At 65.1% G+C, this 57,671-nt stretch carries 48 protein-coding genes (2 of these 48 cut by a window edge); 32 read left to right on the top strand and 16 right to left on the bottom strand.

Translation table 11 applies throughout. The annotated features are described in order from the left end of the window. A protein-coding gene (locus AB4Y32_RS17655; RefSeq protein ID WP_368722571.1) for an ureidoglycolate lyase crosses the window boundary here: on the top strand, positions 1-608 show its 3' portion. Its footprint begins 241 nt before the window's first position; only the last 608 of its 849 coding nucleotides appear in the window; its start codon lies beyond the left edge, outside the window; the stop codon is at positions 606-608. Between the two features lie 116 nt (positions 609-724). Here AB4Y32_RS17655 and AB4Y32_RS17650 read toward each other — a convergent pair whose 3' ends face one another. Further along, a complete protein-coding gene (locus AB4Y32_RS17650; RefSeq protein WP_368722570.1) occupies positions 725-1,183 on the bottom strand; it encodes a PaaI family thioesterase in 459 nt (152 codons plus the stop codon). Between the two features lie 241 nt (positions 1,184-1,424). On the opposite strand from AB4Y32_RS17650, the gene AB4Y32_RS17645 reads away from it, so the two are divergent. Continuing rightward, the gene (locus AB4Y32_RS17645; RefSeq protein ID WP_368722569.1) at positions 1,425-3,035 is read left to right on the top strand and encodes a methyl-accepting chemotaxis protein; all 1,611 of its coding nucleotides are present in this window, start codon (positions 1,425-1,427) and stop codon (positions 3,033-3,035) included. Positions 3,036-3,160: 125 nt separating this feature from the next. Here the strand turns inward: AB4Y32_RS17645 and AB4Y32_RS17640 are convergent, their stop codons facing one another. After that, positions 3,161-4,261 carry an AGE family epimerase/isomerase gene (locus AB4Y32_RS17640; RefSeq protein WP_368722568.1) on the bottom strand — a complete coding sequence of 367 codons (1,101 nt, stop codon included), beginning with the start codon at positions 4,259-4,261 and terminating at the stop codon, positions 3,161-3,163. A 347-nt stretch (positions 4,262-4,608) separates the two neighbouring features. Here AB4Y32_RS17640 and AB4Y32_RS17635 point away from each other — a divergent pair, with 347 nt between their 5' ends. After that, positions 4,609-5,304: an MgtC/SapB family protein gene (locus AB4Y32_RS17635; RefSeq protein ID WP_368722567.1), complete on the top strand. Its 696-nt coding sequence runs from the start codon at positions 4,609-4,611 to the stop codon at positions 5,302-5,304. 199 nt (positions 5,305-5,503) lie between these two features. Next, the gene (locus tag AB4Y32_RS17630; protein WP_368722566.1) at positions 5,504-6,931 is read left to right on the top strand and encodes a hypothetical protein; all 1,428 of its coding nucleotides are present in this window, start codon (positions 5,504-5,506) and stop codon (positions 6,929-6,931) included. On the opposite strand, the gene AB4Y32_RS17625 is transcribed toward AB4Y32_RS17630, so the two are convergent. Continuing rightward, entirely contained in the window at positions 6,928-7,281 is a 354-nt protein-coding gene (locus AB4Y32_RS17625; protein WP_368722565.1) for a hypothetical protein, read from the bottom strand. The genes AB4Y32_RS17630 and AB4Y32_RS17625 overlap by 4 nt on opposite strands. Positions 7,282-7,542: 261 nt before the next feature. Here AB4Y32_RS17625 and AB4Y32_RS17620 point away from each other — a divergent pair, with 261 nt between their 5' ends. The 4 genes from AB4Y32_RS17620 (at position 7,543) to AB4Y32_RS17605 (ending at position 10,346) form a co-directional block, all read left to right on the top strand. After that, positions 7,543-7,701 carry a hypothetical protein gene (locus tag AB4Y32_RS17620; RefSeq protein ID WP_012403599.1) on the top strand — a complete coding sequence of 53 codons (159 nt, stop codon included), beginning with the start codon at positions 7,543-7,545 and terminating at the stop codon, positions 7,699-7,701. A gap of 465 nt (positions 7,702-8,166) precedes the next feature. Further along, a complete protein-coding gene (locus AB4Y32_RS17615; protein WP_368722564.1) occupies positions 8,167-8,448 on the top strand; it encodes a hypothetical protein in 282 nt (93 codons plus the stop codon). 174 nt (positions 8,449-8,622) lie between these two features. Next, complete coding sequence (locus AB4Y32_RS17610) at positions 8,623-9,552, top strand: 3-hydroxyacyl-CoA dehydrogenase family protein (RefSeq protein ID WP_368722563.1); 930 nt, start codon at positions 8,623-8,625, stop codon at positions 9,550-9,552. Between the two features lie 179 nt (positions 9,553-9,731). Continuing rightward, positions 9,732-10,346 carry a flavin reductase family protein gene (locus tag AB4Y32_RS17605; protein ID WP_368722562.1) on the top strand — a complete coding sequence of 205 codons (615 nt, stop codon included), beginning with the start codon at positions 9,732-9,734 and terminating at the stop codon, positions 10,344-10,346. Positions 10,347-10,362: 16 nt separating this feature from the next. Here AB4Y32_RS17605 and AB4Y32_RS17600 read toward each other — a convergent pair whose 3' ends face one another. Beyond that, a complete protein-coding gene (locus tag AB4Y32_RS17600) occupies positions 10,363-12,906 on the bottom strand; it encodes a heavy metal translocating P-type ATPase (RefSeq protein ID WP_368722561.1) in 2,544 nt (847 codons plus the stop codon). Between the two features lie 105 nt (positions 12,907-13,011). Further along, entirely contained in the window at positions 13,012-13,656 is a 645-nt protein-coding gene (locus AB4Y32_RS17595) for an FMN-binding negative transcriptional regulator (protein WP_368722560.1), read from the bottom strand. A 258-nt stretch (positions 13,657-13,914) separates the two neighbouring features. Between AB4Y32_RS17595 and AB4Y32_RS17590 the strand changes: the two genes are divergently transcribed. Next, complete coding sequence (locus tag AB4Y32_RS17590; protein ID WP_368722559.1) at positions 13,915-15,333, top strand: DUF1254 domain-containing protein; 1,419 nt, start codon at positions 13,915-13,917, stop codon at positions 15,331-15,333. Between the two features lie 406 nt (positions 15,334-15,739). Further along, a complete protein-coding gene (locus tag AB4Y32_RS17585; RefSeq protein ID WP_368722558.1) occupies positions 15,740-19,594 on the top strand; it encodes a DUF748 domain-containing protein in 3,855 nt (1,284 codons plus the stop codon). A gap of 155 nt (positions 19,595-19,749) precedes the next feature. Here AB4Y32_RS17585 and AB4Y32_RS17580 read toward each other — a convergent pair whose 3' ends face one another. Next, positions 19,750-21,306 carry a MocR-like pyridoxine biosynthesis transcription factor PdxR gene (locus AB4Y32_RS17580; protein WP_368722557.1) on the bottom strand — a complete coding sequence of 519 codons (1,557 nt, stop codon included), beginning with the start codon at positions 21,304-21,306 and terminating at the stop codon, positions 19,750-19,752. A gap of 150 nt (positions 21,307-21,456) precedes the next feature. On the opposite strand from AB4Y32_RS17580, the gene AB4Y32_RS17575 reads away from it, so the two are divergent. From AB4Y32_RS17575 to AB4Y32_RS17555, 5 genes are all read left to right on the top strand, one after another. Next, positions 21,457-22,548 (top strand): ABC transporter ATP-binding protein, encoded by a 1,092-nt coding sequence (locus AB4Y32_RS17575; RefSeq protein WP_368722556.1) that lies wholly within the window; start codon positions 21,457-21,459, stop codon positions 22,546-22,548. An 83-nt stretch (positions 22,549-22,631) separates the two neighbouring features. Continuing rightward, positions 22,632-23,690 carry an ABC transporter substrate-binding protein gene (locus AB4Y32_RS17570; RefSeq protein WP_342931766.1) on the top strand — a complete coding sequence of 353 codons (1,059 nt, stop codon included), beginning with the start codon at positions 22,632-22,634 and terminating at the stop codon, positions 23,688-23,690. Positions 23,691-23,782: 92 nt separating this feature from the next. Beyond that, positions 23,783-25,045, top strand: coding sequence for an ABC transporter permease (locus tag AB4Y32_RS17565; protein ID WP_368722634.1), 1,263 nt, complete (start codon positions 23,783-23,785; stop codon positions 25,043-25,045). A gap of 16 nt (positions 25,046-25,061) precedes the next feature. Then, complete coding sequence (locus tag AB4Y32_RS17560) at positions 25,062-25,901, top strand: ABC transporter permease (RefSeq protein ID WP_368722555.1); 840 nt, start codon at positions 25,062-25,064, stop codon at positions 25,899-25,901. Positions 25,902-26,089: 188 nt separating this feature from the next. Continuing rightward, entirely contained in the window at positions 26,090-26,341 is a 252-nt protein-coding gene (locus AB4Y32_RS17555) for a GlsB/YeaQ/YmgE family stress response membrane protein (protein WP_368722554.1), read from the top strand. Between the two features lie 49 nt (positions 26,342-26,390). Here the strand turns inward: AB4Y32_RS17555 and AB4Y32_RS17550 are convergent, their stop codons facing one another. The 5 genes from AB4Y32_RS17550 to AB4Y32_RS17530 are packed head-to-tail and all read right to left on the bottom strand — an operon-like array spanning position 26,391 to position 31,652. After that, positions 26,391-27,845, bottom strand: a complete 1,455-nt coding sequence (locus tag AB4Y32_RS17550; RefSeq protein WP_368722553.1) for an efflux transporter outer membrane subunit — start codon at positions 27,843-27,845, stop codon at positions 26,391-26,393. 12 nt (positions 27,846-27,857) lie between these two features. Beyond that, a complete protein-coding gene (locus AB4Y32_RS17545; RefSeq protein WP_368722552.1) occupies positions 27,858-28,994 on the bottom strand; it encodes an ABC transporter permease in 1,137 nt (378 codons plus the stop codon). After that, positions 28,991-29,944 carry an ABC transporter ATP-binding protein gene (locus AB4Y32_RS17540; RefSeq protein WP_368722551.1) on the bottom strand — a complete coding sequence of 318 codons (954 nt, stop codon included), beginning with the start codon at positions 29,942-29,944 and terminating at the stop codon, positions 28,991-28,993. Before AB4Y32_RS17540 ends, AB4Y32_RS17545 begins: the two co-directional genes overlap by 4 nt. Beyond that, on the bottom strand, positions 29,941-30,897 hold the full coding sequence (locus AB4Y32_RS17535) for an HlyD family secretion protein (protein ID WP_439899804.1): 957 nt from the start codon (positions 30,895-30,897) through the stop codon (positions 29,941-29,943). Before AB4Y32_RS17535 ends, AB4Y32_RS17540 begins: the two co-directional genes overlap by 4 nt. A gap of 23 nt (positions 30,898-30,920) precedes the next feature. After that, complete coding sequence (locus tag AB4Y32_RS17530) at positions 30,921-31,652, bottom strand: TetR/AcrR family transcriptional regulator (protein ID WP_368722549.1); 732 nt, start codon at positions 31,650-31,652, stop codon at positions 30,921-30,923. A gap of 315 nt (positions 31,653-31,967) precedes the next feature. Here AB4Y32_RS17530 and AB4Y32_RS17525 point away from each other — a divergent pair, with 315 nt between their 5' ends. Further along, positions 31,968-32,609 (top strand): response regulator, encoded by a 642-nt coding sequence (locus AB4Y32_RS17525; RefSeq protein WP_368722548.1) that lies wholly within the window; start codon positions 31,968-31,970, stop codon positions 32,607-32,609. After that, entirely contained in the window at positions 32,606-32,977 is a 372-nt protein-coding gene (locus AB4Y32_RS17520) for an Hpt domain-containing protein (protein WP_368722547.1), read from the top strand. Before AB4Y32_RS17525 ends, AB4Y32_RS17520 begins: the two co-directional genes overlap by 4 nt. A gap of 293 nt (positions 32,978-33,270) precedes the next feature. Here the strand turns inward: AB4Y32_RS17520 and AB4Y32_RS17515 are convergent, their stop codons facing one another. Together AB4Y32_RS17515 and AB4Y32_RS17510 are read right to left on the bottom strand one after the other, a co-directional pair. Further along, positions 33,271-35,433, bottom strand: coding sequence for a response regulator (locus AB4Y32_RS17515; protein ID WP_368722546.1), 2,163 nt, complete (start codon positions 35,431-35,433; stop codon positions 33,271-33,273). A gap of 13 nt (positions 35,434-35,446) precedes the next feature. Beyond that, positions 35,447-36,055 (bottom strand): response regulator, encoded by a 609-nt coding sequence (locus AB4Y32_RS17510; protein WP_368722545.1) that lies wholly within the window; start codon positions 36,053-36,055, stop codon positions 35,447-35,449. Positions 36,056-36,218: 163 nt separating this feature from the next. On the opposite strand from AB4Y32_RS17510, the gene AB4Y32_RS17505 reads away from it, so the two are divergent. Together AB4Y32_RS17505 and AB4Y32_RS17500 are read left to right on the top strand one after the other, a co-directional pair. Beyond that, positions 36,219-36,848, top strand: a complete 630-nt coding sequence (locus AB4Y32_RS17505) for a response regulator (RefSeq protein ID WP_368722544.1) — start codon at positions 36,219-36,221, stop codon at positions 36,846-36,848. Positions 36,849-36,878: 30 nt separating this feature from the next. Next, a complete protein-coding gene (locus tag AB4Y32_RS17500) occupies positions 36,879-37,187 on the top strand; it encodes an Hpt domain-containing protein (protein WP_368722543.1) in 309 nt (102 codons plus the stop codon). Positions 37,188-37,245: 58 nt separating this feature from the next. On the opposite strand, the gene AB4Y32_RS17495 is transcribed toward AB4Y32_RS17500, so the two are convergent. The 3 genes from AB4Y32_RS17495 to AB4Y32_RS17485 form a co-directional block, all read right to left on the bottom strand. Further along, positions 37,246-38,358, bottom strand: coding sequence for an OmpA family protein (locus tag AB4Y32_RS17495; RefSeq protein ID WP_368722542.1), 1,113 nt, complete (start codon positions 38,356-38,358; stop codon positions 37,246-37,248). A 62-nt stretch (positions 38,359-38,420) separates the two neighbouring features. Continuing rightward, positions 38,421-46,286, bottom strand: a complete 7,866-nt coding sequence (locus AB4Y32_RS17490) for an ESPR-type extended signal peptide-containing protein (protein WP_368722541.1) — start codon at positions 46,284-46,286, stop codon at positions 38,421-38,423. A 113-nt stretch (positions 46,287-46,399) separates the two neighbouring features. Then, positions 46,400-46,696, bottom strand: a complete 297-nt coding sequence (locus AB4Y32_RS17485; RefSeq protein WP_368722540.1) for a hypothetical protein — start codon at positions 46,694-46,696, stop codon at positions 46,400-46,402. Positions 46,697-46,719: 23 nt separating this feature from the next. Between AB4Y32_RS17485 and AB4Y32_RS17480 the strand changes: the two genes are divergently transcribed. The 13 genes in view from AB4Y32_RS17480 to AB4Y32_RS17420 are tightly spaced (at most 22 nt apart) and all read left to right on the top strand, a layout consistent with a single transcriptional unit that may run on beyond the window. Further along, entirely contained in the window at positions 46,720-47,010 is a 291-nt protein-coding gene (locus AB4Y32_RS17480) for a Flp family type IVb pilin (protein ID WP_368722539.1), read from the top strand. 22 nt (positions 47,011-47,032) lie between these two features. Continuing rightward, positions 47,033-48,553, top strand: a complete 1,521-nt coding sequence (locus AB4Y32_RS17475) for a hypothetical protein (protein WP_368722538.1) — start codon at positions 47,033-47,035, stop codon at positions 48,551-48,553. Then, the gene (locus AB4Y32_RS17470; protein WP_368722537.1) at positions 48,550-49,428 is read left to right on the top strand and encodes a hypothetical protein; all 879 of its coding nucleotides are present in this window, start codon (positions 48,550-48,552) and stop codon (positions 49,426-49,428) included. Before AB4Y32_RS17475 ends, AB4Y32_RS17470 begins: the two co-directional genes overlap by 4 nt. Continuing rightward, the gene (locus AB4Y32_RS17465; RefSeq protein WP_368722536.1) at positions 49,425-50,135 is read left to right on the top strand and encodes a hypothetical protein; all 711 of its coding nucleotides are present in this window, start codon (positions 49,425-49,427) and stop codon (positions 50,133-50,135) included. The genes AB4Y32_RS17470 and AB4Y32_RS17465 overlap by 4 nt, the downstream gene beginning before the upstream one ends. Positions 50,136-50,139: 4 nt before the next feature. Then, positions 50,140-50,313 (top strand): hypothetical protein, encoded by a 174-nt coding sequence (locus tag AB4Y32_RS17460; RefSeq protein WP_368722535.1) that lies wholly within the window; start codon positions 50,140-50,142, stop codon positions 50,311-50,313. An 18-nt stretch (positions 50,314-50,331) separates the two neighbouring features. After that, a complete protein-coding gene (cpaB, locus tag AB4Y32_RS17455) occupies positions 50,332-51,372 on the top strand; it encodes a Flp pilus assembly protein CpaB (RefSeq protein ID WP_368722534.1) in 1,041 nt (346 codons plus the stop codon). A 17-nt stretch (positions 51,373-51,389) separates the two neighbouring features. Beyond that, on the top strand, positions 51,390-52,781 hold the full coding sequence (locus tag AB4Y32_RS17450; protein ID WP_368722533.1) for a type II and III secretion system protein family protein: 1,392 nt from the start codon (positions 51,390-51,392) through the stop codon (positions 52,779-52,781). Between the two features lie 5 nt (positions 52,782-52,786). Further along, entirely contained in the window at positions 52,787-54,520 is a 1,734-nt protein-coding gene (locus tag AB4Y32_RS17445; protein WP_368722532.1) for an ATPase, T2SS/T4P/T4SS family, read from the top strand. Positions 54,521-54,530: 10 nt separating this feature from the next. Further along, the gene (locus AB4Y32_RS17440; RefSeq protein WP_368722531.1) at positions 54,531-55,373 is read left to right on the top strand and encodes a type II secretion system F family protein; all 843 of its coding nucleotides are present in this window, start codon (positions 54,531-54,533) and stop codon (positions 55,371-55,373) included. Between the two features lie 6 nt (positions 55,374-55,379). Then, entirely contained in the window at positions 55,380-56,261 is an 882-nt protein-coding gene (locus AB4Y32_RS17435) for a type II secretion system F family protein (RefSeq protein WP_368722633.1), read from the top strand. Continuing rightward, positions 56,258-56,608, top strand: coding sequence for a DUF192 domain-containing protein (locus AB4Y32_RS17430; protein ID WP_368722530.1), 351 nt, complete (start codon positions 56,258-56,260; stop codon positions 56,606-56,608). The genes AB4Y32_RS17435 and AB4Y32_RS17430 overlap by 4 nt, the downstream gene beginning before the upstream one ends. Beyond that, positions 56,605-57,387, top strand: coding sequence for a TadE family protein (locus tag AB4Y32_RS17425; protein ID WP_368722529.1), 783 nt, complete (start codon positions 56,605-56,607; stop codon positions 57,385-57,387). Before AB4Y32_RS17430 ends, AB4Y32_RS17425 begins: the two co-directional genes overlap by 4 nt. After that, positions 57,387-57,671, top strand: the start of a protein-coding gene (locus tag AB4Y32_RS17420) for a lytic transglycosylase domain-containing protein (RefSeq protein WP_368722528.1). Its footprint extends 294 nt past the window's final position; 285 of the gene's 579 nt are visible here — the first part of the coding sequence; the start codon lies at positions 57,387-57,389; its stop codon lies off the right edge, out of view. The genes AB4Y32_RS17425 and AB4Y32_RS17420 overlap by 1 nt, the downstream gene beginning before the upstream one ends.

Below are 57,671 nucleotides of genomic sequence, written 5' to 3'. Positions count from 1 at the left end.
CGGACCACGCTGCCGAATCGAATCTGCCCGTGCCGACCGAGCCCGTCGTCTTCAACAAGTGGACGAGCGCGATCGTTGGTCCGAACGACAGCATCGAAATTCCGCGCGGCTCGAAGAAGACCGACTGGGAAGTGGAACTGGGCGTCGTGATCGGCAAGGAAGCGAAGTACGTCGACGAAGCGAATGCGCTTGATTACGTCGCGGGCTATTGCGTGATCAACGACGTGTCCGAGCGCGAATGGCAGATCGAGCGCGCCGGTCAATGGGACAAGGGCAAGGGCTTCGATACGTTTGGCCCGATCGGTCCGTGGGTCGTCACGCGCGACGAAGTGAGCGATCCGCAGAACCTGAAGCTGTGGCTCGAAGTGGATGGTCATCGCTATCAGAACGGCAGCACGAAGACGATGGTGTTCGGCGTCGCGAAGCTGGTGTCGTATCTGTCGCAGTGCATGAGCCTGCAGCCGGGTGACGTGATCTCGACGGGCACGCCGCCGGGCGTCGGCATGGGCGTGAAGCCCGAGCCCGTTTATCTGAAGCCGGGGCAGACGGTGCGGCTCGGCATCGAAGGTCTTGGCGAGCAGCAGCAGAAGACGTATGCGGCGGAGTGATTCGCGCTGAGTCCTGACTCAATGAACGGCGCGTCGCCCGTTCGTTTGTGCATGCAGCGCATTCACGAAGAGAGAAAGCCGTTCGGACACACGATGTCCGGACGGCTTTTTTCTTTTCATTCGCGATGACGTCTTTCGTCCGCGCGCGAGGGTTCGTCTTCCGTGCCGTCGCCGATACGGTTGATCGTGCCCTGGGCGACGGCGATCAGCCGCTCCCTGTCGCCGTCGCTGACGAACACGTTGCACTGACACGTGGCCTGCTGCCTGCCGACGTACACGACTTCCGCCCGCGCCATCAGCACGCCCGTCACTGCGGGCCGCAGATAGTTGATCTTGTACTCGCCCGTTACGACCCTGGGCCCCAGGGCCAGCGCGCCCGCGAAGGTCAGCGCGTTGTCGGCGAGATAGCTGATTACCCCGCCATGCACGAAGCCATGCTGTTGCCGCAATTCATCGCGGATCGGCAGACACAGCGTCAGCTCGTTCGCGCCGACGTACATCAGTTCGGTGCCGAGCAACACGCTGAATGGCTGGGCGTGCAGTGCGCCGCGCGCCCGGTCGAGTAGATCAGTCATCGTCGTTCCTTCGGGCATGGCCCGCGTGGCGATGTCCCCACTCTAGGAAGCATGAATGCGGCGCGTCAAGAGAATTCGAAAAGATTGCGCGGCAATTATTGCGTAATTCGATGTGATACCACGGCATGCCTTTCACAATTCGCACGTACGGGTAATTTTTCCGGCGAACGCTCAAGGCGACGGCCGGCACTGCCGTAAACCCGGATGCACTCCCGTCCTACTCAGCTATTCAGGTGTCTCGATGTTCAGCAAGATCAAGGTCGCATCCGGCCTGCTATGTGTTCTGGCCGCTTTCTGCATTTTCCAGCTGGTGACGGCTGGGCTCGGTTTCTGGTCCATGACGCGCACGCATGACGACGTCGACGATCTGGCGAACGTTGCGCTGCGCCAGGTGAACGCCGTCAACGAGACGACGCAGCATCTGATGGACGCACGCATCAACCTCTCGCGCGCCGGCACGCGGATGGTGCGCGGCGGCGCGGAGCCGACCGACATCGTTCAGCATGCGCGAGAGCAGATCGCTGCCGCAGAGCGCTCGTTCACGGTTTTCATGAACGCGCCGAAACTCAACGATGAAAACAGCGCGCGCGCCGCTGCGCTCAACGAGACGTACCAGAAGCTGCATACGGCGCTTGGCGAACTCGCGCAGTATCTCGACACCAACAACATCCAGGCGTTCCTCGATCAGCCGACGCAAGGCATGCAGGACGCGTATCTGACCGAGCTGCACAACTTCACGCAATTCGGCGATGCGGCGGGTCGTGCGTCGCTCGATTCGATCGACGCGCGCGAGACGATGTTTCGCGTGGTCGGCCTCGTGATTCTCGCGCTGCTGCTGGGCGGCACGATCGGCGTGCACGTGGTGCTGCGCCGTGGCGTCGTCGGGCCGCTCGAAGAAGTGGGCCGCCATTTCGAGCGCATCGCGCAAGGCCGCCTGAACCAGCCGATCGCCGAGCGCGGCACGAACGAAATCGGCCGTCTGTTCTCGGGCCTTTCGCATATGCAGGCGAGCGTCGCACGCACCGTGAAGACCGTGCGCGAAGCGGCCGATTCGATTCACATCGGCGCGGACGAAATCGCGACGGGCAACGCCGATCTGTCGGCGCGCACGGAAAACCAGGCGGCGTCGCTCGAAGAGACGGCATCGAGCATGGAGGAGCTGACGGCGACCGTGCGCCAGAACGCCGAACACGCGCGCGAAGCGAACACGCTCGCCGAGACGGCGCTCGACGCGACCTCGCGCGGCACGGATGTCGTCAACGAGGTCGTGACGAAGATGCACGGCATCGCGCATAGCTCGGACCGCATCGCGGAGATCATCACGGTAATCGACGGGATCGCGTTCCAGACCAACATTCTCGCGTTGAACGCGGCCGTCGAGGCGGCGCGCGCGGGCGAGCAGGGCCGCGGCTTTGCCGTCGTCGCGGGCGAAGTGCGCGGGCTCGCGCAGCGCAGCGCGCAGTCGGCGAAGGAGATCAAGGAGCTGATCAGCGAATCGGTGGCGGAGATTCAGGGCGGATCGGTGCTCGTCGAACGCGCGGGCGAAGCGATGTGCAACGTGTCGGAATCGATCTCGCGCGTCACGCAGATGATGGCTGAGATCAGCGCGTCGTCGCACGAACAGAGCACGGGCATCGAGCAGGTCAATCAGGCCGTCGTGCAGATGGACCAGATGACGCAGCAAAACGCGGCGCTCGTCGAGGAAGCGGCGGCTGCGGCTGCGTCGCTGCATCAGCAGACGCGGCAGTTGAAGGACGCCGTCTCGGCGTTCGAAATTTCCGATGTCGTGTTCACGTCGCAGCGCACGCGTCATGCGATCGCGCCCGGGTTCAGCGAGCCGGTTGGCGCATGAGCGCATGCGTTAGCGCGTAGGGGCCTGGATCGCAGATCGCCTATGACAAAGCCCGCGAAGCGACTTGCTTCGCGGGCTTTTTCTTTGCGGTTCTTCTCGCTCGCAGCCGCTGTGAAAAGCGCCTGTTATGCGGACGGCAATGCGGCGTAAGCGGTGGCGAGGTGATAGGGCGTCGTCGAAGGCATGTCCGCGCGAGCGATCTCGCCCGAGAGCGTCTTGCATTCGACCCAGCCCTGCGCGTGCAGAAAGCGCTGCCGGAAGCGCTCGATCTGCTGCGGCAGCAGTGCGCGTATGGCGGCGTCGCGGTGCACGGCCAGCGCCCGCAGGTATTCCGTCTGCGCCCAGATGCGCTGCGTCGAGTCCTTGATGCCGCCTGCCTCGTCGAGCGCGGCATGCACGCCGCCCGTGGACGCGTCGACGCCCCGTTCGTGCGCGAACATGAACGCGCGCGCCAGTGCTTCGCGCAAGCCCGAATCTGCGAGCACAGCGCCTGCCTGCTGCACGAGCCAGAACCATTCGAACTGATGGCCGGGCTCCAACCGGTTGTCAGCGCTGCCGATGGGCAATTCGGCGATGCAGCCCGTCGGCTTATGCACGAAGGTGCGCGCAATCGCTTCGCCGAGCTTCGCGAGGGCCGTGTCGAACGCGGCGTCCCGCGTGGCGGCGCGCGCCGCGAGCCACGCCTCCGTCAGATGCATCAGCGGGTTTTGCAGCGGCATCTCGCCTTTCGTCGAGAAGTCGGCGGCAAGCGCGGCGTGCAGCAGGCCATCGTCCGCGGCGAAGCGGTCCTCGATCAGCGACGATGCGCGATGCACGACGTCGAGCGCATCGCGGTTACCCGAGCGCGCGCCGTATTCGGCGCATGCGAACACAACGAACGCGTGCGTGTAGAGATCCTTGGTCGTGTCGAGCGGCGCGCCTTGTGCATCGACGCTGTAGAGCCATCCGCCATGCTTGCTGTCCTGAAAGATATGGATCAGCGATTCGAACAGGCGCAGCGCATGCTCCATTTCACCTGCGAGCGCAAACACGAACATCTGGCGCGCGCACGCCATCGCGCGATAGCGAATGACGGGCAGCAGCGTTTGGCCATCGGCTGCGACGGCTTCATACGGCAGGCCGAGCGCCGCGTTGAAGCCGGGCCCTCGCCAGATCGGCAGGATGACGCGCGCGAAGTGATCGCGCAGCGCAGCTGCAAGTTCGGGCGTGGATGCGGGTGCGTTCATGGTGGAGGAATTCGATGAGTGGAGTCGTGGGCGCAATGTCAAGCGCATACGGGGCGCACGCGTGCCGCACGCGCGCTGGGGCTCCAGCATAGCAAACCGCGCGCAACGCTTATCGCGCAAACCGGCCAGTGGGAATGTCATGGCGGCGATGTTGCGTAGGTTTGTAGTCGGGTATGGGACTGGGTAAGGCGGTAAAGCGGCAACTCTCGTCGATCGCTGTGCATGGGACTGGAGTAAGTGCCCTGCATGGGGCTGGAGCAAGTGCTGAAGCACTAACTCCAGCCGACAGCTCTGCATGGTGCTGGAGTAAGTGCTGAAGCACTAACTCCAGCCGACAGGCGAACAACATGATTGGAAATGTCGAGTTGATCTCACGGCTCGTCCTCGCTGCGGTGCCCGGCAGCGTGATCGGCCTCGAGCGCGAGCGGCTTTCGTGGGCCTCGGGGCTGCGCACGCATATGCTCGTGTGCGTCGGCTCGACGCTCATCATGATCGTCTCGGCATTCGGCTTCGCGGATGTGCTCGGCAACGAGCACATCGTGCTCGACCCATCGCGGGTCGCCGCGCAAGTCGTCTCCGGGATCGGCTTCCTCGGCGCGGGTTCGATCCTGCTGCGCGGCTCGATCATCGGCGGGCTGACCACCGCGGCGAGTCTCTGGTCCGTCGCCGCGGTCGGCCTCGCCGTCGGCGGCGGATTGTGTACGGCGTCGATCGCCGCGACGATCATCGTTCTGATCATCCTTGCAGGCGTCAAGCCGATCGAAAAGCGCTTCATCACCGTCAAGCAGCGCCGCCAGTTGACGCTCGTCGTCGGGCGCGGCTCTATGACGTTTCATTCGCTGCACGAAGCGCTGGGTCCGGCGAGCCCGCGCGTCAAGCAGTTCGTGATGCAGCAGAGCGACGACGATCCGCAATTCGACGAAGTGCTGATCACGCTGAATCGCATTTCGGCGACGGAGTACACGGCGATTTGCGGGCAACTGAAGGCGCTGCCGGGCGTAAAGGAGTTTCGCGAAAACGGGAGCCGGCTTGATCGGAGGTGAGTGGGCATCAGCGGAAGCGCGGCTGCGCCGAACGGATCAGCGACGCGCGCCGCTCATGCGCGAAGCCCGTCGCAAAAAGGCCCGCGATCCGTTTCTGTGTCCCCTTTTGCATGAGACAATGCGGGCTCTAAAAACACGCTGACGGCATGTTGTAGCGGCGCCCGACAGGCGACGAACGCTGCCTTTCCCGCTTTCCCTCATGGCAGATTCCGCAGAATCCACGATTTCCCGTCCGGCGCGCGCCCGTTCGCAGAAGCGGCGCGCGTCCGCTGTTTCTCCCGAAACGGAAAACAAGCTCGCGCGGGCGGCGCGCTCGGCGCAGCGTCTCGCGCAGTTGAGCGATGCCGTGCGCGACGACAGCACGCTCGATCTGTTCCCCGACGATACCGCTCGCGCCGAGCAGCACGCGATGAACATCGACGTGCGGCAAGGCACGCTGCAGGGCTTCGAGTTGCCCGATGTCGTGCTGGCGGCGGCGGGCGCGGCGGATGGGGGCGGCTTCGCGGCGGGGCCGGCGGAAGCGAAAGCGGGGCTGCGCGGGACGCGCGCGGCGGCGTCGCCGTCGAAAGAACCGATGCCAGCCGAAGGTCCTCACGCCGGACAGATGCTGATCGAAACGGAAGCGGGCTTGCCTGAATCGACTGCGGCTGAAAGCAGCGCCCCTAGAGGGCGAGCGTCGCGTGCGTCTTCGGCTGAGGGCGATATCGCGGCGCAGACGGCGACGTCGGCGAGCGTTGCGAAGGCGACGGGCGATACGCCGTCGCTGGCGGCGTCGCTGGCGGCGGCGAGCGTGATGCGCAGTGTGGCGGCGCTGCGCCAGGCTTCCGAACCGGTGGCCGATCCTGCCGATCCGAAGGAAAGCGCGAATGCGAGAGCGCCCGGCGGCACGGCGCAGCGCCCCGAGGTTGCGAGCGCCAAAGCCGCGACGGCTGCGCGCGATGTGACGGCACCGGATGCGTCGGCGAAGCCGGGCGGCGGGAGCGGTGCTATCGATGGAAACCGCGCGACAGGCGCAACAGGCGCAACAGGCGCAACAGGCGCAACAGGCGCAACAGGCGCAACAGGCGCGACAGGCGCGACAGGCGCGACAGGCGCGACAGGCGCGACAGGCGCAAACACGACGGACATGGCCACGCAGCCGACCCGCGCCCCATACGTTGCAACGACGTCCCACCATCATGCGCCGCGCGGCACGCCCGAACTGGACCAAGCACGCGCGACCGCCTTCGCCGATACCGTCGATGCCTTGTATGGCGTGATCGCCGACCAGCGTCGCGCCGACAGCGACCACTCGCGGCGCATGAAATGGCTGCTGACGATCGTCGTGTGTGCGCTGCTGATGACGATCGCGATCGGTATCGCGCAGACGTTTCTGCTATTGCGCCTCGCGCATCAGTCGATGGCGCAGGAACAGCGCATCGAGCAGATGATGCTCAACCAGCAGGCCACGCTGGCGACGCTGCTTGACACGGATTCGTCGACGACGAGTCTTCCCGTTAGTGCGCAAGCTCCGGCACCTGCATCGCCGGCTGCCGCGACCGCGCCCGCAAAATCCGCCAATGCGCAGGTTGCGCAAGTCCAACACTCCCAGCAGGCACAGCGGCGCAAGTCAGTGCACGCTCACTAATTATCGACGCTGGCTGCGCGTCGCTGCGCGGCCGGCAATTCCTCCCGTTTCGAAATCGGCGGTGTTCGCGCGAAGGACATGACGGCGTCTTGCCCTAGCCGCCAAGCCGTTGCGGTCTGCACCTGCACCTGCACCCGCACCCGCACCCGCACCCGCATCCGCATCCGCATCCGCATCCGCGTCCGCACCCGCATCCGCACCCGCATCCGCACCCGCATCCGCACCCGCACCCGCACCCGCACCCGCACCCGCACCCGCACCCGCACCCGCACCCGCACCCGCACCCGCACCCGCACCCGCACCCGCACCCGCACCCGCACCCGCACCCGCACCCGCACCCGCACCCGCACAAACGCATCTAACGGTCTACCTCGTACCCACGCCAACAACGCACATCGGATAGTTGCATTCGCACATCGCCATCTTGAAAAAACGGGGGCGGGTCTGCGAGCCCGATTTGATATGCGTGACGCGGCGCAATATCCCCTCAAACTCCCTGCAGCGAAAGATCACGCACAATAAATTGCTGCATTGCACTAGCTTTTGCTAAGGGAAAACCCTATAATTCGTCTCAAGGGAAAACCCTAGATCATCAACAACCGGGAGTCGCCATGAACTATCTTTTCGCGCTGTTCCAAAAGGTTAGCGACCTCTTTGCGTCGCCTCACTTGCCTCTGGATTCGGATTACTCGTACGAAGCACGTCACCGCGAAGCGGAGCGTGTTCGCAAGTCGCAATCAACCCTGTTCGGCATCCGCCTGACCGACTGATCACCGATCGGCCAGCCGTCGAACGAAACGACGTTGCACTGCGCATGTCGCCGCCATCCAGAAGCGGCGAAACTCATAAGAACCCGGCCAAGCCGGGTTTTTTGTTTTTGCGCTTCATGCCGCGAGCTGCAATAGCCCAGTCCCGAAGCCAGGCCGGTTCGACGTTGCACGCGACGTCGCAATGCGTCGTCCACCATTTCGGGGCCGAAATGAATGTAACGGGCGATTCGCCCGAGGCCAGCCACGAAAGACATCGAAAGCGCGTTCAGCCTTGTGAAATCAGGGCTTGTCGGCCGCAAGCCCAACTCGTTGATGCGTCCCACTTTTGAAATGTGCGCTTACAAGTGCTCACGTTTATGAAAGGTCTGCGCCGCTAGAGTGGTTCTCAAGCGAACGGCACGAATCTCAAACCAGTCCGGTCGATTCAGCCGTCGCTCGCAACGAAACTCGATAGGGAGAATAGTCATGAAGGCCTTGAACAAGACATCGCGTTCGATCGTCGCGGCAGTGCTTGCCGGTGGCGCATTGCTCGGCGCCACCAGCGCCTTTGCGCAGCACGCGCCCGTCTACGGGCAGCCGCACATGATGCCGGTGGGCGTGCAGATCAACACCGGCTGGCACGGCGACCGCTACTGGGACGGCCACCGCTACTGGGCGCACGACGACTGGATGCGTCGTCACCCGCATGACCGTGATCCGTACCACCATCGCGATTACGGCCACCGTCCGCCGCCGCGTTACTACTAACGCGTCGACGACGTCAGCCTGACGGCATCGGTTGGAGATGCCGCCGGGGCGAAAACAGGGCCGGCCGCTCGCAGGAGCGCGCCGGCCCTGTCCTATCCGGCGTCGGAAAAACGCATGCTGCGCTATGCTTGCGTGCTTTGATCAGCGGCACGGTATCAGCAAGGGGAATAAGGATTGAGCAAGCCAGTCTTAGGCGTGGTGGGAACGGGATTGATGGGCGTCGGCATCGCGACGCAGAGCGCGCTGCACGGACACCGGACGATCGTCAACGACGTCGATCCCGCGCGGCTCGCCAGCGTTGCGCCTAAGGCACAAGCGGTGCTCGACGAACTGATCGACGCCGGCCGTATCGATCAGCAGGCGAAAGCCGTGGCGCTTGCGAACATCGAAACGAGCGCGTCGCTCGAAATAATGGCCGATGCGCAATTCGTGATCGAAGCGATTCCCGAAGTGCTCGAACTGAAGCATCGGCTTTACGTTGCGCTGACGGACATCCTGCGCGACGACGCGATCCTCGCGAGCAACACGAGCGGCTTTCCGCCTGATCAGCTGTCGGTGCCGCTGCGCGCGAAGGAACGCTTTCTGATCGCGCACTACTGGAATCCGCCGCATATGATCCCCCTCGTCGAAGTGGTGCCGGGCAGCGATACGTCGCAAGACGTCATCGATGCGACTGTCGCGCTGATGAACGCGACGGGCATGGAGCCCGTCGTGCTCTCGAAAGCGATTCCGGGCTTCGTCGGCAACCGTCTGCAGTTTGCGGTGTTGCGCGAAGCGCTGAACATCGTGCGCTCGGGCGCCGCGACACCCGAAGTCGTCGACCGCGTGATGAAGGCGTCGCTGGGCAAGCGCTGGGGCATCGTCGGGCCATTCGAAGGCGCGGATATGGGCGGCCTCGATACGTTCGTCGATATCGCCAGCCATCTGATGCCGGCGCTTGCCAAGGACGAAGACGTGCTCGATCTGCTGCGCGAGCAGGTGCGGGCGGGGCGCGTCGGCGTGCGCAGTGGCGCGGGCTTTTACGACTGGGACGACGCGCACGCAGCAAAGGTGAAAGCGGGACGCAGGCGCGTGATCGAGTCGAACGGACAGAAGCACGGATAACGCTGAGCGGCGCCGCCGCGCATCGCCAAGCAGACGCAAGCGAGGCAAACGCAAGCGAGCCAGACGCAAGCCAGCCAGACGCAAGCCAGCCAGACGCAAGCGAACCAGTCGCAAGCGAACCAGTCGCAAGCGAACCAGACCGAATCGAACGATACGGAAGCAAAAAAGGAAGCGACATCATGTCGGACGTCTATTTCTACGACCCCGCCGCCGGCCACGGCCTGCCTCACGATCCGTTCAAGGCGATCGTCGCGCCCCGCCTGATCGGCTGGGTCTCGACACGGGCGGCAAGCGGCCAGTTGAATCTCGCGCCGTACAGTTTCTTCGGCGCGTTCGCGACCTTTCCGTCGATCATCGGTTTTTGCAGCGAGGGCCGCAAAGACAGCATCCGCAATATCGAAGAGACGCGCGAATTCGTCTGGAATCTCGCGACGCGTCCGCTCGCCGAGAAGATGAACCGCACGTCGGCGCCCGTTGCGCCCGACGTCGACGAATTTCGGCTTTCGGGCCTCACGCCCGCGCCGGGACGCAATGTGTCGGTGCCGCACGTCGGCGAATCGCCGGCGGCGCTCGAATGCAAGCTGCTGCAAGTCGTCCAGTTGCACGACCTGAGCGGCAAGCCGATGGACAATTGGCTCGCGCTCGGCCAGGTGGTCGGCGTGCATATCCGAAGCGAGTATCTAAAAGACGGCCTGTTCGACACGCACGCCGCGCAGCCGATCATGCGCGCGGGCTATCGCGCCGACTACGCGCAGATCGGGGACATGTTCCAGATGATCCGTCCGACGTCCTGACGATTCCCGCTGCAAGTCATCGCGACGAACGCCATGTTCGCAGCAGCAGCGCATTCGTCACGACGCTGACGCTCGAAAACGCCATCGCCGCGCCCGCGATCATCGGATTCAGCAGCCCGAACGCCGCGAGCGGAATACCGATCAGGTTGTAGACGAACGCCCAGAACAGGTTCTGCCGGATCTTGCGCCACGTGCGCCGAGAGATGTCGATCGCATCGGCGACGAGCGCGGGGTCGCCGCGCATCAGCGTGATGCCCGCCGCGCGCATCGCGACGTCGGTGCCCGTCGCCATCGCAATGCCGATGTCGGCGGCGGCGAGCGCGGGCGCATCGTTGATGCCGTCGCCCGCCATCGCGACGACGCTCGACGTGCGGATCTTCAGGTCGTGCACGACGCGCGCCTTGTCGGACGGCAGCACCTGCGCGTGCACCTCGTCGATGCCGAGCGCGGCCGCGACGCTCTTCGCGCTGCCTTCGTTGTCGCCCGTCACGAGCGCGCTCGTCACGCCCATCCGCGACAGGCGCTCGACGGCGGCGCGCGCGCCGGGCTTCAGCGTGTCGCCGAATGCGATTAGCGCGAGGACTTCTGTCGGTGCGTCCGCGTTGCCGCGCTTCATCAGCCACGAGACCGTGTTGCCTTGCGCTTCGAGTTCGTGCGCCCGCCCGGCGAGCGCGGGCGGCAGCGCGGCATCCCGTTCGCGCAGCCAGCGGCTGCTGCCGATCGCGACCGTTTCTCCGCCGATGTCCGCTTCCACGCCGCGCCCCGCGACGGCGCGCGCCTCGCCTGACGCGGGCAGCGCGTTGGCGCTGGCGAACGCTTCCGGCTCTGCGTCAAAGGCCTTCACAACCGCCTTTGCAAGCGGATGATCGCTATGCCGCTGCACGGCGGCCGCCAGCGCGAGCGCATCCGCACGGTCGATGCCCGGCGCCGCGTCGAAAGCCGTCACCGACGGCTGGCCGACCGTCAGCGTCCCCGTCTTGTCGAACGCGACCACGCGGATCTGATGCGCGATTTCGAGCGCCTGCGCATCCTTGATCAGCACGCCGTGACGCGCGGCGACGCCCGTGCCCGCCATGATGGCCGTCGGCGTCGCGAGACCGAGCGCGCACGGACACGCGATCACCAGCACCGCGACCGCGTTCAGAATGGCCGATTCCGCATCGTGCCCGGTGAGAAGCCAGCCCGTCAGCGTGACGAGCGCGATCGCGAGAATCGCCGGCACGAAGATTTCGCTGACGCGATCGACGAGCCGTTGAATCGGCGCCTTCTCGGCCTGCGCGGTTTCGACGAGCCGGATGATCCGCGCAAGCGTCGTCTCCGCGCCGATGGCCGTCGTCGTCACCGTGATCGCGCCTTCGCCGTTGATCGAGCCCGCCGTCACGCGGTCGTCCGGCTGCTTCGGCACGGGCAGGCTTTCGCCCGTGATCAGCGATTCGTCGATATGCGTGCGGCCTTGCAGCACGGCGCCGTCGACGGGCACGCGCTCGCCCGGCCGCACCGCGACGATCATGCCGACGCGCACCTGCGCGAGCGGCACCTCGTGCTCCTGCATGCCGACGACGATGCGCGCGCGATCGGGCCGCAGCGCGTTGAGCGCACGGATCGCGTCGGTCGTCTGGCGCTTCGCGCGCGCTTCGAGCCACTTGCCGAAGCGCACCAGCGTAATGACGACGGCCGACGCCTCGAAGTAGAGATGCATCGTGTCGCCGGGATGGAGCGCCATCTGATAGACGCTCACGCCATACGCCGCCGACGTGCCGAGCGCGACCAGCAGATCCATGTTGCCCGAGCCGGCGCGCACGGCCTTCCACGCGGCGCGGTAGAAGCGCGCGCCGAACGCGAACTGGACGACGCTGGCGAGCGCGAGCTGCAGCGAAGCGGGCAGCATCGCGTCAAGGCCGAGCGGTTCCGCGACCATCGGGACGATGAGCGGCAGCGTCAGCAGCGCGCAGAGCACGACGGCGCCCAGTTCGCGGCGCACGGCCTGACGCGCGATGGCGTCCTTGTCGCGACGGGCGGGCGCGGTGCCGGCGTCGATGGCATCGGTCGCGAGGGGCGTCGCCTGATAGCCGGCTTTCGTGACAGCCGCAATCAGCTGGTCGATGCCGACCGCGCCGTTGATCGTGACGGCGGCCTTTTCTGTCGCGAGATTGACGGACGCGGACGCGACGCCCGGTACCTTCGCGAGCGCCTTTTCGACGCGCAGCGCGCACGCCGAGCAGGTCATGCCGCCGATCGCCAGTTCCGCGCTCGCGGCGGTGGCATCGCTCGCGGACAACGACGCTGCTTCGTCCACGGGCTGCGCGTCGTAGCCCGCCTTGCGTACGGCAGCGATGAGGGCAGCGACGAGGGTATCGACGGCAACGGAGGCGTCGGCCTCGACGCTGGCCTTTTCCGTTGCCAGATTCACCGACGCGCCCGAGACGCCCGGCACTTTCGCGAGCGCCTTCTCGACGCGCAGCGCGCACGACGCGCAGGTCATGCCGCGGATGTCGAGTTCGGCGGTTTTCACGTCGACGTGGGAAGTGCCGGCGGCGCGCGGCGTGGCGAGATCGGTCATGGCGGCGAGGCTCCAGTTACGGCACATAAGGTCTATTGGAGCCAGTATCGACCTTCCCATGATGGGAAGGTCAAGGACGGTCGAGAATCGGTTATTGCGACGTGGTCAGTCGAGGTCGGGCGGCGCGGCCAGCATCGCGTCCGCGACGGCGCGCTGCTCGTCGCTGTTGCGCTCGTTCAGCGCCGAGGCGGCGCCGCGCCGGTCGGCGGAAGCCTTGTTCTGGCTCAGCTTCCATTTGCCCGTCAGCTTCGTGACCTCGATCTCGATGCCGACGATCGCGCCCAGCATCTGCGAGATGTAGTCGGCGGGCGCGTCGCCCATTTTCCACGGCACCGGCTCGCCCGCTTCCATCTTGCGCGTGAGCCGCGCGACGAGGCCGCGCACGAACGCTTCGTCGTCGCGCACCACGATCGGGCCGTGCGCATGGACGACCATGTAGTTGTACGTCGGCACCTGACGATGCGTTTCGTGCTTGCTCGGATACCACGTCGGCGAAATGTACGCGGTCGGTCCCTGAAAAATCACGAGTGCATCAGGCCGTTCGGCCACTTCCTGCCAGACGGGATTCGCTCGCGCGACGTGCGCGCGCAACGTGCCATGCGGGCCTTTGCCGGCGTCGAATTCGAACGGCACGTGGTTTGCGTCGAGCCCGTTCGGGCCAACGGTGACGAGCGATCCGAGCGGATAGTCGGCGATCAGCCTGTAGAGAACTTCCAGACGGTTCTCTTCGAAATGGGCGGGAATGTACATAACTCGGCTCCGGGTAAAAGGCGGCGACGACGATGCTCAGAAGTGCGCTTAAAAGCGCGCTCAAAACCGCAACCGTATCTCAAAATGCAAGGCAATGTTCACGTTCGTGCCTTATTGCTTGCCGCCGCGCCGCGGATAAGATAAAACCCGATCTCAGAAAAGCAATGTCAGGACAATGCGACGGGTTGACGCGAGCGGGGGCTCGGCGGACCAGTCGGTCCTGGCCCGAGAGATCCATCCAGGACTGCGGTTCATCGAATGATAAAAAATCGCCGAGAACAATTTCCGTTCCATCTGGCCTGCGCGGCGCTCGCAGGCGTTGCATTCCTTGCCGGCTGCTCGTCGACTCCCACCGTGGCGCCCAAACCCACTGGATGGATCAAGGACGAGGTTGCCGATTCCTACGTTTTTGCGTATCCGCTCGTGCTGATGGGCGCGGCCCGCGATGCCGCCGTCGGCACGGGCCCGGGCCAAGCGCCCATCAACACGGTGCGTCACGCGACGGCGCTGCCGCCTGTCGGCGCGCACAATCCGCCGACGCCCGGCATCGACACGCTCGACTCGACCGCATGGCTCGACGTCGGCGACGAGCCGGTGATCGTGTCGCTGCCCGCGTCGCCGGGGCGTTACGTCGATGCGCGCGCGCTCGACATGTGGACCATCGTATTGTGGTCGACGACGGCTTCGCAGGGCGCTTCGCGCGCGACGGGCATCAAGGCGCAGACGGTCGCGTTCGCGAAACCGGACTGGAAGGGCGATCTGCCGAAGGGCGTGAAGCGCATCGACGCGCCGACCCGCAATGTCTGGTTCGACGTGCGCATCCAGACCAACGGCGCGCACGACCTGACAGCAGTGCGCAAGGTGCAGCGCGGCATTCGCGTGGCGCCGCTGAGCATCTATACGGGTGACGCGTCCGCGGCTTCTGTCGCGCCGCGCAGCCTGTCCGCCGAGATGGGCGCGTCGGGCTCGCCCGCCGACCAGGTCGCCGCGCTCGACGCGAAAGGCTTCTTCGATCGCGTGGCGCAACTGCTGCCCGACAATCCGCCTTCGCCCGCTGATCCGCATGCGCTCAAATTTCTCGCGGACCTCGGCGTGCAACCGGACGACCCTGTCGAGTTGCCGTCGTCGGCGACCGATGCGATCGTGGGCGGTCTCGCGGACGGCCATGCGCGCGTCGCGACGGCGCCGACCAACATGCTGATGGGCAACGGCTGGAGCTGGTTCGGCGATGGCGTCGGCAACTACGGTCCCGACTATGCGTTGCGCGCGTATGCCGCTTATGCGCAGCCGGGCATCGGTACAAAGGACGACGAAGTGCGCGCAAGCGTGTCGCTCGATAGCGACGGCCACGTGCTGAACGGCGCGAACCGCTACGTGATGCACTTCGCGCCGAGGCAGGTGCCGCCCGTGCGCGGCTTCTGGTCGGTCACGGCCTACGCGAAGGACGGCGCGCTCGGCGAAAGCGCGCCCGCGCATGCGGCCGTCGGCGACAAGGCGGGCGTGCGGCGCAATCGCGACGGCTCGATCGACGTGACGGTGTCGTCGGTGCGGCAGCGCAAGGCGGCGAACTGGCTGCCCGCGCCGCGCGGCGATTTCCAGCTCGTGCTGCGTCTCTATGCGCCGAAGCCGGAAGCGAGCGATGGCACCTGGGCGCCGCCCGCTGTCGTGCGTCAATAGCGAAACGCGTGTCGGTCGCATGACGGCAGCGATTGCGGATAGGGCCGGAGTACGGCACTGAAGCAGCGACTCTGGCCAACCGCCCTGCATGGGGCAGGAGCAAGTGCTGAAGCACTTGCTCCTGCCGACAGATGAAGCGCCAATTCTGGCCGACCGCCCTGCGTGGGGCAGGAATAAGTGCTGAAGCACTAACTCCTGCCGACAGCTAAAGCGACAACTCGGGACGACACGAACACGGTCGTTAGACGGGCATCCGCAGCCTTACACTTTCTCACCTTTATTTGCCTGCAACGGTCGGCATTCCCATGACATTTGATGGTTTGCCCGAAGTACACGACGTATACTTTGGGCAAGCTGAATCTTCGTCACAGCGGCGAGCTTTGCGCCGCACTACCCGCGACCGAGCATGGCAAGCCCCACCAAAGCAACACTCATTTCTTCCATCCAGACAGTCCGCGAAGTCGCGCAAGGTCGACGCGCCCGGCGCATCGTACTCATCCTGTTCATCGTAGTGGCCGTATTCGGCCTGCTCGGCTTTTTCGCCGCGCCGCCGCTGATTCGCCACATCGCCGAACAGCAACTCAGCGAACAACTGGACCGGCCCGCCACCATCGGCCACATCGCGCTCAATCCGTACACGCTCAACTTCGAAGCAGACCGCGTGCATATCGGCGAGCGTGGCGGCAAGGGCGATTTCGTCGACATCGAACGGCTGATCGTGCGCACTTCGTGGAGCTCGATTTTCCGGCTCGCGCCCATCGTCGACGAAGTGCATCTGGACTCGCCGCGCTTCACGATCGTCCGCTACGACGCGCAGCGCTTCAACTTCAGCGACCTGATAGAGAAGTTCGCGAAGCAGCCGTCCAAGCCCGAGAGCAAGCCCGCGCAGTTCTCGGTTTCGAACATTCGGATCGAGAACGGCAAGATCACCTTCGACGACCGCCTGCTCGGCGTCACGCACGTCATCGATCAATGGAAGCTTGGCATTCCGTTCATCGCGACGCTGCCTTCGAAAACCGATATCTTCGTCGAGCCGTTGCTGCGCGCGCGCATCGACGGCAGCCCGCTTGCCATCGACGGCCGCACGAAGCCGTTCGCGAAGTCGCGCGAGTCCGAAGTGTCGTTGCGCTTCCAGGGGCTCGACGTGCCGAAGCTGCTGTCCTATTCGCCGGCGAAGCTGCCCGTCACGGTGAAGGCGGGCAAGCTGTCGAGCGATCTGAAGGTCAACTTCGTGATGGCTGGCGATGCGCCCACACTCCGCATCACGGGCACGACCGATCTCGCCGACATCGACGTGCTCGACGAGCACAAGGCGCCGTTCTTCGCGGCGCGCTCGCTGCATGTGGCGGCGGCGACGCTCGAACCGCTCAAAAGCGTCTATCACTTCGACGATATCCGTCTCGATGCGCCCGACGTGCATCTCGCGCGCGACAAGAACGGTATCCTGAGCGTCCAGCACACGTTCGCTCCAGCGCCAGCAGCCGGCGCGCCGAATAAGGCCGCGAGCGCGCCCGCAACCGCATCCGCACCCGCACCCGCATCCGGCACGCAGGCGAGGCCGGATGCAGCAAAGGCCGCGCCGCCCATCGACTTGCAGATCAAGCGCTTCGCGCTCACCAACGGCACTGTCGACGTGCAGGACGAAGCGGCGTCGCGGCCCGTGTCGGCAGGGCTGACCGATCTCGCCGCGTCGCTCGACGACTTCTCGACGCTCGGCAAGACGCCGGCGCGCTACAGCGTCAACAGTGGCCTCAAGAACCAGCCGAAGAGCGCGCTTGCTATGACGGGCAATCTGACGCTCGCCACGAAGACGGCCGATGCGAAGGTCGATCTGAAGTCGGTGTCGCTGCCCGTCGCGCAGCCGTATCTCGACGCGCTGACGGCGGCGAAACTGGTCGACGGAACGCTCAGCGTGCAGACGAACCTGACGGCGAACTGGTCGAAAGAGCCCATTGACCTGCAGATCGGCGAAAGCCAGATCGGTCTGCAATCGGTCAAGGTGGCGGCGGCGGGCGACAAGCAGCCGGCCATCGCGATCGCGAACGGCAAGGCGCGCGTGAAGCACGTGGACCTGCCGGGCCGCAAGGCCGAGATCGACGGCGTGGACCTGACGGGCCTGTCCGTCGATGCGCAGCGCCTGAAGGACGGCACGATCGATCTCGCGGCGCTCGCCGGCCCGCCGCACGAAGAGGTGCACGAGCGCACCGTGATTCACGCGGCGAAGAAGGCGTCGCAAGAAGGGCCGGCCTGGCGTTACAGCATCGGCGAGCTGAATCTGAAGAACTCGTCGGCCACGTTCACCGACAACGCGACCGCGCGTCCCGTCAAAGTCGTCGTGACGCCGCTGCAACTGAAAGTGCAGAAGATCAGCGAGGACATGAGCCACGCGCTGCCCGTCGAGCTTCAGGCGACGGTGAACGGCAAGGGCACGCTCGGCGTGACGGGCGACGTGACGGCGGCGCCGCTCAAGCTCGGGCTGAAGATCAACGCGAACCGGCTCGATGCCGCTGCGTTCGAGCCGTACTTCGGCAGCAAGCTGAACGCGACCATCGCGAGCGCGCTGCTCAACGCGACGGGCGAAGTGACGATGGCGCAGGAAGAGAAGTCGAAGGGCGTGCGCGCGACGTATCACGGCGACGCGGCGCTCGTCGACGTGCGGATGATCGACAAGGCGACGTCCGACCCGTTCGCGGGCTGGCGCTCGCTTGCACTCACGGGCCTGAAGGCGAACTACGACGCGCGCGGGACGGATGTCGATGCGGACAAGGTCACGTTCACGAACTTCTACGGCCGCGTGCTGCTCGATGCGCGGGGCAAGCTGAATCTGAAGGACGTGGTCGCGCAGCAGCCGGGCGAGCCGCAATCGCTCACGCGCGAGAAGAACGCCAAGGGCCGTGAGCCGATTCCGCTGAGCCCGCCTGCCGCATCGGAAGCGCGGGTTGCTGCGGCACCGGCTGCGGCGCCGTCCGCTGCGTCGGCGGCTGCACCCGTTGTGGCATCGGCTGCTGCACCGGCTGCGGCTTCGGCTGCCTCCAGCGCGGCCGTGACGGTGACTGGGACGCCGCAAAACCCGGTGCGCCTGCACTTCGGCCAGCTCGTCTTGCAGAACGGCCGCGTCAACTACACCGACAACTTCGTCAAGCCGAACTACTCGGCGAACCTGGTCGCGATTCACGGGACGGTCGGCGCGTTCGGCACGGACTCGAAGCAGCCGGCGCCCGTCGATGTGTCTGCGAAGCTCGCGGCCAACGGACCGATCACGATCCGCGGCTCGGTCAATCCGCTGATCGCGAAGCCGTCGCTCGATCTGACAGCGACGGCGCACGACATCGAACTGACCAACCTCACGCCGTACTCGGCGAAGTACGCGGGTTATCCCATCACGAAGGGCAAGCTGAACGTCGATCTCCACTATCAGCTCGCGAATGATCAACTGACGGCGAACAACCACATCTTCATCGACCAGCTGACATTCGGCGATCACGTCGACAACGACACGGCGACCAAGCTCCCCGTGCGGCTTGCAATCTCGCTGCTGAAGAACTCGCGCGGCGAGATCGACGTGAATATTCCCGTCTCGGGTTCGCTGAACAATCCAGAGTTCAGCATCGGCGGGCTGATCTGGCATGCCGTGCTGAACCTGCTGCAAAAGGCCGTGACGGCGCCGTTCTCGCTGCTCGCGCACGCGTTCGGAGGCAATGGCGAGGAACTCGGGTATGTCGAGTTCGATGCCGGGTCAGCGGTGCTTTCCGACGCGTCGCGGAAGAAGCTCGACACGATCGTAAAGGCGCTCGCCGACAAGCCGTCGGTGCGCATCGAGATCATCGGGCGCGTCGATCCCGCCGTCGATCAGCCCGGACTGCGCACCGCGTATGTCGATCGGCTCGTGCGTCAGCAGAAGATCAAGGATGTCGTGGGCAATGGCGAGAGCGTCGACCCGATGAGCGTCAAGGTCGATGACAAGGAATACGACAAGTATCTGACGAAGGCCTACAAGGATGCCGACTTCAAGAAGCCGCGCAATTTCGTGGGCCTGACGAAAACGCTGCCCGACGATGAAATGAAGGCCGCGCTCGCCGAGCATGCACCCGTGACGGATGCGAGCTTGCGCGATCTCGCGCAGCGGCGTGCGCAGGCGGTGCAACAGTACTTGGAAGGCAAGATCGACAGCAGCCGCGTGTTCATCGTTGCGCCGAAGCTCGATGCGTCGGGGATCAGCGACAAGGGCGCGACGACGCGTGTCGATTTCGGCCTGAAATAAGCGTCGGCGCTGTGATGTGCCGATGGCGTCGCCGGTCGTGTGCAGGCGGCGCTTCGCGAGCGCGCGGCTAGCGGTTAGCGGTTAGCGATGCACACGCATACACGAAGCGCACGCGCTCGCACTCACACGAAGCGCCCGCCCAACCCAGCGTCGCGTCAGGCGGCGCGCGTCGGCGCCGCCGGCGTCTTGAGCGCCGTCTGCTCGATCACGCGCGCGAGCGTATCGAACGCGGGGCGGATGCCGTCGTTCGGCACGCACGCATAGCCGAGCAGCAGACCGCGTCGCTCGGGCGTCTCGCTGTTGTAGTACGACGCGAGCGGGCGCACGATCACGCCGGCGTCGTACGAAGCCGCCGTCACTTCGCGGTCGTCCGCGTGATCGGGCAGGCCGAGCACCAGATGCAGCCCCGCTTCGTCGCCCATCACGGGCAGCGTGTCGCCGAAGCGCGCGGTGATCGCATCGATCAGAATCTGGCGCCGCTCGCCGTACAGCGCCCGCATGCGCCGCACGTGCGAAGTCAAATAACCGTCCATGATGAACTCGGTCAGCACGGCCTGTTGCATTAGCTGACCTTCGCGATACAGCTCGGCGAGGCCCGTGCGAAACCTGTCGACGAGGTGTTCCGGCGCGATCATGAAGCCGATCCGCAAGCCCGGAAACAGCATCTTCCCCAGACTGCCGACGTAGATCACCTGGCCCGCGTCGTCGAGTCCTTGCAGCGAGGCGAGCGGCCGGCTGCCGTAGCGGAACTCGCTGTCGTAATCGTCTTCGATGATCCACACGCCGTGCTGGCGCGCGTATTCGAGCAGCGTGCGGCGGCGCGCGAGGCTCATCACCATGCCGAGCGGATACTGATGCGATGGCGTGACGAGCGCGATGCGCGGCGGCGACTTCAAATCGGGCTCGCGCGGATTGAGCCCTTCGTCGTCGACGGGCACGGGCACGAGCGTCAGCCCCGACGCTTGCAGCACGCTGCGCGCGCCCCAATAGCACGGCTCCTCGACCCACGCGCGGTCGCCGACGTCCGTCAGCAGCCGCACGGCGAGATCGATCGACTGATGGATGCCCGTCGTGATGATGATCTGATCAGGCGTGCACTTCGCCGAGCGCGCGACCCGCAGATAGTCCGACAATGCCCGCCGCAGCGGACGATAGCCGCCGCCCGGCGCGTAAGTCAGCAGATCGGGGTTCGCCTGCTTCCACAGCTTCGACTGCAGGCGGCTCCATGTGCGCGCGGGGAATTCGGAGACATCCGGCACGCCCGGCATGAACGCGCCCCATTGCCGCGCCGATACGCCCGCCTTGCTGATGAGTTGCGAGCCGCGCATCGACAGGCCGCCGTGCGCCGGTGCGCCGGATTCCGGTGGCGCCGTGACCGTGACGACTCCAACCGGGCCACTTGCCGCGCGTGGCGCCTTGCGCGCGTTGACGGCGGTCGTATCCGGACGCGTGTCGGCGACATAGGTGCCGCTGCCCGTCGTCGAGATCACATAGCCTTCGGCTGTGAGCTGGTCGTAGACGTGCAGCACCGTGTTGCGCGCGATGCCGAGATCGCCGGCGAGCGTGCGCGAGCTGGGCAGCTTCGCGCCGGGCGGCAACTGGCCCGTCAGAATGGCCTGCTGCATCAGCCCGAGCACTTGCCGGTAGACGGGTTCGGCGGCCGTTCGGTCGAGCCGCGCGGCGAGCCAGTCCGACAGGATCACAGTGTCCAAGTGGTTCTATCCGGAATTATGAAATGGTTCCCTATTGTAGAACCGTGAGCGGCTATAGTGGATCACGCAATCGATGCGATTCTGCGCGATGAGTGGAACCATCTGGGTAGAAACCCGTACGTGCGACGGCAGGACATGGAGACGGACACGATGAGAACCGAAGACGTAATCGTCAGCTTTCGGGGGGTGCGCAAGACCTATGACGGCGAGACGCTCGTCGTCAAGCAACTCGATCTCGACATCTATCAGGGCGAATTCCTGACGCTGCTCGGGCCGTCCGGCTCCGGCAAGACGACCTGCCTGATGATGCTCGCGGGCTTCGAGTTTCCGACGGGCGGCGAGATCTGGCTCGACGGCCAGTTGCTCAACAACGTGCCGCCGCACAAGCGCAACATCGGCATGGTGTTTCAGAACTACGCGCTGTTTCCGCATCTGACCGTCGAGCAGAACGTCGCGTATCCGCTGAGCGTGCGCAAGCTGCCCGCCGACGAACGCGCGCACAAGGTCAACAACGCATTGAAGATGGTGCGCATGGAAGGCTTCGCGAAGCGTTATCCGGCGCAACTGTCGGGCGGCCAGCAGCAGCGCATCGCGCTGGCCCGCGCGCTCGTCTTCGAGCCGAAGCTCGTGCTTATGGACGAACCGCTGGGCGCGCTCGACAAGCAGTTGCGCGAGCACATGCAAATCGAACTCAAGTCGCTGCACGAAAAGCTCGGTGTCACGTTCGTCTACGTGACCCACGATCAGGGCGAAGCATTGACGATGTCCGATCGCGTCGCCGTGTTCGACAAGGGCATCGTGCAGCAGCTCGATACCGTCGATCGCCTCTACGAATCGCCGTGCAACGAGTTCGTCGCGAACTTCATCGGCGACAGCAACCGGCTGCGCGGCACGGTTGCGAATGTCGACGGCGATTACTGCGAGTTTCACCTGATCGACGGCACGCGGCTCGTCGGGCGCAATATCGGTGGCGCGAAGGCGGGCGCGCAAGGCATCGCGTGCATCCGGCCGGAGCGGATGAAGCTCGCGGCGGGCGCGTCGAAGGCGGGCGCGAATGCACTCGCGGGCGAAGCGCGCGGCCTCATCTATTTCGGCGACCACGTGCGCATGCGCTGCCGTCTGCCGGAACAGGACGAGTGCTTCGTGAAGGTGCCGCTCGGCACGGAAGCGCTCGAAGGCTTTGCGCCGGGCGTGCCCGTCGCGCTCGAGTTCGCGCCGGAGCATCTGCGCGTGTTCGCGTGAGCATCAGCATTGACGAAAAAGAGAAGAACGTCCACGTCGTAAGCAACACTCATCACACCATCACACACGGAAGAGGAACCACCATGAAGAAGATCGTGCAATCGCGCTGTGCCGTGGCTGTCGGCGCATTCGTCCTCGCACTCGGCGCGGCGGCGATGAATCAGGCGAACGCGGCGGAACTGACGGTCGTGAACTTCGGCGGCGCGAATGGCGACGCGCAGAAGGCGGCCTTCAATCAGCCGTTCGAAGCGCAAAACGGCGCGAAGGTGACGGCCGTCGAGTACAACGGCGAGCAGGCCAAGGTGAAGGCGATGGTCGAGGCAAAGCACGTGAACTGGGACGTCGTCGAAGTCGAATCGGGCGATCTGGGCCGCGGCTGCGACGAAGGCCTGTATGAAAAGCTCGACTGGTCGAAGCTCGGCAAGAAGTCCGATCTGATTCCCGAGGCACCGCAGACGTGCGGTGTCGGCATCTTCGTGTGGTCGACGGCGATGGCATACAACGCCGACAAGCTGAAGACGGCGCCGGCAAGCTGGGCCGACTTCTGGGACACGAAGAAATTCCCGGGCAAGCGCGGCATGCGCAAGGGCGCGCGCTACAACCTCGAGTTCGCGCTGATGGCCGACGGCGTCGCGCCGAAGGACGTCTACAAGGTGCTCGGGACGAAGGAAGGCCAGGACCGCGCGTTCAAGAAGCTCGACGAACTGAAGCCGAACATCCAGTGGTGGGAAGCGGGCGCGCAGCCGCCGCAATTCCTCGTGGCGGGCGACGTCGTGATGTCGACGGCCTATAACGGCCGCATCGACGCCGCGCAGAAGGAAGGCAAGAACCTGAAGGTCGTGTGGAACGGCAGCATCTACGACCTCGACTACTGGGCGATGCCGAAGGGCACGCCGAACAAGGCGCTCGCCGAGAAGTACATCGCGTACACGATCTCGTCGAAGCCGCAGCAGGAATACGCGAAGCACATCGCGTACGGCCCGGTGAACGAATCGGCCATCAAGTCGCTCGACGCGAAGACGCTCTCGAATCTGCCGAACTCGCCGACCAACGGCAAGAACGCGGTGCTGCAAAACCTCACGTTCTGGACCGATCACGGCGACGAACTGGAGCAGCGCTTCGCGTCGTGGGCGTCGAAGTAAGCATCGGGTGAATGCGATGCGGCTTCTGTTGAAAAAGGCCGCATCGCCGCGGTACTGAAGTGACGTCAGACATGGAGAAACGTGTGACGACGATGACGATCGCCGCCGACTCGGCACCCGAGTCGGCGAACAAACTCAAGCGCGAACTGAAGGCCGCGGAAGCGAAGAAGCGCGCGATGGCGCTGCTGCTGATCGCGCCGCTCGCGATTTTTCTGCTGATGATCTTTGTCGTGCCGATCGGCGCGCTGCTCACGCGCGCCGTGCAGAACCCGGAGATCGCGACGGCGCTGCCGCATACCGTGACGGTGTTGCGCGACTGGGACCGCAAGTCCGCGCCCACCGACGCGGCGTATGCCGCGCTCGCCACCGATCTGACGGCCATCGCCGACGGCGAAGCAATGGGTGCGCTGGCGCGCCGTCTGAACACGGAAATCCCCGGTTATCGTTCGCTCGTCGCGAAGACGGCGCGCGCGATGCCGCTGAACGACGATGCGGGCCACGCGCTGCCGCCCGCTCAGATGAAAGCGAAGATTCTCGAAACGGACGAGCGCTGGGGCGACGTGAAGTACTGGCAGGCGATCGCGAAGAACGGCGGCACGTATTCGCCGTTCTATCTGCTCGCTGCGCTCGATCACAAGCAGGACGCGTTCGGCCACATCATTCCCACCGATCCCGAGCAACAGATCTATCTCGCCGTATTCAGCCGCACGTTCGTGATCGGCTTTGCCGTGACCGTGTTCGCGTTGCTGCTCGGCTATCCGCTTGCGTACTGGATCTCGACGCTCAATGAACGGCGCGCGAATCTCGTGATGATCCTCGTGCTGATCCCGTTCTGGACATCGATTCTCGTGCGCGTCGCCGCGTGGATCGTGATTCTGCAAAGCGAAGGGCTCGTCAACAAGGCGCTGCTCGGCGCGGGGCTGATACACGATCCTTTGGCGCTCCTGTTCAACCGCGTCGGCGTCTACATCTCGATGACGCATATCCTCTTGCCGTTCATGATCCTGCCGCTCTACAGCGTGATGAAGTCGATTCCGCCGAGCTATCAGCGCGCGGCGATCTCGCTCGGCTCGCATCCGTTCGCGGCGTTCTGGCGCGTGTACGTGCCGCAAACGTATCCGGGCGTCGGCGCGGGCGCGCTGCTCGTGTTCATCCTCGCGATCGGCTACTACATCACGCCGGCACTGCTCGGCGGACCGAACGACCAGATGGTCAGCTACTACGTCGCGTACTTCACGAACGTGACGATCAACTGGGGTATGGCGTGCGCGCTCGGCGGTCTGCTGCTCGCGGCGACGCTCGTGCTGTATGTGATCTACGGACGCTTCACGCGTTCTCAAGTGAGCCTCGGCTGACGACAAGGAGCACGCGATGAAACTGGCCAAACCGATGTTCGCGCCGCACACGTCGATGATCGAGCGCGTGTGGTACTTCACGCTGCGCGGACTTGCCGTGCTGACGCTGCTGTATCTGATCCTGCCCGTGCTCGCGATCGTGCCGCTGTCGTTTTCGTCGAGCACGTTCCTCGTCTATCCGATTCCGGGCTGGTCGCTGCGCTGGTATCAGAACCTGATCGCTTCCGACGAATGGCGGATGGCGGCGAAGAACAGCTTTATCGTCGCGCCGTCCGCGACGGTGCTCGCGACCGTGCTCGGCACGCTCGCGGCGATCGGGCTCACGAAGGCGAACTTCAAGGGCAAGGCGCTGCTGATGGCGGTGCTGATCTCGCCGATGATCGTGCCCGTGGTGGTGGTCGGCGTCGGCATGTACCTGTTCTTTGCGCCGCTGGGGCTGGCCAATACGTATATCGGGCTGATCATGGCGCATGCTTCGCTGGGCGTGCCGTTCGTCGTGACGACGGTGGCCGCGACGTTGCAGGGCTTCAACTACAACCTCGTGCGCGCGAGCCTGTCGCTCGGCGCGAACCCCGTGAAGACCTTCTTCAACATCACGTTGCCCGTCATTGCGCCCGGCGTGATTTCGGGCGCGCTGTTCGCGTTCGCGACGTCGTTCGACGAAGTGGTCGTCACGCTGTTCCTCGCGGGCGCGGATCAGACGACGCTGCCGCGTCAGATGTTCACGGGCATTCGCGAGAACATCAGCCCGACGATCGCCGCGCTCGCGACGATCCTCATTGTGTTTTCCACTTGCCTGCTGCTGGCGCTCGAATGGCTGCGCGGCAGGAATGCGGCGCGGGCGGTGGCGGTTTAGGGCCTGCTTGCTCGCGGGTTGCGTGCCGCTGCGCGCGCACGACGCACCACGCTTTAACAAACGTTCACAACCCAGGTTGAACGCTGTTGTACAACCCACGCTGACCCCATGAGTGGCGTCAACGAAAGCGGGGTTACAGCATCGTCGTGAACCCGCTCCAACAATTGCAGTACAAACCTGGGAAAACTATGGAACACGGAATCATCGCGTGGTTGATCATCGGCTGCGTGGCGGGCTGGCTCGCCAGTGTGCTCGTGGATGGCGGCGGCTTCGGCGTGCTGATCGATATCGTCGTCGGGATTGCGGGTGCGTTTATCGGCGGCTGGCTGTCGGGCGTGCTGCATGTCTCGCTGGGCAACGGATGGATCGGCTCGATCGCCACGGCTTTTGTCGGCGCGGTCATCCTGCTGTTCGTCATTCGCCTCGTCAAGCGTCGGTGACGTTACGGCGTGGCGTGGGCGGCGTGCGAGACCGCGGTTGCTGCGTCAGTCACGGCCTCGCCGCCTGGTCAACAGGTCCAACGGGCGTCATGCCACCCAACGCCTGAAACAGCGCAGCCGTATCCGCAAGACGATCGCCCTGTGCCTTTGTCCGGTCGATCGCCGTCTGCAACGCCTGGCGTTGCGTATCGATCAGGCCGAACTGGCTGACACCTCCCGCCGCATACCGCGCCTGCGCGATCTTCACACTTGCTTGTGCTTCCGATGCGGCTTCGTCGCGCGCCTGCAGTTCACGCGCATCGTCGTTTAACGCATGCAGGGTATCGGCGACCTGTTGCAGCGCCAGCAGCACGATCTGCCGGTACGATGCGAATGCCGCATCGTAAGCGGCCTGCGCCGCGCGCTTCTTCGCATGCAGTTCGCCGCCGTGAAAGATCGGCTGCGTCAGATTCAGGCCGATGTTCCAGATGTTCATGCCGTTGACGATATCCTCGATGCGCGTGCGCTCCGAACCCGCACCCGCCGACACCACGAATTGCGGATAAAGATTCGCCGTCGCGACGCCGACGTTCGCACTCGCCTGATGCAGCAGTGCTTCCGATGCGCGGATGTCGGGGCGTTCGCGTGCGAGCGTCGACGGCAGTGTGATGGGCACGGTATCGGGCAAATGCAGCGCATCGAGCGTGACGTCGTCGAAGTCCGCGTTCGACGGCGCCACGCCGAGCAGAATCGCCAGTTGATGATCGGCCTGCGCGCGTTGCGTCGCGAGCGGCGCGAGCTGTGCGCGCGTCTGCGCGAGCAGCGTGCGTTGCGTGCGCACGTCAAGCTCCGCGACGCCGCCCGCCGCATAGCGTCCTTCGATAATCTTCAGCTGTTGCGCCTGTGAATCGGCGAGTTGCTCCGTCAGCGCGAGTTGCTGTTGCAGCGACGCGCGCCGGATCGCCGCCGATACGACATTGCCCGCGAGCGTCAGACGCGCGGCGTCGAGTTCATACGTCTGATAGTCGGCCTGCGCGAGCAGCGCTTCGAGCGCGCGCCGGTTGCCGCCGAAAACGTCGAGCACATACGACACGCTCACCGACGCATTGAACAGCGTGAACGGCCCGGGATTCGGCACGTTCGTGATACCGAACGCAGCGGGGTCGACCTTCTGACGCGCGCCAGAAAGCTTCGCGTCGATTGCTGGAAACTGCGTCGCGCCCGCTTGCGCGACATAGTTTTCGCGCGCTTCGACGAGCTTCGCGCGCGCTTCGTCGAGCGTCGGGCTTTGCTGTAGCGCCATATCGACGAGACGGTTCAGCGCGTCGGAATGAAATTGCGTCCACCACGCCGGCAACGCATGATCGGCGGCGACGAACGTTTGCGTCGCGCCTGCGGCCTGCGTCGAAGCAGGCAGCGTTTCGCGCGTATAGGTCTGCGCATCGGGCGCGGACGGCGCATGGAAGTCCGGGCCGACGGCGCAACCGCACAGCAGCAGCGTAACGATGAGGACGCAGCGTTTCATGATCGAGTCCTCCTAGTCGAGCGTGCGCCGGTAGAAGCGCACCGCAATCGCCAGCACGATGACCGTGAAGATCGCGACGGGCCATACGGAAGGCCACAGGTCCACCCAGCCGTTGCCCTTCAGAAGAATGCCGCGCACGAGACGATTGAAGTACGTGAGGGGCAGCAGATTACCGATCCATTGCGCCCACACGGGCATGCCCGCGAACGGAAACATGAAGCCCGACAGCAGCAGGCTTGGCAGAAAGTAGAAGACGGTGAGCTGCATCGCCTGCAACTGGTTCTGCGCAATCGACGACAGCGTGATGCCGACCGTCAGGTTCGCCGCGATGAAAAGCAGCGCGGCCACGTAGAGCGCGATCAGGCTGCCGACGAACGGCACGTGAAAGACGTAGCGCGCCGCCGCGAGAATGATCGACGATTGCACGAGTCCGATCGCGATGTACGGCACCAGCTTGCCCGCAATCACTTCGAGGGGAAGAACAGGCGTCGCGAGCAGATTTTCCATCGTGCCGCGCTCGCGTTCGCGCGTCATCGCGAGGCCCGTCATCATGACCATCGTCAGCGTGAGGATGGTGCCCATCAGGCCCGGCACGACGTTGTATTGCGTGATGCCTTCGGGGTTGTACAGCCTGTGGACCTGTACGTCGAACGCCGCGGGCGCGCCGTTCAGATGCGCGAGCGGTCCCGTGATGTCCTTGTCCGCGACCGATTGCACGAGACCGGGCAGCGCGGCGAGGGGCGCTTGCGTTGCCGTCGGATCGGTGGCGTCGGCTTCGACCAGCAGCGCGGGCCGTTCGCCGCGCAAGAGCCGCCGCGAGAAGTCGACGGGTATCGACACGACGAACTGCACATTGCCTTGCGCGAGCGCGTGGCGCCCGGCTGCATCGTTGGGCAGCGTTTCGACGATATTGAAGTAGTCGGAGTTCTGCATCGCCGCGACGAAGCTGCGCGAGAACGGGCTGTCGTCGCTGATGATGACGGCCGTGCGCAGATGCTTCGGGTCGGTGTTGATCGCGAAGCCGAACAGCGCGAGCTGAAGAATCGGCAAGCCGACGATCATGCCGAACGTGATGCGGTCGCGCCGCAACTGGATGAATTCCTTCAGCACGATGCCCCACCAGCGCGTGACGGAAAAGAAGCGGTTCACGATGGCTTGCCTGCCTGCGCGTAGTTGTCGGTCGAGCGGCTCATCATGTAGATGAACACGTCTTCGAGCCCCGTGTCGATCGGCTCGATACGCACGGACATGCCGGACGTCGTCTGCCGGATGGCCTTTTCGAGCGCCGCGTGATCGTGGCCGCTCGCGTGCAGCGCGGAGCCGAACACGACGGTCTGATCGACGCCCTGCGTGTTGCGCAACCGTTCCGATAGCTCGGTCAGACGCTCGCCATGAATCGCCCACGTGGCGAGCGCCTGTGAATCGATCACCTGTTGCGCGCTGCCTTGCGCGAGCAGCTTGCCGTACGCGATATACGCGAGCTTGTGGCAGCGTTCCGCTTCGTCCATGTAGTGCGTGCTCACCAGCACCGATATGCCTTGCGCCGCGAGACGGTGCAGTTCTTCCCAGAAGTCGCGGCGCGCGGTGGGATCGACACCCGCCGTCGGCTCGTCGAGCAGCAGCAGCCTCGGCTCGTGCAACATGCACGCGGCCAGCGCGAGCCGCTGTTTCCAGCCGCCCGACAGCGCGCCCGTCATCTGGCCCGCGCGCGTTTGCAGCCCGAGCGTTTCGAGCGCGCGATCGACTTTCTCCTTGCGGTTCTTCATCTGATAGATGCGCGCGACGAAATCGAGGTTCTCGCGAATCGTCATGTCGTCCCAGTACGAGAAGCGCTGCGTCATGTAGCCGACATTGCGCTTGATCTGCGCGCTCTCGCGCACGATGTCGTAGCCGAGGCACGTGCCGCTGCCGGAGTCCGGCGTGAGCAGTCCGCACATCAGGCGGATCGACGTCGTCTTGCCGCTGCCGTTCGGTCCGAGAAAGCCGAAGATCTCGCCGCGCGCGACCTGCAGCGTCACGTCGTTGACGACGTGACGGTCGCCGAAGTGCTTGTTCAGCTTGTGCACGTCGATGGCGAGCGTTCCGTTCTGCGTGTTCATCGCAAGCTCACCGAAACGGGTTGGCCGGGATGCAGGCGCGGCGCATCGTCGACGGAAGGGCGCGCTTCGATCATGAACACGAGTTTCCCGCGGCTCTCGTTGCTGTAGATGACGGGCGGCGTGTATTCGGACGAACTCGATACATAGGTGATCTTCGCGTTCACGTCCGACGCGCAGCCGTCGCAATGAATGGTCAGCGCGCGGCCGGGCTGGAGCGAGCCGACCAGCATCTCCGGCACGAAGAAGCGCACCTTCACGTTCTGCGGCGGCAGCATCTGGACGACGGGGCTGCCCGCCTGCACCCATTCGCCGACGCGATACAGCGTGTCGTACACACGGCCTTTCGCGGGCGCGTTCACGCGCTTCTGGTCGAGCTTCCATTGCGCCTGCGCGACGGCTGCCTGCGCCGCGTCGACCTGCGCCGCCTGCGCGGCCAGTTGCTGCGAGCGGCCGGGCAGACGCGCGACATCGACCTCATGCGTGAGCTCGCGCACCTGGGCGTTGGCGGCATCGGCGGCGGCGCGCGAATCGTCGAGCTGTCCCTTCGGAATGCCGCCCACGCGATACTGCGCTTCGTCGCGCGTCAGTTGCAGCGTCGCCTTGCGCGCATTCGCAATGGCCTGCGCAAGCTGCGCTTTCGTCACGTCGATCTCGGGCGGGCGCTTTCCCGTCTGGATGTCCGCGAGCTGTGCGCGGGCTGCTGCGAGCTGTTGCTGCGCCTGTTGCAGCGCGGCCGCTTCATCGACGGATTCGAGCGCGAATGCGGGCGCGTTCGCCGCGATCTCGTCGCCGCGAGCGACATCGAGTTGCGTCAGCTTGCCCGATTGCGACGAGCCGAGATACACGAATTCGCCTTCGACGTAGCCTTGCCATGTGTTGTCGTTGCGATGCGAGCATGCGCCGAGCGCGCTGTATGCAACGAACGCGATGAACACGACGAATAGCCGCAGCATTCTCGCGGATGAACAGGACGGCGTCATGACCTGGACCTCGTGGTGGCGCGCCGCGTGGTCTTGCGCGCAGTACGGACATTGGGGGCTTTGTCGTCAGCGGTTGTGGGCGGACGCATGCCGCCCAGCAGCAGCGCCGTCACGTGCCGCTGCAACGTCTCGCGCTCGATCGCGGGGAAGCCTCGAATGCTTTGCCACACCTTCGCGGCCGCTTGCGGCAGCATCACGAGCGCAAGGATCGAGTTGAACATCAGCAGCGGATCGAGCGCGGCATTCACTTCGCCCGCCTGTTGCGCCTGCATGATGCGCGCGCCGAAGCGCTTGATGTTGTCGAACGGTATGCGCGTGAGCATGCGCTCGCGCAGCATGCCGCCTTCGTTGATGACCTCGCGCAGCCACAGCGGCGGCAGCCACGGCATGCCGCGCGTGACGTCGAAAAGACGCGCGACGAGATCGTCGACCATCGCGAATGGATCGGCATTCGAATCGTCGCCTGCGGCGCTCCATACGAAGCTGATGGACGGCGCGAGCCGCTCTTCGACGATCGCATCGAGCAGCGTTTCGCGGTTCGTGAAGTAGTAGTGCACGAGCGCGGACGTGACGCCCGCGCTCGTGGCGATCTGCGCGACGGTGGTCGCCGCGATGCCTCGCTCGGAGAAAAGGCGCGTGGCCGTGTCGAGCAGATGCTCGCGCACGTCGAAGTTCTCGACGACGGGGCGCCGGCCGCGCGGTTTGGCCGGTGGACGCTTCGGGTTCATGAGACGCAAGCTTAATTGACGAGTTAGTTAAATTCAAGCGGGTTTACCTGAAGTGCGACGCGCTTGCCTCGCGCGGGCGTGCCTGTTCGCTAGAGCCAGATTTTGCCTGGCTGATTTACTTTTTTATGCGCGAGGTATTTATCGGCACTCTAGATAACATTTGAATTGAATTCGCAATGAAGAATGCAGAATATTCCGCAGACTGGATGCGTCAATAATGAATTAGAATCTTCGTGTAAAGAGGCGTGCGGAAATTTGTAAGGAGTCCGCGAAATTGACGAACGCGCGATCAAAGAGATATCTGGAGAACAGGAGTTGGCTTCTATATTAATCGTGGACGATCATCCTGCATTTCGCCTTGTTATCAAGACTCATCTATTGCAATTGCTCGGTACGCAGGAAGTATTTGAAGCGGACAACGGTCAGGCTGCAATGGAAATGGCGCGGCAATTCGCCCCGGATCTCACTATTCTCGATCTGGATATTCCGCGAATAAATGGCCTCGATGTTCTTTCCCGTCTGAAAGCCGCACATCCCGGCATGCGCGTGCTGATTCTGTCGAGCCACGACGCGGCTACTTTCGTTACCCGCGCGATGCGGGCAGGCGCGCAGGGTTTCGTCAGCAAGTCTCAGGACGTGAAGGAAATCATGCGCAGCGTGGAGGCGGTGTTGTCGGGCTATAGCGTGTTTCCCGTCGTGTCTTGCGCGAACGGTCCTGGGTCCGCTCCCGCCGTCGCGGAAGCCGACAAGCTCGACATGCTGTCCGACAAGGAACTCGTGATCTTGCAGATGCTGGCCAAAGGCATGTCCAACAAGTCGATCGGCGACGCGCTCTTCATCAGCAACAAGACGGTCAGCAGTCACAAAACCCGGCTGATGAACAAAGTGGGCGTCGAGACCCTCGTCGAGCTGGTCGATTTCGCGCGGCGTTGTGGCATCACGGCCGCGCAGCAATGACGCCGCTTCCCATGTGCACCGCATTCGACTGCACGCTGCGCGCGCGAATCGATGCCCTCGCGCTAGGCGATCACGCCGTTGCGCGCGACGTGACGTGCGCGCTGATTGAGACGAATCGCGCAACGCTTGTGTTCATGATGGCGGCACGCCATAGCGAAGCATGGGACGACCTGGGCCGTGCCGCCCATCGCCTCGCCGGTTCGCTGGGCATGCTGCAATGCAGCCGCGAAATCTCGCTGGCGCGGCGTCTGGAGCGCGCGGCGTTCGAGCGCGATGCGCTGACGATCGTCGCGCTGCTTCCATTCGTGGCGGAAGCGGTCGATCAACTGAACGAACAGCTCAACGGCTTGCTGACCTCGCCGACGTGACAGGCGAATGGACGCCTTGTGCCTATCATCCTGCATGCGGCAATAAATACTTGTTAGCGCAAAGGCTGGCATTTTCTCCTGCACAGACAAAATCGCGCTCTATACTGGTCATAAGGCGCGGCTGCGCAGCTTTCCCCGAGGTTGCACGAACCAGCCGCGCTGACCGCACACGGTTCTCTGATCGTCTCCACCGTGATTCGCGGAATTTCAGGCCCGCATTCTGCGGGCCTTTTGTCATCTTGTCGTTTTTGTTGTTTTGCAGCGCACGTTGCGTCGCCCGTCGTGGCCGCTGCTTATGGCCTGAATGTCCAGCGCGCGCGGGAACAGTCGAGTTCGATCATCAGCGCTCTCATTTGAGCGACGAGCCCATCGAGCAATCCGCCATCGACAGGCTGCTGCGCGGCGCTTGCCCGCTGCAACGCATTCATCATGCCTCGGCTGCCGACTATGCCGACCGCCCCGGCAAGCTTGTGCAACGCGCTGCGGATGCCTTGCGCTTCGCCCGACGCGCGGCACTGTTCGAGTCGGGCCAGATCGTCGTCCATCGACTTGCGCCAGTCGCGCAGCAAGCTGTCGACATCCACGCCCTGTTCGGCGAGCGAATCGAGCGCAGTGAAGTCATACGCTTCGAGACGCCGCGCCGGCGTTGCCGCGCGATCTTGCCCGCTCCCTGGAAGCAGGCGCTTGAGGCAGGCGTCGATCGTGCTCAGGCTCGCCGTCTTGACGAGAATCGCTCCGAACATCGCCCGGTCGCTGCCGTTCGTCGCTTTCATGTCGGGATTCGCGGACAACAAGATGATCGGCAGCGGCGCGCTGCAAATACTGAACATCGCGCGGACGTGGCGCGCGAGCTCGACGCCGTCCATGCCGGGCATCTGCAGGTCGGTGATCAGAAGATCGATGTGCTCGCGGCCCAGCACATCGAGTGCCTCCTCGCCCGAACAGGCCGCGATGCAACGATAGCCGAGCACGTCGAGTTGACGCGCGAGCACTTTGCGGTTCACTTCGTTGTCGTCGGTGACGAGGATGGTTGCCTGTCCGGAAGACGGGCGGACTTGTGCGCGTATCGGTAAGGCGCGGACGGGCAGTGTTTCGTCGCGCGTATCGCAGACTCGCCTGAGCGCCGTCCACGACAACGGGCTGAGCGACAGTTCGACGCCGCCGTCTGTCTCCCGGATGCCGCCCGGCAGCGCATCGCGCGTCATCACGATCGTGCGCTTCGCGCCATGAGGCGACGGCGGCCGCGACGCGCCGGGAAAGTGATAGTCGATGCGCACGGGCGGCTTCGCGTCGGAAGGCAGCGCCGTGACGCCCAGCTTCTTCAGCAACTCGCACAGCGCCTGCCGGTCCTCGTAAGTGTCGAGGTCGACGGTGGCCCAGCGGCGCTCGTGCTCAAGCACGGGCCAGTCGTGGCGCTCGATCGTGAACGGCGCATGGATCGCGACGCACACGCCGACACTGCCGCCCAGCAAAACGGTGATGTCGCCGCCCATTCTTCGCGCGATCTCGCGGCATATCGCGAGATCGGGATGCTCGCGGAAGCCCGCCGATTCGGCCACGGCCGGATGCGCGCCGGAGCGCCCGTTGCGCGCGTCGCGCGCCGCGGACGTTGCCGGCGTTGTTGACGTTGCGCCCGCCGGGCCGTTGATGCCGATCACGATGCGTTGCGCACCCGCATTCAGCGATTCGGCGCGCGCGGCCACCGTGAGCGTGCCTGCGTCGGCTTCTTCGATCGCGTAGGCGAGCAGGCCGAACAGGATCTGCCCAAGGCGTGCTTCGTCGGCCAGCACGCACGCCGCGACGGAACGATCGATGCACATTTGGATCCGCATCCGCTTGGCCGCCGCGACGGGCGCGAGAAGCAGCGCGGTCGCGTCGAACAGTTCGCGCAGTTCGACGGCGTCTTCATCGAGGACGATATTGCGCTCGTGCGGCGGGAGCATGTCGAGCGCATCGTGAGCGACCTGTACGAGCGTCCGCGCCGCGCAGCGGTAGACACGCGATGCGTTGATCGCCTGGCGCGCGGCGAACGGTACGCCGGCTATGTCGGCGAGAGTCGAGACATCGTTCAACGCCCGTATGGGCGGCACGATCGCGCGCCGCATGCGCGCCAATGTCCGGGCGTGTTCGGTGAGCGCAGTGGCGCGGGCTGCCTGCGCGGCTTCGTCGGCTGCGCGGGCGATTTCGGCCTCGAGCGCTTCGTTGCCTTGCCGCGTGACGCGCAGCGACGCGCTCAGCTTTTCGTTGGCCAGCAAGAGCGTGCGGTGCGCCTCGCCTTTCCTGGCGATGACGTGCAGCGCGCGCGCCAGCAGCAGCGTTGCAGCCGCCGACGCGCCCGCGAGCGGCCCGCAGTACGCCGCGAGCGACCCAAACAGCGCCAGCGCGCACGCGAGCGACGAACCGCCGACCGTGCGCATGGAGAACGAGAGAGCGTCTGTCGCGCGGCGGAGTGTCATGCTCGCAACCGTGTCAGTCGATCAGCTTGTTCAGCGACGCGAACTCGATCAGCGCAGCCAGCGACGACAGCCCCAGCTTTTCGCACAGACGCGTCTTGTATGTGCTCACCGTCTTGTCGCTGAGAAACAGCCGGCTCGCGATCTCCTTGTTGCTCACGCCGCGCGCGAGATACTGCAGCACTTCCATCTCGCGCGGCGACAGCACTTCGAGGCCGCTGTTCCGGCTCGCATGCTGCGCGTGCGCCGGGAAACAGTCGAAGCCGAGCAACACGGTGCGCGCGGCCGTCAACATTTCCGCCATTTCGCGGCCTTTGCTGATGTAGCCGTTCGCTCCCGCCTGTTGCGTGTGACCGGCCATCACGTGATCCGGCTTGGCGGACAGCACCAGGATGCGCATCTTGTCGTCCTGGGCGCGAATCCGGCGAATCATCGACAACCCGTCGAGACTCGGCAAATCGAGATCGAGTACGACGAGATCCGGATTCATCGATAAGACCATTCTCAAACCTTCTTCACCATCGCCGGACTCTCCGACGATTTGCATTTCCGGATCTGAACGGAACACACTTTCTATCGCGCCACGAATCATCGGATGGTCGTCTACGATGACGATTCTTTTCATTTCTGGTCCATTTTTTGCCATCGCGAACCGAAAACATGCTGTCGTCGACGGAATCACTGCAGGGAAATAATGTACGATTCTAGCAAAGCGATAAACTATGGATTACTGATTAAGCGTAGAGAACACTCAGCATCTTCAGTAGGACAGATCCGACATTCTTATCTTGAATCCAATCGAATTCCGTCAGAATCAGAAGTGTATTCGGACACTGATTGTCGACGATCATCCGGCGATGCGGCGCGCGCTGCGTCATGTGCTCGATGAAGCAGGCGACTTCGACGCAGTCGCGGAAGCCGGCACGATGGCGGAAGCGCTGGCCGTCGCCGCGGCTGCGGCGCCTGCGCTCGCCGTCGTCGATCTGCGGCTGCCCGACGGCGAAGGCTTCGACCTGATCGCTCGCTTGCGCGAAGCCCGTCCTGATATGCGTATCCTCGTCTTTTCGTCCGTCGACGAACGTCTCAATGCAGCGCACGTCCGCAAGGCCGGCGCGCATGGGTTCGTGAGCAAGCTGCGCGATCCTGAAGAGCTGCTCGCCAGCATGCGGCTGGTGATGATGGGCTACACCTGCTTTGCATCGGAGGTCGCCGAGTCGGTGGGCGTCGCACTGTCGCGGCGAGAAACCTCCGTATTGCATCGTCTGGTACGCGGCCAGAGCAACGTTGAAATCGCAGAGTCACTCAATCTCAGTCCTAAGACCGTGAGCACATATAAGGCGCGTCTGATGCAAAAGCTCGAATTGCACACCGTCGTCGACCTGCTCGAATATGCAAAGGCTAATGGACTCACGGCGTAGCGCACCTCGCCTTTGCTCCGGGTCCATGCGATGACGCGCCGTTGGTCCGACGTCTTCGACGAGGGCCCCGCCGATTTGCTCGTGATCCTGACAACCAGCGTGTACGCCGATTTGCGCGATGCCGCCGATGCGCTTGCTAAGGACGATGCATTGCGCATAGGCTATGTCGCGCACCGCTTGAAGGGATCGGCGCGGCTCACGGACGACAAGCGGGCGATCGCGCTGTGCGCGTCGCTGGAAGCAGCCGCGCAATCGGGGGATATGAAGCATGCCCAACTGCTGCTCGAAGAGATTGAGCGCGTATTCCGCGAGGCGATGCACACGCGCGATTCGTCGTGAGCAAGCCGCGCGCGTGCGTCCCGCATGACAGGCGTGGCCCATGCGGGCCGCATTGGGTCTATCGCGGCGGCTCGATGCGTTCGACGGGTGTGGCCGATGTCACAGGCTTTTCGGGCGTCGCATCGCCGCGCGTGAAACCCAGTTCGACACGGCGATTGGGCGCAAGACACCGAATCAACGCCAACCGGTTTCGTTCGTCGCACTGAACGAGCGGATTCGCGCTCGCCACGCCTTGCGCGCTGATCGGCGCGCCGATGCCGCCCGCCGCGAGATAGCGCTTCACCGTTTCCGCCCGCATCGCGGACAGGCGTCTGTTGTGGGCGGCGCTGCCGAGCCCGTCCGTATACCCATCGACGCGAATCGCCGTCACGTCGCCTGCCCGCTTCACATCGCCTATTACCCGGTCGAGCTTCGTCTTCCCTTCGGGCAACAAGCCCCCGAGATCGGCGCGATCGAATTCGAAGGCTGCGTCGCCTTGAAGCGTGATCTTCGCTGCGGGCGGGGCGGGCTGCGCCTCGGGCGGCGGCGTGCACGACGCGAGTGCGGCGTCGATCAGCGGCAGTTCATTCGCGACCTTGTCCACGCGCTGCGCGCTCGCCGTGAAGTTTCTCGTCCACGCGAGATGGCCCGCGTGGATCATCTCCACTTCGGCGCACGCGGTCAGGCGCTGCGCCTGCTGACATTCGGGAAACGCCTGCGAGCTTTTGGCCGTCAGAATCTGTTCCCACACATCGGGACGCAACACGGCCGCCGTGCGCAACTCGGGATTGCTGGCGTCGAGGCTGCCGCCCGTTTCGAGTCCCGACGCGAGACGGCTCGCTTCGCGCAGCGCTTCCTCGACGAAGCCCCAGTGGTCGCCATGCGAGCGTTCGTCGCGCGCCGCGTCGAGCCAGCATTGCGCCTTGTGGCCGAAATAGTTGTCCTTGTGCGCGCCGAGTGCGTCGAGACGCTTCTGGATCGAATCGAGCGCGCCCGCGTTGTCGGCGGTGCGATACGTGTCGAGCCATGCCCGCGTCGCCGCGCCTGCCGCGTCGTCTTGCGTCGCGCCGACGCCGCGCTGAAGGACGGTCGGATTCTGCACCTGCAACGCGTCGCGCGAGGCCGTCGACGCGCAGCCGGCGACGAGCGCCGACAACGCGACGCACGCCCCCGTCATCAATGAATGCTTCATGTGTGATTCCATCAGGAAAGGGCTGCACGGAGAGCGCCGCGCAGCCCGGTCAGGTCAGCGGATCAGTTGCCGAACACGATGCCGACGCCCGCGCGGACAATCGTGCTGTTGCCGCCCGCGCTCGATACGCCGAGGTTGTAGTTCACCGTGCCCTTCTCGTTCCAGCGCGACACGCCGACGCCCAGCGCCGCCGTGCCGCGATAGCCGGCCACGCCCGCATTGAGCGTCGTGCGGCCGGGCAGATACGGCGTGACGATGTTCAGCGCCGACGCGGCCGCGATGCCGCGGCGATTGTCGCGGTCCATGTCATGCAGGCTCTTGTAGACGCCGTTGATCGCGCCGTTCATCTGGCCGACGTTGACGGCATCCGTTGCCGCCGTGCCGGCCGCGACGTTGGTGATCTGCCGCTCGGCGCCCGCCGCGCCCACCGACACGCTGTTGTCGCGATCGGCCACCGCATTCGCACCGAGCGCCACCGCATTCGTCGCGGGCGCCGTCGCCGCCACGCCGAGCGCGACCGACTGGTCGCCTGCCGTAGCCGTGCGCGCGCCGATCGCGATCGCGCCGCTGCCCGACGCGTTCGACCCGTTGCCGACCGCGACGGCGTCGCTGCCCGTCGCCGTGCCCACGGGCAGGTCCTTGGCCACGGGCGTGGCAACGGGAGAAAGCGTCGGCGAAGGAGGCGGCGCGATGTTCGTGATCTGCGTCGACACATAGCTCTGCATCTGCCGAAGGTTCACGGCATCGAGCGCATCGACGCCATCCGCGACGTTCTTCAGCCGCGTCGGCGTGCCGCCCGCGTTGAACGTGACGCTCGCTCTCGACGCGCTGTCGTACGCGACGAGCGCGTTGGTCACGACGCCCGTCGACGGATCGACGGCGATGCCCGCCGCCTTTAGCTGCTTGAGGTTCACGGCGTCGCTATCGGCTTTCGCGTCGGCGACATTGGCGAGCGTGACGGGCGTCGCGGCGCCCGTGCCGCCGAGCGTGACCTTGTTGCGCGCGGACGAGTCGTACACGAGGCCATTCGGATTGCGATCGACCGTGCCGAGCGCCGAATCGACGGCTGAGAGCGCCGTGCCGACGCTGTTATACGTCGAGCCGCCGATCGTGTACGCGGGCGCGTTCAGCTTGCCGTCCGCGCCGACCGTTGCGCCGCTGCCCAGCGCGCCGGCGACGGTGCTCGCCGTGTTGTAGAGCTGCGCGCCGTTCACGGCTTGCGTGCTGCCCGCCGCCAGCAAGCCGGGCGCGACGTTGGCGAGCGTGACGGGCGTGGTCGCGCCCGCGCCGCCGAGTGTCACGCGGTCATGCGCACCCGTGTCGTACGCGACGGCATTGGCCGCTGTGCTACCGCCTGATGCAGCCGCCGCCGCGAGCGCCGCGCCGACATCGTTGTACGTCTGTCCGCCGATCGTGTAGGCGGGCTTCGTCACCGAGCCGCTGGCGTCCACGCCCGCGCCGCCGCCGAGCGCCGACGTCACGCCCTTCAGTTGCGACACGTTGACGGCGTCCGTGTTCGACGTGCCCGCCGCGACGTTGACGATCTGCCGCTGCAACGTGTCGCTGCCGACGGAGATCGTATTCGCGCGGCTCGCGACCGAGTCCGCGCCGAGCGCGACGGAGTTCGTCGCGGTTCTCTGCGTCAGCGAGTTCGCGCCGAGTGCGATCGAACCGTCCGCATTCGCGACCGACATCGCCCCGAAGCCCATTGCGCCGGCGCCTTCGGCGTCGGACATATAGCCGAGCGACACGCCGTAGGTCGCGTTGAAGCCGGTCGAGGCGCCTGTGCCGATCACCGTCGAAGCCGTGCCGAGCGCGGCCGAGCCCTGGCCGACGGCCGTCGCTTTCTCGCGTCCCGCCGCTGCTCCAGAGCCGACGGCCGTCGAACTGGCGCCGCCCGCCGTCGACATCGCGCCCGCTGCCATGGTGCTGGCTCCCATCGCGCTGGCGCCCGGACCGATCGCCATTGCGTTGACATCCGTGGAGGTCTGCGTGGGGCTGCCCGCAGCGACATTCGGGCTGACCGCGATGTAATCGAGCGGATTCGGCGCGCCGAGCAACGACGAGTGAGGATCGATGTGGACTTGCGTCAGCTCGTCGTGCAACTGGGTGAGCTGGTGGAGCGTGGCGACGTCGGTCGGGGCGACGCCGTCTGCGACGTTCGTGATGCGCCGCTGGTTGAGGCTGCTGCCCACCGAGATGACGTTCTCTTCATAAGTGACGGAGTCTTCACCGATTGCCGTCGAGCCGGGGAGACGTGCCAGCGCATTGTGGCCGAGTGCGACGGCGCCGTCGCCGAGCGCGCGTGCGCCGGGTCCGATCGACATCGCGTAATTGCCGTTGCTTGCTGCGCCCGCTCCGAGTGCCACGGCGACCGCGCCTGCCGCGACGGGAAGCGCGGGGTCGCCGCCGTTGGGCGGGACGACGACGAAGTATTGGCTCTTCGTGTCCAACTCAGTGACGGTCGTGTTGATAGCCGAAAGCGCATGGCCTACATCGCTATACGACTGGCTGCCGATCACGTACGTCGGCGCGCCGATCTTGCCGTCGCTGCCGACTGCCGCGCCGCCGCCCAGAGCCGCCGCCGTCGTGCTCGCGACGTTGAAGAGCTGCGAGCCGTTGATCGCGTCGCGGCTGCCCGATGCGATCGCACCTGGCGCGACGTTCTTCAGCGCGACGGGCGAAGCGGCCGATGCGCCGCCCAGCGTCACGCTGTTGCGGGACGCCGGGTCGTCGTACAGCACGGCGGAAGCGAGCATGCCCGAAGACGATGCATCGACGGCCGACTTGAGCTGGCTCACGTTGACGGCGTCCGTCGCGGCGGCGCCCGCGGCGACGTTGGTCACGCGGCGCTCGTTGCCCAATGATCCGACGGACACTTCGCCGACGGGCGTCGTGCCTGCCAGCGTCGTCGTTCCCGGTTGATACGCGGGCGCAGCGAGGTTCGCAGCCGTGGATGCGTTCGCGCCGAGCGCCACCGAATTGGCCGCGCTGGCCTGCGCGTTGCTGCCGATCGCCAGCGAGCCGGCGGCGTCTGCTTGCGCGTTTGCACCGATCGCGATCGCATGTGCGCTCGATGCCTGCGCATTGCCGCCGATTGCGATCGACTCGTCGCCGCTCGCGAGCGCATCGTCGAATGCCGAATTCGCGTGGAAGTACTTGATGCCGCCGCCTTGCGTGATGTTGTTGAGCGTGGTCGACACGTTCGTCACCGACGCGCCGATGCTCGCGACATTCTGGTTCGCCTGGTAAAGCTGTGAACCGTTGATGGCGTCGGTGCTGTTGGCGTTCAGCGCGCCTGCAGCGAGGTTGGTGATCTTCGTGCCGCCTGCGCCCTTGAGCGTGACGGTGCCTTTCTGCGCATCGTCGTAGGCGACGAAGGCGCTCGTCACGTTGCCGTTCGTATCGAACGATGCGCCGAGGTCTTTCAGTTGCTTGAGGTTCACGGCATCGCTGTTCGCGCTGCCCGCCGCGACATTCGACAGCTTCACCGGCGAGGCCGCGCCCACGCCACCTAATGTGACCTTGTTCTTCGCGGCACTGTCGTACGCGACAAAGGCGCTCGTCACGCCGCCGCCCGTATCGAACGATGCGCCGAGGTCTTTCAGTTGCTTGAGGTTCACGGCATCGGTGTTCTGCGTGCCCGCCGCGACGTTGACGATCTGCCGTTCCGCGCCGCCCGCGCCGACCGACACGGTATTCGCGCGATCCGCGAGCGAGCCCGAGCCGAGCGCAACGGCATCGGCGGCTGTGGTGCGTGCGTTGCTGCCGAGCGCGACCGAGCCCGCAGTCGTGGCCTGCGCATTGCCGCCGATCGCCACCGAGTTCGCACTGCCCGCCTGCGAATCGGCAAGCGACGAGTTCGCGTGGAAATACTTCAGGCCGCCGCCGTCGTTCATATTGTTGAGCGTGTCGCCGATATTGCCGACGGTGCCCGACAGGTTCGCGAGATCGCCTGAGACCTTCGACACATTCTGGTTCATCTGGTAAAGCTGCGAACCGTTGATGGCGTCGGTGCTGCTGGCGTTCAGCGCGCCCGCAGCGAGGTTCGTGATCTTCGTGCCGCTTGCACCCTTGAGCGTGACAGTGCTTTTCTGCGCATCGTCGTAGGCGACGAAGGCGCTCGTCACGTTGCCGTTCGTATCGAACGATGCGCCGAGGTCTTTCAGCTGCTTGAGGTTCACGGCATCGCTGTTCGCGCTGCCGGCCGCGACATTCGACAGCTTCACCGGCGAGGCCGCGCCCACGCCGCCTAATGTGACCTTGTTCTTCGCGGCACTGTCGTACGCGACAAAGGCGCTCGTCACGCCGCCGCCCGTATCGAACGATGCGCCGAGGTCTTTCAGTTGCTTGAGGTTCACGGCATCGGTGTTCTGCGTGCCCGCCGCGACGTTGACGATCTGCCGTTCCGCGCCGCCCGCGCCGACCGACACGGTATTCGCGCGATCCGCGAGCGAGCCCGAGCCGAGCGCAACGGCATCGGCGGCTGTGGTGCGTGCGTTGCTGCCGAGCGCGACCGAGCCCGCAGTCGTGGCCTGCGCATTGCCGCCGATCGCCACCGAGTTCGCACCGCCCGCCTGCGAATCGGCAAGCGACGAGTTCGCGTGGAAGTACGTGATGCCGCCGCCCGTGACGATGTTGTTGACGACGTTCGTCACGTTGCTGACATTCGCGGCGACGCTCGACACGCTCTGGTTCGTCTGATACAGCTGCGAACCGTTGACGGCTTCCATGCTGGACGCGCTCAGGCTGCCTGCCGCGACGTTCCTGATCTTCGTGCCGCCCGTGCCCTTGAGCGTGACGCTGCCGTTCGAGGCGTCGTCGTAGGCGATGAAGCCGTTCGTCACATTGCCGCTGCCGTCGATGTTCGCGCCGAGATCCTTCAACTGCTTCAGGTTCACCGCGTCGGTGTTCGCGGTGCCAGCAGCGACGTTCGTCAGCTTCACGGGCGCTGCTGCACCCGTTCCGCCGAGCGTCACCTTGTTGTGCGCGGCGCTGTCGTATCTGACGGCATCGGAGCCCGAGCCCGCAGCGGCGGCGATGGCCGAGCCGACATCGCCGTACGTCGTGCCGCCGATCACATACGACGGCATCGCGACGGAGCCATTCGCCGCGACGCTCGCGCCGCCGCCCAACGCGTTCGTCACGCCCTTCAGTTGCGACACGTTGACGGCATCCGAATTCGCCGTGCCCGCCGCGACGTTGACGACCTGTCGCTGCGTCGTGCCGTTGCCGACGGAGATCGTGTTCGAGCGGTCCGCGAGCGAGCCCGCGCCCAGCGCGATCGAACCCGACGCGCTTGCCGTCGCGTTCGTGCCGAGCGCGATCGAATTGCTGGCCGCGTTGGTCACGAGCGCGTTGTAGCCGAGCGCCACGGAGCCCGCGCCGCCTGCGATCGAGAACGAGCCGAAGCCCATCGCGTTGACGCCTTCCGCGTCGGACATGTAGCCGATCGACACGCCGTTGTCCGCGTTGAAGCCCGTCGATGCGCTCTGGCCGATCACGGTCGAATTGATCGACAGCGCGGCGGCACGCGAGCCGACGGCCGTCGACCCCGCGCGCGCGGCGCCCGAGCCCGCGCCCACAGCGACGGCATTCGTGCCCGACGCGTTCGCCGACGGCCCGATCGCCATCGCGTTCAGATCGCTCGATACCTGAGTCGGCGCGCCTATCATCACGTTCGGACTGACCTTGATGAAGTCGAGCGCCGATGTGTCGGTGATCGCCATCGAGCGCACGGTGGTCGACGCTTTCGTGAGCTGCTGTTGCAGAGTGTTCAACTGGCGCACGTTGACCGCGTCCATTGCATTGATGCCGTCCGCGAGATTGGTCACGCGCTTTTCGCCGCCCTTGCGGCCCACCGACACGGTGTCGGACTCATACACCTGCGCGTTCGAGCCGATCGCCACCGAGTCGTCGTACTGCGCGCGCGCACCCGTGCCGATTGCCACCGAGCGGTCGCCCGATGCATAAGCCGCGCCGCCGATGGCCGTTGTCTCGACGCCGTTGGAGAGCGCTTGCGTCGCCGTCGACGAGACCTTCACGTACTTCGCCGTGACCTGCACGTCCTGTCCGACCGAGCCGATTGCGTTGATCGCGCTGCCCACGTCGTTGTACGTGACGCCCGCGACGACGTAGGTCGGCGCGCCGAGCGCGCCGTCCGTCTTCACCGTCGAGCCGGCGCCGATTGCTCTCGCCACGCTGTTCGCCGTCGCGTACATCTGCTTGCCGTTGACGGCGTCGCTGCTGTTCGCGTTGATCGCGCCGTTCGCGACGTTCGTCAGCGCGACGGGCGCATGCGTGAGCGTGCCGCCGAGCGTCACGACGTCGTGCGACGACGTGTCGTAGTTCACGCTGTCGGCCGAACTGCCGCCGCCATGCGCCGCGAGCGCACCGATGGCTTCGCCGACGTTGTGATAGGTCTGTCCGGCGATGGTGTAGTTCGGCGGCGCGATCGAGCCGTCCGTCGTGTTCGCGCTGGCGTTGCCGCCGAGCGCTGCCGCCGTGCTCTGCGCGAGCGCGCTCATGCCGCTGCCCATGTCCTGAAACCCTTGCTGCGTCGATTGCGCAAGCTGGAACATCTGCGAGCCGTTGACGGCATCCGTGCTGTTTTGCACGATCGCGCCGGCGGCCACGTTCATCAGCTGCACGGGGTGCGATGCGCCCACGCCGCCGAGCGTGAGCGCCGTGTGCGCCGACGAGTCGTACGCGACGAGATCGGGCCGGCCGCCTCCCGCGAGCGCGTTCTGCACCGTGGTGTTCAACTGCGCGACGTTGACGGCATCGGTATTGGCCGTGCCGGCCGCGAGATGCGTGATCTGGCGGTTGGTGAGATCGTTGCCCACCGATATGGTATTCGCGCGATCGGCGATCGAGTTCGAGCCGAGCGCGACGGAGCCTGCTGCGAGCGCCGTTGCATTGCCGCCGATCGCAACCGTTTCCGCACCGGCCGCCGATGCGTCGGCGAGCGCCGAGTGGGCATGGAAAAACCGCAGGTCCGCCGGAAGATTGCCGCCACCGTTTCCGCCGCCATCGCCGCCGCCGTTGCCTCCGTCGCCGATGCTCGCGATCGCGGCATTCAGCTGGTTCACGTTGACGGCGTCCGTGCCCGCCGACCCCGCCGCGATGTTGACGATCTGCCGTTCGGCGCCTTGCCGGCCCACCGATACGGTATTGCCGCGCGTCGCGAGCGAGCTTTCGCCGAGCGCGACAGAGCCGTTCGCGAGCGCGGACGCGTGCGAGCCGAGCGCCGTCGAAGCCTGCGCAGACGCGAGCGCGTGGCCGCCGACGGCGACCGTGTAGATGTCGGCGGCTTGCGCGTTGCCGCCTAGCGCGACGGCGTGATACAGGCCGTCGGCTTTCGCATCGATGCCGAGCGCGACGTTCGCCGCGCCCTGGGCAACCGCTTCGCCGCCGATTGCGATCGGGCCGTTGCCTGCCGTCGAGCCAGGCCAGCCATACGTCGAGCCGTCCTTGCTGATGCCGTTCGCCTTCGCCGCGCCGCCGATCGCGATGGCGTCGCCGCCGCCTCCGCTCGCAGACGCATCGGCGAGATGCGAGTCGACGTGAAAGTACTTCAGGTTGTTGCGGTCGTACGTGTACGCGTAAGCATCCTGCGCATTGACGCCGTTGTACGTGATGCTGGTCGTGCCGCCGCTGCCGCCGCACCAGAACAGAAAGCAGAACCAGTCGCTCGTCGGCGCGGGTGTCACGAGATTGGCTGCGCTCGATGTCGGCTTCGGCGTGAGCCCGGGGTCGGCGGCCCAGGCCGCGCCATATGCGCCGAACGTGAACGCCGACGCGATGGCCGCCGATGCGATGTTGAGTGCGCAGCGGCTCGACTTCTTGCCGTGCGCGCGAGTGTTTTCCGCCGCGGCGACGTAGGTGCCCGCGGCCTCGTTCCAGACTGACTTATAGATTTTGTTCATGCCTCGCGTCTTCCCTTGAATGGACAATTGATTCGAACAGGACCGCGATGGCCGTTTAAAGGCGCAATAGCCGGTTCTGATTCGACGGGAAAATCTATTCGCGAGCGATATTTCTAAATATCAGTTGAAAGGGCGGCGTGCGTAGGATTTTGCCCGGCTTTTGAAAGGGAAAAGGAAATGCTTGTTATGGGCGCACTCTTGCGCGACATAAGCGACCGCGCATCGTGTCGAACCCTTGTGTGGTATGGATTCGACGCAAGATGGATCAGCCTGCCGATTGTGAAATCGGGCGATGACGATACGGAAATGTCGCAATCCAGATGCGGCTCGCCGTTTTTATACTTCATCGCTGCCCGGTTAAGCGGATGGAATTGCATGGCAATGGATTTTAAAGCCGCCGGGTATTTCATTTAATCAATCTGGATTGGTGTTCATGAAAATCTCTCTTATGCGCCGCATTCGCAAACAGGCCGGTCAGGGCATGACGGAATACATCATCATCGTGGCGCTGATCGCCGTATCGGCGATTGCCGTTTATGCGTCGTTCGGCAAGACGATCCGCGAGCAGACGGCCGGCCTCATGCACGAGATGTCCGGTACCGACAGCACCACCGACATCAACGACGCCCGCGCGGCCGCGACGGACGGCAAGAGCCAGGCCGACAAGAACAAGGGCATGGGCGCATACGGCAGCAACGGCAGCCTGTCGACGGGCAACCAGTAAGCGCGTGATGCCGCTCGTCATCATGAAACGCACCGCCCGTCAGCCCATGAGCGCGCACGCCGGCCAGGCGCTGGTGCCTGCGCTGCTGTTCCTGCTGCTGGGCGGCATCGGCCTGTATGTCGCGTTCGGATCGTTCCAGATGACAAGCGCAAAGATCAAGCTGCAGAACACGGCCGATGCCGCCGCCTACAGCGCGGCCGTGCTCCAGGCGCGCGACTACAACTTCTCCGCGTACACGAACCGCGCGATGGTCGCCAACCAGGTGAGCGCCGCGCAGGTGGTCGCGCTGAAGTCGTGGATCGACGAACTCGACAACACGTATATCGGCAACCCCGACACCGAGCAACTCGTGACGACCTTCGCCGATCATCCGGCGCTGTGGCGCACCCCGAACGATCACGCGCGAATCGACGTTGCTCCCGTGCGCGCGGCGCTCGATGCGCTGCTGCCTGTCGTCGCGAAGGGCGTGGGCGGCGTCACGCGCGCGCTCAGCACCGCGCAGACCAACTATCACGCGGCGATGTTCGCCGCCGTCCCCGATGCAGCCGACGACGTTGCGCAACGCAATCAGCCCGACACGCACGTGACGGCCGGCTATTTCACGAGTCCGCGCAATGCGGCGCAACTGGCCGCGTGGCGGACGTACACGGCCATTGTCACGCCTGCTGGCAATTTCAACGCCGACCGTTTCGCCGATGTCGTCACAAACGCTACAACGCTCGACGGCTTCGTCAAGCAGCGCGTGTCATCGCGCAGCGTCGCGCCCGACTATCAGCAGATCGACGACACAAGCTCGCGCTGCGGCAACGGCGGACGCATCGCGATCCGCGTCGCGCATGTCGGCGGCACACAGTTGCGCAGCGACAAGAAGGGCTGGCAATCGATCGACGCGAGCACGGCGCACATCACGATCACTTGCGTCGATAAGTTCGACGCGATCGCGGGACACGGCGGCAGCGCGAACGGCAACGTGCGCAGCTACATGACGCGGCCGCCTTTCGTCGCGTGGAGCGACTGGAAGGGCTATGGCGGCTACGTGAATTTCGGCGATCCCGCGAGCACGCAACCGGGCGTGCATGTGCCCGACGCGATGGCCGAGCAGTTCACCCAGGGCCCAGGCGCTTCGCTCGATGCAGCGAACGGCGGATTGCTGCCGTATCAGGACATGGCGGGCGCGCCGCTGGCGAGCGAGGCGCCGCGCATCACAATCGAAGTGGAGCGCGCAGCCGGGACGCTCCTGAAGACAGCGGGGCTCAATGGCGCGGGCCGCATGCGCGTCGACAACGGCAGCGCGGGCGGCGCGATGCGCGCGCTGGCGAGCGCGCACGCGTACTTCGTGCGGCCGTCGCAAGCGCTGCTCGCTGACCGACTCGCGGGCGCGTTGCTCGACGCGAACGTGTGGGTGCGCGCGGACGGCAACACCGAATATCCGGGCACGTTCAGCCCGTACTGGCAGGCATCGCTGGCGCCCGTCAGCGATGCGGAACGCGCCGCCGCGCAAGCCGCGCAGATTGCATCCGGTGTGGAAGCGGCGCGGCCATGATGAACGGCATCGCACTCATCGGCATCGAACGACGCGCTCGTGCGCAATCGGGCCAGGCGCTGGTGGAATTCCTCATCGCGGCGACGCTCGCGATAAGCGTGCTGCTGCTTGCGATCGTCATGCTCGGCAAGTTCAACGATGTCCGCAATCACACGCTGATGGGATCGCGCTACGCGGCGTGGGAGCGCACGGTGTGGATCGATGGAGGCGCGGCGGTTTCATCGGCGCGCGACTGGTATGCGCGCTATGGCGACGGCGCTTTGCGGTTGCAAAAGAGCGATCAGCAGATCCAGCATGAAGTGCTTGCGCGCGTGGTGGCGGGCAACGGCGCTCCCATCGCGGGCACGGACCGCGACGCGCAAAGCCTCGCAGTCGCGCAACCGGCGATGTGGAAGGACCAAGGCGGCGAGGTCTTGCTCCACAGCGCGAGCGACGTAACCGTCAGCACGGGCGAGTCCGACATGCCGACGCAGCTCGACGCGTACACGTCGAACGGATTCGGTGCGATACCGATGACAAGCGCGACGGCAAGCGGCGCACCGTTCGCCGCGATGCTCGATCTGCCGACGCGCACGCTCCAATCGGCGACGCTGCGCATCGCGACGGCGGCGCATAACGTCGCGCTGCAGCGTCTATGGCAAGGCTTCGACGGCTTTGTGTTCGGCGACACGAACGCATTGCTCACGAACGCGTGGTTGCCGCAAGGCGCAGCGCATGCGCGCGCGCTGTTCGCACAGGCCGTGCCGGCTGCCAATGCGGCGTTGATCGCGCCTTCGCTCTATCAGGGGCTGCGCGAATACGCGCCTGAAATCGACACGCTCGAATTCGGCCGCATTCGCGACGAAGTCGTGCCCGCTGACCGGCTCGCGCGATGAAAGTGCTCTCGATGCTCTCCATCGCTTGCGCAGCGGCGTTGATGCCGTCGAGCGTCGCTGCCGGCGTCGAGGCCTGCAACCGGCAACCCGTCCACGCGGCGCGCGTGCAGATGATCGGCGGCGACATGCTGATCGACGGCGTGACGGCCACGGTCTATGGCATGGAGTTCGGCGCGTCGCCCGATGACGTATCGAACGAATTCCGCGCGTTCTGGACGAGGGCGCATGTGCCCGCAATGGGGCGGCGCGATGCGTCGGGACTGCTGCTCGCAGCGCTCGACGGCGCGTGCCACTACGTGCTCGTCATTCCGCCAGCCATCGAAGGCGCGCAGACCAAAGGGCTGATGAGCGTGATGCGTCTGGATAGCGCCGACGTATCGCATCGCATAGGCGCTTCGCTCGCTCAGTTGCCGGATGGCGCGCGGCATGTATCGGATGTCGAAAGCCGCGACGGGCGGCGGACGGGGCGCACGTGGCTGCTCGAAATCGACGGCGACACGGCGGACAACGCGCAACGCTACGCGCGCCAACTGGAGGGCGAGGGCTGGCGCACAGTCACGCGGGCGCTCGCGTTGACGCTCGACGGCTCGCAGCGCGCGGCCGGCGATGTACTCGCGATGCAGCGTGGCAGCGACCGCATCGATGCCGTCTTCTCGAAACGCAACGGACATACGGAGGCCGTCATTCATGCGACGACGGACCATTGACGCCATGCGCTCGCACAGTTGCGCACAGCGCGGCCAGGCGGGCGTCGAGTATCTCGTCGTTACAGCCGTGATCGTGTTCGCGCTCGTCACGGGCGGCGATGCGTCGATCGTCAGCCAACTCTCTGCGGCCTTCAGGTCGCTTTATCGCGCGTATGGCTTCGCGCTTTCTTTACCGTAACCAGTCGCTTCGAATCAGATGTTCAGAAAGATCAGGTTTCATTCGCTGCTGGGCAATGCGTGGGTTCTGCTGCTCGTTGCCGTGCTGATGGCAGCCGCGTTGACTGCGTTCGTCTATCGCTATCTCGGCGAGCGCGAAGCGCGCGTGCGCGCCGAAGCGACGGGCAAGCTCGCGCAGCGCGGCGTCGAAGTCGTCGTGCCGCGCCGCGATGTGCCTGCGGGCACGCCGTTGTCGAGCGACGATTTTGTGTCGCGTGAGATCGCCGCCGATCTCGTCTACGACGACATGGTGCGCGTCGATGCCTTCGATGCGTGGCGAAAGACGAAGCTCGTGCGCGCGGTGCTGCGTGGGCGGCCGTTGCGCGTGAGCGATATCGATGCGCTGCGCGGCCGCGATTTCTCCGACATGCTGCCCGCCCGTCAGCGCGCGCTCACGCTGGAGATCGATGCCGTGAACTCGACGGCGTCGATGCTGCGGCCCGGCAATCGCGTCGATCTGTACTGGGTCGGCACGCAAGCCGATGCGTCGTCGAACGATGGCAAGACGGTAAGGCTTCTGATGCCCGACGTGCTGGTGCTCGCGACGGGCCAGAGCGTGAAGCCGCGCGATGCGGGCGACAACGAGAGCACGGGCAACGCATCGCGCTACGACACCGTGACGATGCAGGTTCCGGCCGCCGATGCCGCACGCGTCCTGCTGGCGCAAAAGATGGGCGCGCTGCGTCTCATCCTCAGGAACGCCGGCGACAGCGGCAGCGAAGCGCCCGCCGCGTTGACCGAGCGCGACGTGTTTCCCGCAGAGCGCATCGAGAAGCAGGCGTCCGTCGAACTGATCGTGGGCGGCGGCGCGGGCGCGGCCGCTGCGAGCGCGGTTCAGTTTGCGCCGATGTCGTCGGGCGAGACAAAGCCACGCGAATCGATAACGGTTGACGGCGCAAAGCGGGATGAACACGACGCAAGCGAACCCGTGTCCGCATCGTCGACGCTATACGAAAGCGCTGCCGCCATTGCGCAGCAACTGCAACGGCACGACGCGCGCCGCGCGATCAACCAGAACTAGAAGAACTCATCCGACTCATGAAAGCAGGTTTCCATTCGATGGCGCTGCGTCGCCGGATCGCCGGTTCGTTGCTGACGGGCTTGCTTGCCTTCGACGCAGGCGCGGCACACGCAATCGGCGCGCAGCGCGACGCCGCGTCATTGCCCGCGCACAACGGCGATGTGCTCGATCTTTACAAAGGCGAGGTGCGCATGCTCGACGTGCCGGGCACCGTCAAACGCATCGCGATCGGCAACGGCAAGCTGGTGACGGCGAACGTCGTCGATGGGCGCGTGATGCTGCTCGCGGAAAGCGCGGGCATGACATCGCTTGTCGTGTGGAACGAAAAGGGCGTCGCGCTGCAAACGACGGTGCGCGTCGCGAAGGGCGACGTCGGCATGTCGGCGGCGCAGTTGCGCAGCGTGCTCGCGTCGGTGCCCGGCGTGCGCGTGCAGGAACTCGGGCCGAACATCGTGCTGTCGGGCAGCGTGCATCGCGACAGGGCGGCCGCCGTGAAAGCGGCCATCGCCGACATGTCGAATGTGATCGACACGACGACCATCGACGAAGGCGATGCGCTCAAGAAAACCCTGCATTTCAAGGTGCAAATCATGGAAGTCACGCGCACGGGGCAGAAGGATATCGGCATTGCGTGGGACAGCCAGTTCGCGGGGCCGCAGGTGTCGGGACAAGGGCTCTTCGGCTCCGGCGCGACGAGCGGCGCGAACTTCTTCCTTGCAGGCATCGCATCGACGATCACGTCGCGCATCAACTTCGCGATCAACAACGGCGACGCATACATTCTCGCCGCGCCCGAGCTGAACACGAAGAGCGGCGGCACCGCGACGTTCCTCGCGGGCGGCGAAGTGCCGATTCCGAAGGCGGGCGCGCTCGGCACCACCGATGTCGAGTACAAGCCGTACGGCATCCGGCTCAACATCAAGCCCGTGGTCGACGCGAACGACATCATTTCGGCCACCGTGCAGACGGAGATCAGCCAGATCGATCCATCCGTGTCGTTTGGCGGCTTTCCGGGCTTTCTGACGCGCAGCGCCAGCTCGGACATTTCGTTGCGCGCGGGCGAAACGATCGCGATCTCGGGGCTCGTCAGCGCCGATGCGATGAGCGCATCGGCGGGCATGCCGTATCTGGCGCGTCTGCCCATCATCGGGCAGCTGTTCCGCTCGGACAGCTTTCGCGCGAAGAACAGCGATCTCGTGATCTTCGTGACGCCGATGATCTCGGAGCCGTCGCGCGAACCGAACACAGGGCTGCTCGCGCGTGCGCAGCAAGGCGCGCAGCGTTATGGCGAACGCTACGGAGCGGCCAGTCCGCTCGCGCCCGATGCGCGCGGACATGAACGCGATAGCGCGCCCGCTGCGCCTGGCACAACACCCGGCGACCAGGCACCCGCTTACGAGGCTCATTGATCGAGATGCTGAAACTGCAAATACAAGCGCGCAATGCGCCCGTGCGGATGGTGCATGTCGATCGGATGTGCACGATCGGCCGCGACGCGGCGTGCGATATCGTCATCAAGGGCATGCTGGTCGGCCGCACGCACGCGCGGATCGTGAAGGACTTTCACGCGTGGTATGTCGAAGACCACGGCGGCATCGTCGCGACGACGGTGAACGGCGCGCCTGTCGTGCGTTATGGTCCGCTTGCCGAAGGCGATCAGATCGAGATCGGGATGACGGTGCTGAAGGTTGCGGGGATGCAGGTGCCGTCGCCTCACGCAACGATGTCGCCATTGCCCAATGCCGCTGCCGATGCAGCGCCGAAACCGAGCATGCCGGAAGGACTCGCGCTACCGCGCGAACCTGCGCCACGCGATGTCTCGTCTGCTTGCGCGCCGTCGCGCATGGCCGCGCCACGCCTTGCGCCGATCAACAGTGCCGAAGGCATCGAGTTGCGCAAGCTCTTGCACATGAAGGTGATCGCGGCGCTCGACCTGCGCCGCCTGAACGTTGCGCGGATGGCGGACGACGAGTTGCGCGCGACCGTCAGCGATGCGCTCGACGACCTGCTCGCGCGCGACGCGAGTTTTCGCCACCCGCAGATCCCCCTGTCGGTGCTGAAGAAGAGCGTGTTCGACGAAATCATCGGGCTCGGTCCGCTCGAAGAACTGATTGCGGACCCGACGATTTCCGAAATCATGGTCAACCGGCACGACGAGATTTTCGTCGAACAGCAAGGACGTCTGACGCGCTCGCCCGTCATCTTCACGGACGAGCGGGCCGTGCTGGGCGCGATCGAGCGGATCGTCGCGCCGATCGGCCGCCGTATCGACGAAAGCTCGCCGATGGTCGACGCGCGACTGCGAGACGGCTCGCGCGTGAATGCCGTCATTCCGCCGCTCGCGCTGAAAGGGCCGAGCATGACGGTGCGCAAATTCCCGCAACACAAGCTGCGCGGCGACGATCTGCTCGCGTTCGGCTCGCTGTCGCCGGCGATGCTAGCGTTCTTGCGCACGGCTGTCGAACATCGCGCGAACATCGTGATTTCGGGCGGCACCGGCTCGGGCAAGACCACGCTGCTCAACGTGCTGTCGGACTATATCCCCGACGAGGAACGCATCGTCACCGTCGAGGACGCTGCCGAGCTGCAACTGTCTCAGCCGAATCTGGTGGCGCTCGAAACACGGCCGCCGAATATGGAAGGCAAGGGCGCCGTCACGATACGCGAGCTGGTGCGCAACTGTCTGCGCATGCGGCCCGATCGCATCGTGGTCGGCGAATGCCGTGGCGGCGAGACGCTCGACATGCTGCAGGCAATGAACACGGGCCACGACGGCTCGCTGACCACCGCGCACGCCAATTCGCCGCGCGATTGCATTGCGCGTCTCGAAGTGATGACGCTGATTGCGGGGCTCGAACTGCCCGCGCAGGCGATACGCGAACAGGTATGCGCGTCCGTCGACATCATCGTGCAGCAGACGCGCTTCTCGTGCGGGGCGCGGCGCGTGACGCACATCACGGAAGTGAGCGGCATGGAGTCGGGCGTGATCCAGTTGCAGGACGTGTTCGTGTTCAAAGAGGGGGGCCTCGACGAGAACGGCCGGATTCGCGGGCAGTTCGTGCCGACTTCGACTATCCCCGACTTCTATCAGGATCTGATTCGCCGACGCATTCCCGTCGATACGTCGATTTTCACGCGCCACGAGTGAGGCCCAATTGATGAAGCCGTTCTTCATGTTCGTGTTTTGCGGCGCGGCCATCTTCGCCTGGTCGATCGCGCGCGCCGCGCATCTCGTGCTCGCGAGAGGCGCGCGTCATCTTGCGAGCGAAGTCGAGCAGTCGCTGGCCGATGTGTTCGTGTTCGTCAATCGCCAGAAGGCGGCGACCGCGACCTTGCTCGCGATGGCCGCGCTGCCGTTGCTCGCGCTGATGCTGAGCGGCAGCGTTCTGTTCGCGCTCGCATCGCTGCCGCTGGCATGGTTCGTGCCGCGACGCGTGCTCGGATGGATGCGCGCGCGCCGCATCCGCACGCTCGAACGCCAGTTGCCCGACGCGCTGCTGATGATGGCAGGCGCGCTGCGAGCGGGCGGAAGCTTTCCGATTGCGCTCGAAAGCGCGGTGCAGGAATCGGTGCCGCCCATTTCACAGGAATTCGACCTGCTGCTGCGCGAGATCCGCCTCGGCATCGATCTCGACATCGCGATGCGCAACATCGAAAAACGCATACCTGTGCCCGACTTCATGATGGTGACGGCCGCCGTGACCATCGCGCGCGAAGTGGGCGGCAATCTGGCGGACGCGCTCGAATCCGTGGCGCGCACGCTGCAAAGCAAGCTTCAGATGGAAGGCAAGATTCGCGCGCTGACATCGCAGGGCCGCATGCAGGGGATCGTAATGACGTGTCTGCCGCTCCTTCTGATGATGGTGCTGCGCGCGTTGGAGCCCGTCGCGATGGCGCCGCTGTTCACGACGCCCATCGGCTGGAGCACGCTCGCCGTGATCGCGATGATGGAGTGGCTCGGCTATCAGTCGATTGCACGCATCGTGCGCATCGAGGTGTAGATCATGATGCGGCTCGTTCTATCCATCGTGATCGGCACCGGCTTCGTGCTGGCGTGCGCGCTTGCACTGCGATCGGCGCGTGCGCTGTTGCGGGCCGTTCCGCATGAGGACCGCACGTGGCTCGATCCGTTGCCGCCGTTGCTGCGTTTCGTGTGGCCCGTCGTGAACTTTGTCGCGCATCACATGGGCGCGCGCTTCGGCGCGCGGCTCGTCGAGCGTACCGATGCAAAGCTGCGTCTCACGTCGCTGAACTTCCTGATGAACGCGCGGCAGTTTCTCGCGCTGTCGATCGTTTCGTCGATGAGCGCGTTGTCGTCAGCTCTGCTCGTGATGTTCGCGAGCGGCCTGTTCTCATGGATCGCCTTGTTGCTGCTGATGAGCATCGGTTACTTCTATCCGCGCATCTGGATGCGCGATGTGCGGCGCACGCACGTCGTGAACGTGCTGCGTCAGTTGCCCATTTACCTGGACTTCCTGACGCTCGCCGTCGAGACGGGACTCAATATCAATGGCGCGATCCAGAAAGCCGTCGAGAAAGGTCCCGATGGACCCTTGCGGCGCGAACTGGAACACGTGCTGCGCGACCTCAAATCGGGATTGAATCGAACCGATGCATTGCGGCGTCTGGACGAACGTCAGCGCATCGGGGAAGTGTCGAACCTCGTGCGGACCATTGCGCAAGCGGAGCGGATGGGCTCGGGTCTCGCGAAGACGCTGCGCTTCCAGTCGGAGCAGCGCCGCACGGAACGCTTTCAGTGCGCCGAGAAGCAGGCGATGGAAGCGCCCGTCAAGCTGGTGTTTCCGCTGCTCATGTTCATTTTCCCGGTGACGTTCATCGTGCTCGGCTTTCCGATTGCGATGAAGTTTATGCAGGAGGGCTTGCTGTGAAACGTGCGCGCCTGATTCATCGCGGCGAGGCGACGCGCGTCGCGCTCGACGTGGCCGCACACGCGCTCAAACGCATGCGTGGATTGCTCGGCCGCTCGCACCTCGATGCGGCGCAAGCGCTGTGGCTCGAACCGTGCAATGCCGTGCATACGTTCGGCATGCGCTTTCCAATCGACGTGGTGTTTATCGACGATCGCAATTGCGTGCTGGCGATCCATCGGAACGTGCAACGCGCGCGCCTGCTGTTTTGCTGGCGAGCGCGCAGCGTGCTGGAGATGAGCGCGAATGCAGCGCATGTGTGCGGTATCGGTATCGGCGACAGGCTCGCATGGAGGGCGCTGCCGTGACGCCCGAATGCGCGGACAAGCGACGCATGACGGGTCAGGCGATGACGGAATTTCTGATCGTCGCGCCGCTGCTGCTGTTCTTCGGTTTCGCGACCGTGCAGTTGGTGCTGCTGTATCAGGCAAAGTCGACGCTCGATGTCGCCGTGCTCGAAGCGGCACGCGAAGGCGCGGTGAATCATGGATCGATGCGGGCGATGCAAGCGGGTCTCGCCCGTGGTCTCGCACCGTTGTACGCGCGGCATGCCGATGCGACGGGCGTGCAGTCGGCCATGGTTGCGGCACGAAGTGCAGTGACGAAGGCGGCGTCGATTGCGATTGTCAGCCCGACCGCGGCGATGACGCGTGACTTCGCGCGCACGCGCTTCTATCCCGACGAGGGCATCGCGCACGAAGAGATTCCGAACGACACGCTGATGTATCGCGATGCGTCGGCCGGCGCCGAGTCGGATGTGAACGTGCAGGATGCGAATCTGCTGAAGCTGCGCGTGCACTATTGCTTCTATCTCGTCGTGCCTCTCGTCAACAAGATCATGTACTACGCGACGAATGTGATCGGCAACGTCGCGGCGAATGGCCTGTTTTCGCGCGAGCCCGCTGATGCGAACGTCGATGCGCATGGTTCGCCGCGACGGCCCGACGGCTTGTGCCGGACTATGCTCGTCGACGGATTGCAGAGCCAGCGTTGGCCGATTGCGCTGGAGTCGGAGGCGATCGTGCGGATGCAGTCGCCGTTTCGCGCGGACGCAGCCAACGATGCTGCTTCAGTGACGGCACGCTGATGCTGCGTGTCGTGTTGCTCGTGTTGTCGGTCGGCTTTGCGATGGTTGACGCCGACGATGCGCGGGCGGCCGGACGCGTCGAGATGATGATCGGCGGATTGAAGGTCGGCGATGCGGCCCGTCAGTCGCTGGTGATCGAGCTGGATGCTTCGTTCGCAGCGCCAATGAGCGCTGGCGGCGCGTTGTCGAAGGTGCTGGCGTGGACCCCGCTCGTCGACGACGTTGCGAAGCGTGTCGGCGTCGACAAAGCGCTGCTGATGGCCGTCATCGATGTCGAGTCGGGT

Origin of the sequence: Paraburkholderia phymatum (assembly GCF_040965635.1) — a bacterium.
GTDB lineage: Bacteria > Pseudomonadota > Gammaproteobacteria > Burkholderiales > Burkholderiaceae > Paraburkholderia > Paraburkholderia phymatum_B.
Note: the sequence above shows the minus strand (reverse complement) of the source record. Positions and strands in the feature narration are given on the sequence as shown.

Excerpts from the sequence above, each read along its gene's own strand:
- AB4Y32_RS17650 (WP_368722570.1), bottom strand. The coding sequence starts at position 1,183 with ATGACTGATCTACTCGACCGGGCGCGCGGCGCACTGCACGCCCAGCCA.
- AB4Y32_RS17645 (WP_368722569.1), top strand. The coding sequence starts at position 1,425 with ATGTTCAGCAAGATCAAGGTCGCATCCGGCCTGCTATGTGTTCTGGCC.
- AB4Y32_RS17640 (WP_368722568.1), bottom strand. The coding sequence starts at position 4,261 with ATGAACGCACCCGCATCCACGCCCGAACTTGCAGCTGCGCTGCGCGAT.
- AB4Y32_RS17635 (WP_368722567.1), top strand. The coding sequence starts at position 4,609 with ATGATTGGAAATGTCGAGTTGATCTCACGGCTCGTCCTCGCTGCGGTG.
- AB4Y32_RS17630 (WP_368722566.1), top strand. The coding sequence starts at position 5,504 with ATGGCAGATTCCGCAGAATCCACGATTTCCCGTCCGGCGCGCGCCCGT.
- AB4Y32_RS17620 (WP_012403599.1), top strand. The coding sequence starts at position 7,543 with ATGAACTATCTTTTCGCGCTGTTCCAAAAGGTTAGCGACCTCTTTGCG.
- AB4Y32_RS17615 (WP_368722564.1), top strand. The coding sequence starts at position 8,167 with ATGAAGGCCTTGAACAAGACATCGCGTTCGATCGTCGCGGCAGTGCTT.
- AB4Y32_RS17605 (WP_368722562.1), top strand. The coding sequence starts at position 9,732 with ATGTCGGACGTCTATTTCTACGACCCCGCCGCCGGCCACGGCCTGCCT.
- AB4Y32_RS17600 (WP_368722561.1), bottom strand. The coding sequence starts at position 12,906 with ATGACCGATCTCGCCACGCCGCGCGCCGCCGGCACTTCCCACGTCGAC.
- AB4Y32_RS17595 (WP_368722560.1), bottom strand. The coding sequence starts at position 13,656 with ATGTACATTCCCGCCCATTTCGAAGAGAACCGTCTGGAAGTTCTCTAC.
- AB4Y32_RS17590 (WP_368722559.1), top strand. The coding sequence starts at position 13,915 with ATGATAAAAAATCGCCGAGAACAATTTCCGTTCCATCTGGCCTGCGCG.
- AB4Y32_RS17585 (WP_368722558.1), top strand. The coding sequence starts at position 15,740 with ATGGCAAGCCCCACCAAAGCAACACTCATTTCTTCCATCCAGACAGTC.
- AB4Y32_RS17575 (WP_368722556.1), top strand. The coding sequence starts at position 21,457 with ATGAGAACCGAAGACGTAATCGTCAGCTTTCGGGGGGTGCGCAAGACC.
- AB4Y32_RS17570 (WP_342931766.1), top strand. The coding sequence starts at position 22,632 with ATGAAGAAGATCGTGCAATCGCGCTGTGCCGTGGCTGTCGGCGCATTC.
- AB4Y32_RS17565 (WP_368722634.1), top strand. The coding sequence starts at position 23,783 with ATGACGATCGCCGCCGACTCGGCACCCGAGTCGGCGAACAAACTCAAG.
- AB4Y32_RS17560 (WP_368722555.1), top strand. The coding sequence starts at position 25,062 with ATGAAACTGGCCAAACCGATGTTCGCGCCGCACACGTCGATGATCGAG.
- AB4Y32_RS17555 (WP_368722554.1), top strand. The coding sequence starts at position 26,090 with ATGGAACACGGAATCATCGCGTGGTTGATCATCGGCTGCGTGGCGGGC.
- AB4Y32_RS17550 (WP_368722553.1), bottom strand. The coding sequence starts at position 27,845 with ATGAAACGCTGCGTCCTCATCGTTACGCTGCTGCTGTGCGGTTGCGCC.
- AB4Y32_RS17540 (WP_368722551.1), bottom strand. The coding sequence starts at position 29,944 with ATGAACACGCAGAACGGAACGCTCGCCATCGACGTGCACAAGCTGAAC.
- AB4Y32_RS17535 (WP_439899804.1), bottom strand. The coding sequence starts at position 30,897 with ATGCTGCGGCTATTCGTCGTGTTCATCGCGTTCGTTGCATACAGCGCG.
- AB4Y32_RS17530 (WP_368722549.1), bottom strand. The coding sequence starts at position 31,652 with ATGAACCCGAAGCGTCCACCGGCCAAACCGCGCGGCCGGCGCCCCGTC.
- AB4Y32_RS17520 (WP_368722547.1), top strand. The coding sequence starts at position 32,606 with ATGACGCCGCTTCCCATGTGCACCGCATTCGACTGCACGCTGCGCGCG.
- AB4Y32_RS17515 (WP_368722546.1), bottom strand. The coding sequence starts at position 35,433 with ATGACACTCCGCCGCGCGACAGACGCTCTCTCGTTCTCCATGCGCACG.
- AB4Y32_RS17510 (WP_368722545.1), bottom strand. The coding sequence starts at position 36,055 with ATGAAAAGAATCGTCATCGTAGACGACCATCCGATGATTCGTGGCGCG.
- AB4Y32_RS17500 (WP_368722543.1), top strand. The coding sequence starts at position 36,879 with ATGACGCGCCGTTGGTCCGACGTCTTCGACGAGGGCCCCGCCGATTTG.
- AB4Y32_RS17495 (WP_368722542.1), bottom strand. The coding sequence starts at position 38,358 with ATGAAGCATTCATTGATGACGGGGGCGTGCGTCGCGTTGTCGGCGCTC.
- AB4Y32_RS17490 (WP_368722541.1), bottom strand. The coding sequence starts at position 46,286 with ATGAACAAAATCTATAAGTCAGTCTGGAACGAGGCCGCGGGCACCTAC.
- AB4Y32_RS17485 (WP_368722540.1), bottom strand. The coding sequence starts at position 46,696 with ATGAAATACCCGGCGGCTTTAAAATCCATTGCCATGCAATTCCATCCG.
- AB4Y32_RS17480 (WP_368722539.1), top strand. The coding sequence starts at position 46,720 with ATGAAAATCTCTCTTATGCGCCGCATTCGCAAACAGGCCGGTCAGGGC.
- AB4Y32_RS17475 (WP_368722538.1), top strand. The coding sequence starts at position 47,033 with ATGAAACGCACCGCCCGTCAGCCCATGAGCGCGCACGCCGGCCAGGCG.
- AB4Y32_RS17470 (WP_368722537.1), top strand. The coding sequence starts at position 48,550 with ATGATGAACGGCATCGCACTCATCGGCATCGAACGACGCGCTCGTGCG.
- AB4Y32_RS17465 (WP_368722536.1), top strand. The coding sequence starts at position 49,425 with ATGAAAGTGCTCTCGATGCTCTCCATCGCTTGCGCAGCGGCGTTGATG.
- AB4Y32_RS17460 (WP_368722535.1), top strand. The coding sequence starts at position 50,140 with ATGCGCTCGCACAGTTGCGCACAGCGCGGCCAGGCGGGCGTCGAGTAT.
- cpaB (WP_368722534.1), top strand. The coding sequence starts at position 50,332 with ATGTTCAGAAAGATCAGGTTTCATTCGCTGCTGGGCAATGCGTGGGTT.
- AB4Y32_RS17450 (WP_368722533.1), top strand. The coding sequence starts at position 51,390 with ATGAAAGCAGGTTTCCATTCGATGGCGCTGCGTCGCCGGATCGCCGGT.
- AB4Y32_RS17445 (WP_368722532.1), top strand. The coding sequence starts at position 52,787 with ATGCTGAAACTGCAAATACAAGCGCGCAATGCGCCCGTGCGGATGGTG.
- AB4Y32_RS17440 (WP_368722531.1), top strand. The coding sequence starts at position 54,531 with ATGAAGCCGTTCTTCATGTTCGTGTTTTGCGGCGCGGCCATCTTCGCC.
- AB4Y32_RS17435 (WP_368722633.1), top strand. The coding sequence starts at position 55,380 with ATGCGGCTCGTTCTATCCATCGTGATCGGCACCGGCTTCGTGCTGGCG.